Here is a 57671-nt window from a genome sequence, read left to right as displayed (position 1 = left end):
AGTACAAGGTTTTTTACTGAGTAAACCCTTAAATGCCGAAGATTGTTTAACCTTACTCAAAAATCAATCTAAGCCACAGCCACTTTGATTTAATGCATTATCGACAAAAACAGCCAATAAAAAAGGCTCCTAGGAGCCTTTAAACATCACCACAAATTCCTTACTTTGCTAAACGTTCAACACGCTTAACCCAGCCTTCAGGACCTTTAATATGGCCCTTTTGGATTTCGGTATACAGTTTATAGATGCGCTGAACATGCTCGCCCACTTCACCATTACCGACAGTGACAACATGGCCATCTTCAAAAATGTAGGAGCCCACAGCAGAAACCACGGCCGCCGTCCCAAAACCACCCGCCTCGATAATTTCACCTGATTCAATATCAGCGATAAATTTATCAAGCATGACAGTCTCTTGGCGCACTTCACAACCGAGCATCTCACCCAATTCCATAATGGATTGCGAGGTGATCGACTTCAAAATAGTATCTGTGAAGATTGGAATAATCACAGTGCCATCTTTCAGAATGTGGAAATGGTTCATCGCGCCCGCTTCTTCAATCTGTTGATTGGTCGAATCGAGATATAACACTTGCGATGCACCAAAGGCTGCCGCAGCTTTACCCGCACGCAATGAAGCCGCATAGTTACCCGCGGCTTTTGAGGCGCCAGTGCCACCCGATACAGCACGATGGAAAGTTTTGCTGATCAGTAAGCGTATGCCTTTGTTCACGCCAGCCGCGTAATAAGCGCCACTTGGGCTTAACACGACACAGAAGGTATAACGCGAACTTGGGCTCACAGAGAGGCGGTCTTCGGTCGCAAAAATAAAAGGACGAATATACAGACACGCGCCTTCTTGCATCGGGAACCAGAGGCGATCGACATCGATCAACGCATTGATCGCATCCATCTGCATTTGTTCATCGATATTGGGAATACAGACGATATCGGCGGAGCGATTCATCCGCTCGGCATTCTTATTAATACGGAAAGTATAAATCTCGCCGTCTTCATGCATAAAGGCTTTAGCGCCTTCGAAGATCGACTGGCCATAATGCAACGCCATTGCACCCGGTGCCATTTCAAATGGTCCATAAGGAACGATGCGCGGATCGCACCATTGTCCATCATGATAATCCATCAAAAACATATGATCGGTTCTGAGGCTACCAAAGCCCACATTCCCCTCGGGCTTAAATTGCTCAGTACGGCGCTCGGACGCAGGTTTTAAATTGTAGGTTATTTCCATCGCATACCACCTTGATTACTGAACAAGCAGACTAGGGAGCGACAGGAATAAAGTCAAGAGGGGCGCGCATATCTAAAGGTCTAAGCAAATAAAAAACTCGCTAACACGCTTGGTTCAACTTTTCACACGGCCTCAGAGACAGGATAAAACAATCCGCATTGGGTCACACATAATGCCAATGGCAAGTATTTTTGCCACAATAGGGTCGAACTCCCAATGAGATGATCCAATGTCAGATTATAAAATGATCCCCTGCGCCCACTACGACTATCTCGAACTCGCTTGTCTGCGTGGTTATCAACTCAACATTGAGCTTATTGATGGCACCCAGTGCCAAGGTAAAGCCATCACCACGCAAACAAGAGCCGACAAAACTGAGTGGCTTATCATCCAACTGCAACAAACTAAACAATCCCTTAGACTCGACCATATCGCCGCCATCACGCCCCTCGAGCCTAATGCTGAATTTAGCCGAGTACTCATTGCGGCCAAGTAACCCTAGCAAAGGATATAACATGGCAACTATGATTTTATCGGTTGAAATCGGTCACTGGATCGGTGGGCATAACGGCCAATACCCCCATCTCATTGAATTTGATATGGCACATCTGGATAGACCCTTTCAGGTCAGCGAAGGTTGGGGGCATGGTTTAGGAGGCTCCGCTTACTCACTCGCACAATTTGTCAAAACGCCTTATTTCCTCAAACTCAAAACCGAGGCTCCTTGGGCGTTTGCCATTATCGAACAAGGCCTAGCCCAACAAAATATTGAGACTATCGCCAGCGCACTCTCAGAACAATATGGGGATCATCCGCCGCTTGTCCCTGCACATTTAATGGAATACTTATTAGGTTAAAGCTAAAGGGTTTTGTTAGAAGAGAGTGGACCTGCTGAACAATACAGGTTTAGTTAGTGAGGTGTATTGCGGAAAAGCTTCACCGAGTCATGACACTCGGTGACAGGATTCGAAATAGGGATCGAAACAGGCTTCTAAACGGGACGAAAAATAGCTTAGCGCTTAAACCGCAACCGCCGCAATCACAGAGACTTCAACCAAATATTCTGGCTCGGCAATAGCGGCTTGCACACAAGCACGGGCTGGCGCATGACCTTTAGGCACCCAAGCATCCCATACCGCATTCATCGCATCGTAATCACCCATATCTTTCAGATAAATAGTCGCTGACAGTAAATGCTCACGCGAACTTCCCGCCTGCGCTAACAAGGTATCGACCTCCTCAAGCATAGTGACAGTTTGCTCGGTGATACCTTGATACTTGTCCTTCGCCACTTGACCACACAGATACACAGTACCTTGGTGGATCACTATACTGCTCATGCGGGTACCTACATCTACACGGGTAATACTCATATTGATAATCTCTTAAATCAGATGCACTTAAATAAATGGCTCAGCAAGAACCGAATCGGCTATTTTAACGATAAACAGGCTTTATGTCTGCGCCACGAATCTGGGCAAAGGTGAATAAAAACGTGCCATCAAGGCAAATAATCCTAGGCTACAGCTCACCACGGCCAGCCACACTAACGGCGTCGCCACGGCTAAATTGACTAATTGAAATCCGACTAAGGCTGCACATGCCGCGATCAAAGCAAAGGGCAACTGAGTCACCACATGGTCATGGGGATCGCAACCTGAGCTGGTCGCACTGAGCACGCTGGTATCTGAAATGGGCGAGCAGTGGTCGCCAAATACCGACCCCGCCATCACAGCGCTCAGTACAGGTAACAACAAATGAGGATCCAAGTTATGGGCAATCTCTGCGCCAATAGGGATCATAATTGCAAATGTTCCCCAGCTTGAACCCGTCGCAAAAGCCATAATCGCGCAGAGTAAAAACATTCCCGCAACCAGCAGGTGCGGGGAAAGATAAGCCTTAGCCCAAGCAGCCAATAATTTAGCGACGCCAAGATCTTGGATCACAGCGCCAATCATCCAAGTACAGAGTAAAATCGCAATGGCGAAGGCGATCATGCGAACTCCGTGGCTCAAATCCCCCACTAACGCCGTTAAACGTCGCCCAGACAAGCCTAACATGGCAAGAGTAACCAAAGTTGCCAACAAACAAGCATCGCGCATAGAAGCGCCAATATCAGCCTTAGCAAGCCAAAGTGACACATCCCAAGAAGAGACCTGCTGAGCCCCAGACCACAAAGTTAATCCCACTGAAGCAGACAGCAGAGTCAGCATAGGGATTGCGAGTAGCCAAGGATTTCCCTTAACCTCGACCGTATTGGAGGATTCCACAGCAGTAACAGCAACAAAAGAGTGAAAACCTACGCCATACCAAGCGACGAGTACGGACAAGCCTAAGGTCACGATGGCGTAAAAGTTAAATAAGGCCACCTCAATAAAGGCTTCCAGCGGTGACACGGGCAAAAAGCTGATCCCCGCGATAAGCGCCATCACATAGGGGCCCCAACTGGAGAAAGGCAATAGCGCACACAGGGGCGAGGCATTGGAATCCACTAGATAAGCGAGCTGTTCATGGCGAATGCCATAACGCTGGCTCAGTGGCTGACAAACATGACCGACGGCAAGGCAACTGAAAATCCCATCAATGAACACTAACCAACCGAGGAAAACCACTCCCAGACGCGCCTGACGCTCAGTGCGGATACGGCTATATAGCCAATCGCCAAACTGACCCACAGCGCCGCCACGTGCTAACAATTGCGTCATGCTACCGAGCAGCAACATGGCCAATAGCACATTAAGGTGCCACGCTTGCCACGCGCCTTGGGCATAAAATTGTTTAACACCGATATCAAGCAAATACTGCCCAGTTTGCAGCGGATCAAATTGGGCGATTAATAGGGCACCAGAGACAATACCTACACCTAACGCCACCAGCGTGCGGCGTAAAAATAGGGCTAAGGTTAAGGTCAACAGTAGCGGGAGTATGGCGAGCAAACTAGGCGACATGGACCATTCCGATAAAAAATAAAACCAAGAATACTAACGAGTTAATAACAAATGCAAAAAAACTTAATTTAGAACCCAGTAATAGGGTGTTTTTTAACCAAACGGCAAGAATCGCTATTCCTTAAGTTCTAGGCACTGCTAGAATCACAGTCCCATCCAGAAACCATAGGACTCTCCAGATGAGCCTTGAATTACTGTCCAAACTGGAAACCAAAATCCAGGCTGCACTCGAAACTATCGAGCTTCTAAAAATGGAGCTTGAAGAAGAGAAGCAAAAAGCGTCTACGCTGAGTGAGCACAATCAACAATTGAATGCGCAAAACCAGCAACTACAAGAAGAACTCACTTCTTGGAACGAAAAAGTGACTGGCCTTGTTGGCTTGTTAAACAGCGAAATCTAAACTGCATTAGTTTGATGATGCTGCGCTTCGATCAGTTCGTTCAATTCTAAAATAGCCTGCTTCACTTTTGGCAGGCTTTTTCTTGGTAGTAAAAACCGTCCCTTCTCAAATTCCAATCGTCCTAAGTCTTTAACCCAAATAACACCAGTAAGAAAAATACGCGCGTGCTTAACGATAAGCTTAGGTGCGTAGACAGGAAAAACTCTCATATGACCACCTACAAGCATTCTTGTTGTTATTGATTACAGTTGTTTGACAGAAGCTTTGCCACTTGAGTTTCATTGTTAGAGTGGTATTTTTCATCTTTTATCGCCAAAAATACTTAATCGTTTGATTTAGTTAAACTATGAATATGTCACCCTGTGAGTAAAAAAGAAGATCGCCATAATAATGTCACTTGCCAATTTTTTGACACTCTGCTAAATTATTAGCGTTACTCAGGGTAAAAATGAGTCCTCTGGCTCAAGTCCGTACTTTCTTTTACAAGAAGTACGGTTTTTTTTGCCCATTTTTTGCCTCGTCTTTATTCAGTAAGTTCAAACGACTAGCCTACAGAGGCCCACTCAGTACGTTAAGACTTCTATCAAAGCTTTATTTGCCTTGTTGTTGCCAACCGCCCCAATAAAAAAGAGCCCTTAGGCTCTCTTTAACATGCAATCGATACAGCATTATCATCCGCTCATATAACAGCAGTGCGGGTAACGCCTATCGAACTATTTTTTTGCTAGGTAGAAAGCAATTTCTAACAGCTCGTCGTAGGATTTGATTGCCCCTGTTTCAACACGGTACTTACCGTTAACAACCAGAGCAGGTACACCCGTCAGCTTAGCGTTTTCAGTATCACGCTTCATCTTTGCCATTTGCGCCTTTACCATGAAAGACTCTGCAGCCGCATCGAAGGTTTTACCATCGACACCGTTAGCAATAAACACAGCACGAACATCATCGCGATTAGTAAAATGTTGTTTCTTCTCATGAATAGCAGAGAATAACGCCGCATCCATTTTCTCATCGACGTTTAACTGATGTGCGACTGCAAATGCGCGTGACATTTCAACCCCCATCTCTTTGCCGATAAAATCAACGTGTGCTTGGTTAAACGCAACGCCTTCTGGCTTATCGGTGAGAATTTTTGGCACTACGGTTTTAGAGAAAGTAAAACAATGCGGACAATAGAAAGAGAAAAACTCAGTAATCTCAGGCTTCGCTGTTGCTGGGCCATCGTTAATCACTGTGTAATGCACACCTTCTTGGTATTCCACAGCCGATGCTGCCAGTGGCGCCATTAACAGAGCCGCGGCCATGAGTAATACTTTTTTCATGAAAATTCCTTAAATCATTTTGATAAATTGGCTGGAGACTAACATATTCCATTTTTTGAGTGTAACTCAAGCTTAAGAGTTCAATCTAATGTCACAAGATACGTCTGTGAAATCATATTTTGCTCAATGCTAATACGGCACTAGGCTCAGTGGTGGTTCGCTAAGGGCAAATAATTGCTCTTTGAACGCCAAAATCTGCTGTTCCCAATACTTTTCATCCCCAAACCAAGGGAAGTTCATCGGGAAGGCAGGATCGTCCCAGCGACGGCCAATCCACGCGTTGTAATGCACCATACGCAGCGCCCGCAGCGGTTCAATCAAGGCTAACTGTCTTGTATCAAACTCACAAAATTCTTCATAGGCTTCGAGTAAAATCTCCAGCTGCATCAGTTGCTGCGCTCTATCCCCGGTTAGCATCATCCATAAATCTTGAATCGCCGGCCCCATGCGAGCATCGTCTAAATCGACGAATCCGGGACCGTCTGGCGTCCACAAAATATTGCCTGGGTGTAAATCGCCGTGCAAACGAATGGCCGCAAAATCTTGGCGATCCCAAATCGCATTCGCCTTAGCCAGCACCTGCTCTACTACGGTAAAGAACGGCAAGCGTAGGCTATTAGGCACCAAATTAGATTGCTTTAACCACGCGAGCGGCTCGGCGCCTAAAATCTGCGGATTCAGCGGTTCACGTTCAGCAAATACCGTTTGCGCCGCGTACTGGTGTATCCGACCGATGAACCGACCCACTAATTCCAGCTGATCTAAATTATCGACTTCGAAGGCGCGACCACCCAAGGAAGGAAACAGGGTAAATCGATAACCTTGGTACTTGTGTAACGTATGGCCTTCGATAATTACAGGTACGGCAATCGGGATATCTTCTGCCGCGAGTGCGAGCGCATAATCATGTTCCTCTTGGATCTGCGCATCGCTCCAACGGTCTGGGCGATAGAACTTCACCACATAGCGCAGTCCTTCATCGCTACGGAACTGATACACGCGGTTCTCGTAACTGTTCAGCGCGAGTAAGCCCGTTTCCGGGTACACGCCCAGACTTTCGATCGCATCTAAGATCAAATCCGGTGTTAGGGCTTGAAAATGGAACTCTGCGCCGCTAGGACTCGCGGTCGGTGGCGTCATATTCTGACTCATATTCAGTTCACTCTTAGGTGAGGTTGCAGCAAAGTGGCTAAGTATTCCAGCACCTCAAAATCGGCTTCTCGTTCGGTCGAGAGCCAGCAAATGTTGCCGTAAAACTCATAATTGAGCCATAACTGGCTGCCTTCAAATTCTAATAACCATTGGTGCCTATCGGCGCCCCACTGACGCTCGCGCACAGTGCAATCGAGCGCCGCGGCTAAGGGTTCGGCAAAGTCGGCGAAACGATCAAAATCGATATCCGCACTGACCGCTAAACTTAAGGCACTTTTATCTAAGCTAATGGTATCTAAGCTCATGGCTTTTAAATGCTTGCTTGGTAATTTCATGCTTGTTATCCCATCAACTACTACATGACATGATCAAACCTTGGCCCCAGTCCGGTGGACGCTTGGCTAAGTCTTCATGCTCTGCGTGTTCGGCAAAGGGCTGAGTTAAGATTTTTTGCAGCAAATGCAGCGGCGCAAGATTACCCTCTTCCACCGCGATTATCGCCTCTTGGGCTAAATAGTTACGCAAAATATATTTGGGATTCACACTATTGCGCTCAGTTTGCCACGCAGGGATATCCGCTACTGCGCCCAATCGCTGTTGGTAGGCTTGATACCAAGTATCAAACTGGCTGACATCAATAAAGTCATCCCGTAGCGCACTGTGTTTGCTGGTCGGATCTAACTTGCCTAATTGACGCCAAGTTTGAGTGTAATCGAGTTGATTTTTCTCCATCAGCACAGTAAATCGACCTATGAGTTCGAGATCCTGCTTGTCCTGATCCGCCGACGGAACATCAACGGTAGAGAGACCCAATTTTGCCCGCATCAAGCGCAAATAAGGCTGCACTAGCGCCTCTTGGTATTGATTAAGAATGGCAATTAAGTCATCGGATGGGATCACTGGCGTGAGCGCCTGCGCTAAACGTTGCAAGTTCCACAAACCGACGCCCGGCTGCTGACCAAAGGCATAGCGACCTTCGGGATCAGAATGATTACAGATAAAGTCTTCTTGGAATGTATCGAGGAACGCAAAGGGACCGAAGTCAAAACTGTCACCTAGAATCGACATATTGTCTGTGTTCATCACGCCATGGGCAAAACCGACCGCCTGCCAGTGGGCAATCATCTTAGCGGTATCTTGCACTACCTGTAAAAACCACGCCTTATAGCCTGCGGCATCACAGCTCAAATGGGGATAATGCTGAGTAATAGTGAAGTTGAGTAATTGAATCAGCTTATCGGCACGGCCGCGCTCACTGTGGCAGAAAAACTCGAAATGACCGAAACGAATGTGGCTGCGAGCTAAACGTACGGTAATGGCTGCGGTTTCTTGGCTCTCACGCCATACGGGCAAGTCAGAGCCAATCACAGCCAAGGCGCGGGTCGTCGGCACATGTAAATGATGCAGCGCCTCAGAGACTAAAAACTCGCGCACCGCGGAGCGCATCACAGCACGGCCATCACCACGGCGCGAATAAGGCGTCGGACCGCCACCTTTAAGGGCGATATCCCATGCGCCATTTGGACCAATCGCTTCACCTAAAATGATCGAACGTCCATCCCCTAAGCGCGGCGTGTAACCGCCAAATTGGTGGCCGCTATACACTTGGGCATAGTAAGTCGCGCCATCGACGGCAGCATTGCCAGATAAGCCCAATAACAGCTCATCGGTGGGTTGGCTCAAGCCAATCAATTGCGCGGCGTCATTACTCCATGCCAGCCATTCAGGCTTGGTTATCCCTTGTGGATATACTTGCGAGTAAAACTCAGGCAGCTGAGTAAAAAAATCCTGTTTAAACTTCATCTTGTCCACCTATTGGCTCATGGTCTTGCAAACCAGCACCGACTTATCGTCGAACTCGCATAGGTGCCCACATTGATAAGATCCAAGGCCAAAACCACTCACGCCAGAACGACTTAGACGTTGCATACCATGAGCCTTGCTCTGGCATTGCTCTAGAGTATCGTAGTAACCATTAATATCTTCGGCCTGCAAAGGTGTCACCGGAATGGCACTCACATCGGGATAATAAAATAGGGTCCATTCTGGGGTTTTAGTACAGCCACTGAGTAGCAATAATCCAAGCCCGAATAAGACATTCGGTAAGGCATAGCTTAGTTTCATTTTTCCCCTATTAAGCCCATAAAAAAAGCGAACCTTAGTTCGCCTTTTGCGCATTCAGTTAGCAGGGATTCTACACTGCTTAGACGAGGGAAATAACCGCTTTTCGACTAAGGGTTTACCCGCTAAGCGCTCCCTACAACATATCAAGCCGTGGTTGCTTTAGTCTGTGCTTTCTCAATCCGGTTGATTCGGCCCTCAAAGCCAGTGACAGTGCCATCGCTCAGCCCAAGCTCGAGTGCTTTACGACAGATGACAATGGCGGCATCGAAGGCTTGAGTATCATTTAGCAAGGTGGCTAAATGCAGGAAACCGGAAGATTTAAGCTCAGTATCTTTGCCTTGCTCGGCGCTAGCCGCTTGGAACAGTGCAATATACTCTTCCGCTAACTGAGCACCATAGTTGAGGTAATCCGCCGATTTACGCTGTTTGTAGCATTCAGCTATCATATTTTGCAGCGCGATATAGCGAGCACTGGCTGACGTCGCTCCTTGATACTCCTCAAAGGCCCGAACTAAGGTCACATTCGCCCAAGCCCCTGGCGCACCGACCTCAGAACGTGTGTTCGATGCTGGCTCTGCTTCAGTCTTAACGTCATCTTGTTCATCTGCAGGCGTAGTGCCTAAAATGATCACCGTCTCTTCATTATGGGCCGCAGGAATATCGACTTCGATGATATCTGTGTCTAGCTCCACCGAAATGCTCGCAGGGCTTTCGGTCTCACGGGGCATTAATTCGGCTTCAACTTCGATAACGGGCTCTACTTCAGCCACGCCAGTATCCTCAACCCTTTTAACTGGCTCAGGTTCTACACGCTCGGGCTCAGCAGCGGAGAAAATAGGTGCCTCTTCGGTGGGAACTACAGGTTTTACCGAGGTCGACTTGGGTTTCATCGCCTCTTGTTCTTCTTTCGCCAATCGCTGCGCGCGAAGGAATAAAAACACCCCGACAGCAATCAGTATAAATACGACTAAGATCTTCATTCTTGTTCACCTTTGATGGCCGCTTCTCATCAGAAGCCGTGTCAATGGGTTTGCCAACGTCCATCAGAACAGTGTCCATGGCAACCGAGTCTAGCTAAAAATTGAGCAGAGATTAACCGCTATTAAAGTCCATTGTGTCGGTGCAAATCAAGTATTTATGCCTTTTTATACGATCTTGCGCTCAAAAAGTTATAGCCAATTGCGCTAGACTGGCACAATCGAGTTCCCTAATCCCCCCATCCACCTGCTTATAACAAACATAAGGAAAACCTGATGCAAAGTATTCTTATCGTGGCCCATGCCAGTCCCTACGGAACAGAAAAGCTATTTAATAGCTTACGCATCGCATTAGCCCTGAAGGATCAGGACGAGCAAGCGGTCGATCTTAAACTTTTTCTCATGTCAGATGCCGTGTTTGGCGCACTCAAAAATCAAACCACACCTGACTTAAGCTACAACCTGCAGCAGATGTTTGAAATTCTCTCGGCACAGCAAGTTCCGATTCTACTTTGCAAGACCTGCGCTAAAGCACGAGGCGTCACAGCGGAAATGATTATCGAAGGTGCGCACATAGGCACACTGCAAGATTTAACTCGCTGGACACTGGCCGCCGACAAAGTGATGCATATCTAAGGTTTATTTTTAGGTGTGACATTGGGGATAGCTGGATTATTTAAAGCCCCATTTTGTGCGCACCTTCATAAATTGGCGCTTTCATTTTGTCAGCGCCAATTTCACTGCCTATGATGGGATATCCGAGTGACAAGCTAAGGTATTCCAATGGGCACAGCCACACTGCTTACGGGCAAACTCCTGTACGAACACCAAACCATTGCCGCAATGGTGACAATTTATTGCAAGGCGAAACACCAAGGCCAAGACGCGACGAGCCTATGTGCAGATTGCATTGAGTTATTGGATTATGCCGCAACACGCCTAGATCGCTGCCCCTACGGACAAAACAAACCCACCTGTAATAAATGCCCAGTGCATTGCTACAAACCCGCGCAGAAACAAATCGTCAAAGAGATCATGATCTTTTCTGGTCCACGGATGTTATTACCGCATCCCGTTCGTGCAATCAAACACTTACTCGCGGAACGCATCCCTGTTCCCAGCGTTGTGCCCGAGGCGGCTTCAAATCGTCATCGGCGCATAGCAAGCCAACAGAAAAACTAACGGCGATACTTTTACCGAGCCGATTTCCCTGATATAACAGGGCTCGAGGTATCGCATATGAACGAGTTTCATAGTTTTTTCACTCAAGCTTACTGGTGGTTGTCATTATTTGGAGGCGTACATTGCCTCGCGTTAGCTATTTATATTCGCTATTTTTATCACCCAGACGCTAACCAAAAACTCCTCGCCGCTTTCTTAAGTCTTATTGCTCTATACTTCCTCACGGGTATGTTAAACCGCGATAACAGTCCAATTCCCATTCATATCCTATTCAATCTGATTAACCCTATCTATTTTTTGCTCATGCCTTTGCTCTATCTCTATTGCAAACGCAGTTTAGCGCCAACCAATAAACCGCTAGGTTTTTCAAAGCATTACTGGCCATCTGCATTAACATTAGTTTTCGCCATTTTAGATATTGCCCTAAGATTAACTGCGCATCCCATCAACGAGTGGCAACCCATAGCTCTGATGCTTAAAGAAATGAGTATCAGCCAATGGGGCGCTCTACTCCCAGCGCTGTTATCTGTACAAACCTGTTTTTACTTTATCGCGCTGTGGATGTTGTTTCGTCGACATAAGCGCAATCAAAGAGATGTCACTCAAACCCAAGAGGCGCTCGGCACCATTCGGTTTCGTTGGCTGATAAGCTTGACCTTGGCCATGTTGTTGAATTGGTTAATCCGCGTATTTGTGGTGATTTTGCCTTTCTATCTTGGTGATAATCTATCGCTACTTTCCCACGCATTGCCAAGACTGACCTTACTACTGAGCATGTATATGCTGGCGGTGTATGGGCTAAAGCAAATCACCCGCTCTGCCTACTTAAAAGGCCGCATGGCCGAACCAGAGTTAGAGCAACGCCCACTCGTCATTGAAAATATTCTCACCCCAGAGGAGTATGAATTTTTGCATCAAGTTCAGCAGGACGATGCAGAAAAAAACCAAGGTTCTTCGCCACCTAAGAACTAATTGGCGAAACCGCACTCCAATCATCACCACCAATATCACTCCAACCATTAAGTCGAACACTGAACCTAAGCTGACACATATGTCACTTTTGGCTGTCATTTGTGTCGATAAAGGCTAGTCTGGAACAACTAAAGACTTGAAGAGGCGTTACCATGAAATCATTTTTAACAGCCATTGCGGCATCAACATGCCTTATTGTGAGCCTATTTGCTGCCCCAACTGTACATGCAGATGAAAGCTACGATCAGGCTGTAGTCAATTTCCAAAAAGCGAAAGAAACCAGTAAATTTTTCGACACAGCCTATGGCTATGCTTTATTCCCAACTGTGGGTAAAGGCGGAATTGGGATCGGTGCAGCCTATGGCAAAGGCCGAGTCTACCAAGGCGGTGCCTATATGGGTGATTCGAGTCTGACTCAATTATCCATCGGTTTTCAATTAGGTGGACAAGCCTACAGCGAGATCATCTTCTTTAAAGATGCCAAAGCCTATGAAGCCTTCACGAGCGGCAGTTTCGAGTTTGATGCCCAAGCGTCGGCAGTTGCCATCAACATGGGAGCAAGCGCTCAAGCAGGAACCACAGGCAACTCAGCAGGCGCAGGCCAATCAGGTGGTAATCGCTCGGCGAGCGGCTCTTATATCAACGGTATGGCAGTATTTACCGCAGCAAAAGGCGGCTTAATGTTTGAAGCCGCTCTTGCGGGTCAAGCCTTTAGCTTTGAGCCTAAAGCTAACTAACACGAGCCATTCGGCTGTGATATCAAACGGCGAGCCTAAATGCTCGCCGTTTTTTCTTAAATGATTACCTCAAGCTTCTGACTCAGATGTTCTAACTAAAACCAAGTCATTAGAATTGAGCAAAATAAGTTGAAATGTATATTTAACCTAGCGAAGTAATAACAAGGGGATATGACTTTTACTGATCATCCTTGTGGTGTTACTCCCCACAAAAAACTTCCGAATACGCGAATGACCATAGGCGCCCATCACCATAAGATCGATTTGATGCTCAAGTTGATAGATCTCAAGGGCCGTTTGCACTTCTCCCTGACAAACGGCGGTAACCACATTGAAATCCGCCGCAATCAGAGATTCAGCCACCAACGCCAGTTCAGCTGTCGCCAGCGATTGATCATCAGACACCATCACTAAATGACATTCAAGCCCTTTTAAAAGTGGACTCGTTAGCACTTGATTAAGGGCTTTTTTCGCAGTAATGCTGCCATCATAGGCGATCATAAATCGAGTCGGTGCAGTAAACTCGTCCATCACCACTAACATAGGCTGCTTAAGCGTGCGAATGACATTTTCTAAATGACTGCCAATGGCCTGCGCTTGATCTTGATGCTGCTCCCCTTGGCGCCCCATCACCACCAATCTGGCATGGGATTCTTGCTCTAGCAGGGTTTCGACTAAATCGCCGTGACGCTGCAAGGTTGCAACCATTCTGCTAGGCTGCTTCTCAACAACGCGGATTTTTGCTTCTTGCAGCATATACTTACCCTGTTCAAGTGCGAGTTTGCCTCGACGCGCTTCAAGCTCAACCATTTCATTGAGCAAGTGCTCCCGTGTACCTAGGCCAATATTTCCCGACAGATTTGACTCTATTGGATAGGCTGACTTATTCAATACATGTAATAGGGTTACTGGGGCATCCAGTTGCTGAGCGGCCCAGCTACTGGCGTCACATACGGCGAGTGTCACTTTTGAACCGTCGATACAGGCAATCACATTTGTCATCGTTATTTTCCTTTTACTGTGTTGCTAAGGGCTTAGTGACCAGACATCATGTTTTCAACGTCTTCAGGCTTATCGTGCACCCCAAATTTATCGACTATGGTTGCACTGGCTTGGTTAAGGCCAATTAACTCCACTTCAGTTCCCTCGCGACGGAATTTAATCACTACCTTGTTTAGGGCCGATACCGCAGTAATATCCCAAAAATGCGCTTGAGATAAGTCGATAGTCACCTTATCAACCACTTCCCTAAAATCAAATGAATTACTGAACTTATCTGCCGAGGCAAAAAAGACTTGCCCAATAACTTGATAATGGCGACCTGCGTCGGCAGCAGCCGTTACACTCTTAACCACCATAAAACGGCCCACTTTATTAGCAAAGAACAGGGACGCGAGTAATACCCCCACAAATACTCCCATAGCTAAGTTATGGGTAGCGACCACCACAGCAACGGTCGCCACCATCACAAGGTTGGTTGATATTGGATGATGCTTAAGATTACGAATTGAATCCCAAGAGAAAGTACCGATAGACACCATGATCATCACGGCAACCAGTGCCGCCATAGGGATGAGCTTTAACCATTCGCCGAGGAATACAATCAATATGAGTAGGAATACCCCCGCTGAAAAGGTCGATAACCGTCCGCGACCACCCGATTTAACGTTGATGATCGACTGACCAATCATAGCGCAACCGGCCATACCGCCCATTAAACCCGCGCCAATATTGGCAATACCTTGGCCCTTACACTCACGATTCTTATCGCTTTGGGTATCGGTTAAGTCATCGACTATGGTGGCGGTCATCATAGATTCTAGCAAACCCACCACGGCAAGGCCGGCCGAGTATGGGAAGATGATCATCAGAGTTTCAAGGGTCAATGGCACTTCAGGCCAGAGGAAAATAGGCAAAGTATCAGGCAGTTGTCCCATGTCGCCGACAGTACGAATATCTAACCCCATATAAACCGCAAAAAACGTTAATCCGACAATACACACGAGAGGCGAAGGTACGGATTTACCAATCACAGGGATGAGTGGGAATAGGTAAATGATACCGAGGCCAGCTACTGTCATCGCATATACGTGCCAAGTCACATTGGTCAGCTCGGGCAACTGGGCCATAAAGATCAGAATCGCCAGTGCATTCACAAAGCCCGTCACCACAGAGCGGGAGACGAAACGCATCAAGCTTCCTAGCTTTAAGTAACCCGCGGCAATTTGCAGCACACCGGTTAATAGGGTCGCCGCGAGTAAATACTCGAGGCCGTGTTCCTTCACTAAGGTCACCATCAACAACGCCATAGCACCCGTTGCAGCAGAGATCATGCCGGGACGACCACCTGTAAACGCGATGACCACTGCGATACAGAATGAAGCATACAGGCCGACCTTAGGATCGACGCCTGCAATAATAGAAAAGGCAATCGCCTCAGGGACTAACGCCAGTGCAACCACAATACCGGCTAACAGATCTCCGCGTATATTGGAGAACCACTCTTTTTTCATGGTTTGTATCATGTCACTCACTCTGATTGAAATTTAATCATATCTTCCAATAGCTAATATCAACACTTGACTCAAATGTCAGCGCATAGTCAATAAGGTACTTATGCGTCAAAGTGACGAAATGCAATTGGGATTATGGGGTACAACAAAACAACTACCGAGTCGGTAGCGACTAAGGACGGATCTTAACGATCCAAGAAGGAAGGATTAAACTAATGCGGCTTAATGCTCATCACCGAAAAATAACCTCACTTATATGAGCCAACTCAAATTTGACTGCATTAAAAATAGTAGTGCTATTGGGAATAGCGACATAATGACGTGTATAAAACAGGCCGGAGTATAGAGAGTTGTTTGCTCAAAATCAAAAAACTTCAGTTAACATCAGAATGATTAAAATACCCACCATACTTTGGTGGGCATTGAATAAAAAAACCGCAACAACTCAGGGATAGCTTAGGTAAGTACTAAGCACCATCTGATATCACTTTATGCCGAGGTAGTTTGATTGAGATAAGCGCTGCGAGCGCAATAAATGCCGCCGATATCCACAGACAAGCCGCTATGCCATACACTTGATACACCCAGCCAGACAACACAGTTCCGATCAAGCGTCCCATAGCATTAGCCATGTAGTAAAAACCCACATCTAACGATACGCCATCTTCATCCGCATAACTGACGATAAGATAACTGTGTAATGAGGAGTTGATCGCGAATAAGGCGCCAAACAACATCAATCCCCAAATCAGTATATTCGCGGCATGGAAGTCATAACTTATCGCCAGCGCAATGCCTGCCGGCACTATGCTCAATATCGCAGCCCAACCTAAGGCGCTACGTCCATCGGGAACCTTGTTTTTGCCCGCCGACTTTGTCCCCGTCAAGCGAGGTGCAAAGCCTTGCACTATGCCATAACCTATCACCCAGAGTGCGAGAAAACCGCCGACATACCAATGATCCCAACCAAAGGCTGAGGCCAAATAAACGGGTAAAGCCACCACAAACCACACATCACGCGCACCAAACAAAAACATGCGTGCGGCAGAAAGCGTGTTTACCGCCGGACTCTTAGAGAAAATTTCCGTGAACTTAGGTTTGTTTTTGGCTTTACCTAAATCGCGTTGCAAACTTAACAGACTAAAAATCCACACCAGCAATAGGCCAATCGCCATGCCTAACACGGCCTGCTGGAATCCAAACAGGGTCAGTAAGGCGCCGCCCAAGAAGAACCCCGCGCCCTTTAGCGCATTTTTGGAGCCAGTGAGCATGGCAACCCACTTATACAGCTCACCCTGAGCATCATTGGGTACCAACAACTTGATACTGCTTTTAGCGCTCATCTTATTGAGATCTTTAGCGATACCCGACAAGGCCTGCGCCGCCATCACCCAAGCAACCGTCAGCATACCGCTAGGCACAAGCAGCATGCTAAGGGCGACAATCTGCATAAATAGGCCCACATTCATGGTCTTATTTAAGCCTAAACGCGCCCCGAGCCAGCCGCCAACTAAGTTCGTTACCACCCCAAAGATTTCATAGAAGAGGAATAGCATGGCAATTTGCAGCGGGCTATAACCTAAGCCATAAAAATAGAGCACCACTAACATACGTAATGCGCCATCGGTGAGCGTGAATGCCCAATAGTTGCCTGTGACTACCAAATACTGGCGGATCTCGGGTGATATGTTAGACAAGAACCCTGTCAGCTTACCCATAAAGTTTATGCCTTATCCATCAGACCGACCATGCGGGCCAGTTCGACGGTGCGATTGGCATAGCCCCACTCGTTGTCATACCAAGCGTAGAGTTTGACCTGAGTGCCATTGATTATCATGGTCGATAGCGCATCGATAATGCTCGAATGCGGATCGGTTTTATAATCGACCGAGACTAATGGACGTTCCTCATAACCTAAAATGCCTTTTAGCGGTCCGTCTGCCGCTTCTTTTAACAGGCGATTGACCTCAGCTTCGGTCGTTTTGCGACTCACCTCGAACACGCAATCGGTTAATGAGGCGTTCGCTAATGGCACCCGCACCGCGTGGCCGTTGAGCTTACCCTTAAGTTCAGGGAAAATATGAGTAATGGCCGTCGCAGAGCCCGTTGTCGTAGGGATAAGGCTTAAACCACAGGCCCGCGCCCGGCGGAGATCTTTATGCGGTGCATCTAAAATAGTTTGAGTGTTGGTAATATCGTGAATAGTCGTCATGGAACCATGCACTATGCCGAGGTTTTCGTGGATCACTTTAACGATCGGCGCCAAACAGTTAGTAGTACAGGAGGCCGCAGTCACAATCGGATGAATGGCTTTGTCATAGAGTTGATGATTCACCCCCATCACAACGTTTAACACACCCTCTTCTTTAACTGGCGCTGTGACCACAACGCGTTTAACGCCTTGATCTAAATAAGCTTGCAGCACTGCTTTGGTTTTCATTTTACCCGAAGCTTCAATCACCACATCACAACCGGACCAATCGGTTTCCCCGATGGTTTTATTGCTAGTACAGCGAATACGCTTGCCATCAATAATGATGTCATCGCCATCGGCATTGGCTTCGTACTGCCAGCGACCATGCACAGAGTCGAATGTCAGCAAATGGGCTAAGGTCGCCGCATCCCCTGCGGGATCATTAATCTGCACAAACTCAACCTCATCCCAGCCCCAAGCAGCGCGCAGTGCTAAACGTCCCATACGGCCAAAGCCATTTATCCCGATTTTGATTGTCATACCTGCATCCTTCCCACTCAGTTTTATATTAGGTGTTTTATATTATTTGTTTAAGATTAAAGCGTTATCTGTTCGATATAGCCGCGCTAATGCCCTTCTCGTTGGCAATGGCGGTAATGATCTCAGCGGTTTTAGTGCATTTAGCGCATCCACTACCTAATGCTTTGATGTTTAACATTTTTATAATTCTCACAGAACGGGACCTATAGCGTTAAAGATCCAACCGATTAAGGTGAATGAAATCAATAAAATGGCAAAAACGATGGCCAGCAAACGCCATTGCATCACCTGCTTGAGCAAAATGAACTCAGGAAAACTGGCGGCAACCGTTGCCATACAAAATGCCAATGTCGTCCCTACGGGCAAGCCATTAGTGATAAGGCTCTCCATGATAGGGATAACCCCTGTGGCATTGGAATACAGAGGAATACCAATCAATACCGCCGCAGGAACTGACCACCATTGACCATCGCCTAAGTGGGCTTCAATCCAACCGTCAGGCACAAATCCATGGAGTGCGGCGCCAAGCCCAACCCCAATAATGACCCATTTCCACACTCGGCCAAAAATCTCTAGGGTCTCGCCTTTCGCAAACTCATGTCGCTCGGTTAACGTCATGGATGTCGATGTCATACCCTCGCTATTATCGTGACTTGCTTGCGCCTTACCTTGTTCGAGTGCTTTGGCGGCAAAGGACTGCAGCCAACGCTCAGCGCGAATCGTGTCCAAAAATGCCCCCGCCAACATACCCACTGACATGCCGACTAGCACGTATATCACAGTGAACTGCCAGCCCAGCAGACTCACAAGCAACAGAACGGCGACTTCATTAATTAACGGCGAAGTGATCAGAAACGCCATAGTGATCCCAACGGGGATCCCCGCGGAAGTGAAACCTAAAAAAACCGGAATACTCGAACATGAGCAGAATGGGGTAACAGCGCCAAAACCCGATCCCATAAAGTAACCGACAAAACGATTTTTACCTGCCAAGTAATCCCGAACACGCTCGACATTGAGCGAGGCCCGCACCAAAGCGATGCCATAAATCATCAGCAACAGGAGCGCAAAAATCTTAGTGGTATCTTCAATAAAAAAATGGATGGCGTCGGCGAGCTTAGTATTGGGCTCTAAACCCATCAAATCAAAAGTTAACCAACTTGCTAAATCTGAAAATATTTGCAGCATTGTTACGCCACCTTAATATTAAGCAAAACTTTAGACACGTAAATATATGAAAAAACGTATATTTGAGGTTAAATTTTTGCTGCTAGTCTTCTAGCAGCAAGCTTTAGCACGGTCAGGACGCCCGCCCATCTTGCACAAATTACGCATATTTTCTTCAAGGAATACAGTGTTTTGGTTGGTAACTTCACTCAGCACTAACTGACTCCATTCGGGTAAGTCATTATTGATACGATAGAAAATCCATTGCCCCTGACGGCGATCAACTAATAAACCGCATTTACGTAATTGGGCCAAATGTCGCGAAATCTTAGGCTGGGTCTCTTGCAATGCCTCGGTCAATTCACAGACACAGAGCTCCCCCTCTTGCTGGATCAACATCATGCAACGCAAGCGGGTTTCATCGGCTAAACATTTAAAAAACTGGGTTGGATTAATCATTGATGCCCTTAGACTGAACTAATACAAACATTTTGATCCTTTTGTTAACTTTCCTAAAGGTTCATTCAAACAGCAAGCTGTGAGCGGTAAGAAACAACACTCGTTTTTCATGGCTATGGATCTTTTGGAAAGACCTTGTACAATATATACGAATTTTCATATATGTAAATATCCGTATATAAGATCACCTTAAGTTTCACGCATTAGCCAAAATGGTGTTTAAGTATAGTGTTCAACACTAAGATATATACGAAAATTCACATATAAAAAATCATTCAAACCCACCGACAATATCGTTAGGTGAGGGCATTATTTTATGGTTACGGGTAGACAATCTCTACTCTTTGAGGAGCTTGTATGTGGTTAGCAGGGGCAATTTTTGTTCTCACCATAGTGTTAGTAATTTGGCAACCTAAGGGGTTAGGCATAGGTTGGAGTGCTACCTTGGGCGCCGTATTGGCCCTACTACTGGGTGTGGTGCACTTAGGGGATATTCCTGTGGTATGGAATATTGTCTGGAATGCGACCGCCACCTTCATTGCCGTGATCATCATCAGTTTATTATTAGATGAGTCAGGATTTTTCGAATGGGCCGCGCTGCATGTGGCCCGTTGGGGCAAAGGTCGTGGCCGTTTACTCTTTACTTACATAGTGTTACTCGGCGCTACTGTTGCCGCATTGTTCGCCAATGATGGCGCGGCGCTGATCCTCACCCCGATCGTAATTGCGATGTTACTGGCTCTGGGCTTTAGCGCCGGAGCAACCTTAGCCTTTGTGATGGCGGCGGGTTTTATTGCCGATACCGCAAGTTTGCCGTTAATTGTCTCTAACCTAGTCAATATTGTTTCAGCAGACTTCTTCAACATAGGTTTTAACGAATACGCCTCTGTGATGGTGCCCGTCGATATTGCCGCTATTAGCGCCACCTTAGTCATGCTGCATCTGTTTTTCCGCAAAGATATTCCCACGACCTACGACTTGCAAAAACTACGCGAACCTAAGGCCGCCATTCGCGACCTCAACACCTTTAAAACCGGTTGGGGCGTATTAGTCTTACTCTTGGTGGGCTTTTTTGGCTTAGAACCGCTCGGTGTGCCCGTGAGTTTAGTCGCTGCCGTGGGTGCCCTGATCCTGTTTGTTGTTGCGAAAAAAGGCCATGCCATAGATACCACTAAGGTACTTCGCGGCGCGCCATGGCAGATAGTGATCTTTTCACTCGGTATGTATTTGGTTGTTTATGGTCTTCGCAACGCAGGCTTAACAGATTACCTATCGAGCGTATTAAATAGCTTGGCAGAACAAGGGCTTTGGGCTGCCACTATGGGCACGGGCTTCTTGGTCGCGTTTTTATCGTCCATCATGAACAACATGCCAACGGTGTTAATTGGCGCCCTGTCGATAGACGGTAGCAATGCAACTGGTGTGATTAAAGAAGCCATGATTTACGCTAACGTAATTGGTAGCGATTTAGGTCCTAAAATCACCCCCATCGGCAGTTTAGCAACCCTGCTATGGCTGCATGTACTGGCGCAGAAAAATATCAATATTACCTGGGGTTATTATTTCCGCGTCGGCATAGTAATGACGCTACCTGTGCTATTTGTCACCCTAGCGGCACTGGCGCTGCGCCTCTCCTTCTAATCTTCGTCCATGGGCACTAGAGCATCTGTTTAGTGCCTATGGATAAATTTATAAGCAATTATTTATCAGAGACATGTTATGACTAATATGATTGATGACAACATTAAGATTTACCACAATCCAGCCTGTGGTACATCGCGCAACACTTTAGCATTGATCCGTAATAGTGGAGTCGAACCCCAAATCATCCACTACTTAGAAACGCCACCCTCCCGCAATGAATTACTTAAGTTAATTAATGAGATGAAAATCTCTGTGCGTTCATTGTTACGCAACAATGTTGAACCATTTGAACGACTAGGACTTTCTGAAGACACATTTACTGATGAAGAACTGGTTAACTTTATGCTGACTTATCCCATTTTAATTAACCGTCCTATCGTCGTTACGCCGCGAGGCACAAAACTCTGTCGCCCATCTGAGACAGTGCTTGATATTTTGACCAAAGCACAACAAGGCCCTTTCACCAAAGAAGATGGCGAAATCATCATTAATGAACAGGGACAAAGAGTTCGCACATGAAACCACTAAACCACGATATGCCAGCGCTCAAACAAGAATTAATGGTTAATAACATGGATATGGACTGTTTTAATCTAACTCCTTTAACCCATCCGCCTAGAATACTGATGCTTTATGGCTCAGTACGAGAACGCTCCTATAGCCGACTGACGACGGAAGAAGCCGCTCGACTGTTAACGCACATGGGCGCAGAGGTGCGTATTTTTAACCCTTCTGGACTCCCACTTCCTGATGATGCGCCTGACAGTCATCCCAAAGTCATGGAACTAAGAGAAATGGTACGTTGGTGCGAAGGCATGGTGTGGTGTTCACCAGAACGCCACGGTGCGATGACCAGTATTATGAAAGCTCAAATTGATTGGATCCCTTTGGCTGAAGGTGCTGTCCGGCCTTCACAAGGTAAGACATTAGCAATAATGCAGGTGAGTGGTGGTTCACAGTCCTTCAACACACTAAACCAAATGCGAATATTGGGCCGATGGATGCGCATGTTCACCATACCCAACCAATCTTCAATCGCAAAAGCTTGGTTAGAGTTTGACGAGGCAGGCCGAATGAAACCTTCGCCTTACTACGATCGCGTAGTTGATGTTATGGAGGAATTGATGAAGTTCACTTTACTCCTGAGGGGCAATGTTGATTTCCTCACGAACCGATATAGCGAACGCAAAGAAAGCGCTTCAGAGCTATCAACCCGAGTAAATCAAAAAGAAATATAGATTAAACACTAAAAGTATTCTGAACTATGGAGCAAAAGATTAGCCCAGCGCCAACTTTTGCTCCAGATAAGAACCATCACGCCAAATAAGTCCATTCCAAATACACGAGTGAGCACCTAAATCCTTAAAGCCAGCTAAAAACTCTCTGTAACTTGCTATTAAAGATGCAATTCGTCCATTTGCTTGAATTCATGTTTAATCTGTTGATATTGCGATGGCCATTCATCGTACCAAAGAGCAAACTCCTCTACAGGCATAGGCCGAGCAATGCCGTAGCCTTGGCACAATTGGCAGCCCAATTCAGCTAAACTTTTACCATGGGCAATGGTTTCAACACCTTCAGCAATCACATTAAGATTAAATACTGACGCTAAGCGGATAACACCCTCCACGATACGCCAATCATCTTCGCTATCGAGCATACCTCGCACAAAACTCTGATCAATTTTTATCGTCGATATGGGTAATTGGCGTAAGTACGTTAACGACGAATAACCTGTACCAAAATCATCTAGGGAAAAATGGACACCCAAACGCTTACATTCCTGAAGGATATCAATTGCCAATGTCATATCTTCAATGGCGGCACTCTCTAAAATTTCCAATTCTAGATCCGAGGCCGTCAAATCGGGATATTGCATTAACGTCGATTTTAAGAATGCACTAAAGTGTTCAGCCAATAGCTGCCGAGCGCTCACGTTAATACTTACTGCTATCGGACGACCACTCTGTTGCCAATTCTGCCATTGCGCTACTGCAGTATTGATAACCCATTCACCTAAAGCAATTTCAAGATCACTGCCTGCAATATCCGGTAAAAACTCACTCGGACCGACTATACCTCGCAGAGGATGACGCCAACGAATTAAGGCTTCCGCGCCAATAATTTTACCGGTAGCGAGATTAACTTTAGGTTGGTAAAACATCACAAATTCATGACGTTCAAAAGCTGACTTAAGTTCTTCTAACCAAGTTCTCCGAGCAATAATGTTACGATCAATGTCAGGATCAAACATTTGGAAACGATTCTTACCTGCCGATTTTGCCATATACATGGCTTGGTCGGCATGGCGCAATAAAATGTCGGGGTCAACGTTATCCTCTGGATACAAACTCACGCCAATACAAGCCGTTAAACAAAGATTTAAATCGCCGATTGATATCGGCTGATCGACCGCCGCCAGTATTCGTAATAGTACTTGAGTACATTCTTCCTCAGACATCATCTCAAATAAGATAACGAACTCATCGCCTCCTACCCGGGCCAACGTATCTTGCTGCCGAATCACCACAGACACATTATTTGCAATCGCGATCAACAGTTGGTCACCAACCTCATGGCCATAACGATCATTGACCACCTTAAACCCGTCAAGGTCCATAAAACACACGGCACAGATACTGCCATTACGTTGAACATGGGCAATCATTTGCTGAAAACGGTCTAAAAGTAAGCGACGATTTGGTAATCCTGTGAGTGCATCATAATTTGCCACGCGATCTAACTCAGTCTCATGGGTCTTTAATAACGTGATATCGGCTTGGGTTCCCGAAATCATCAACGCTCGACCTTGACTATCCTCTTCAACGACCCGCCCCTTACACAATATCCAGCACAGCTCGCCAGTCTTTTTAATGCAGCGCACTTCCAACTCTATACTGCTTGTTTTATGGATGAGATGCTGTAGAACCTGTTGCTCTATATTTTGCACATCTTCGACATACACATATTGACGCCAATTATTAACCGTCAGCTTCATCTCGCCAGCTTGATATCCCAAAATGGCTTCAAATCTTGGGCTGATTTGCACTTCTCCAGTAACAGCATTCCAGTCCCAGAATCCTTGTTCAGAACCTTGAATAACCCTTTGCAATTGTGCTGTTTGAGCCGCTAGTTGTTGTTGAAGCTGTCGCGCCTGGGTAATATCTTGCACTGTACCGTGCAATTTAAATATCTTACCGTGCGGATCACGCTGTGCTTGACCCCTAGCCATAATCCAACGATGGGCACGATTAGGATCTAGCAACTCAGCTTCGCATTCATACTCTTCTCCCGTATGCACACATCGCATCACCAGCGTACTTAACGCTTGCCAACTCTCAGGAGTAAATAATTTCTGCACTTGTTCTATCGAAGGAGCAGCTTCTTTATATGGCAAGCCATAAATCACAAAAACCTGTTCAGACCAAGTATGCGAATCAGTAACTAAATCCCACTCCCAACTGCCAATCCCTGATAATTGTTGTGCTTGTTTTAATCCCAACTCACTAATGAGTAAATGTTCAGCATTTTTTTCTTGAGTCGTGACATCCCTTGCTATTCCAAATAAGCCACAAATTGCACCTTGAGCGTCAAACACAGGACCTTTGGTCACTTGAAAAATGGCTGCTTCACCCTGAATATGTAAATACTCTTTATGTGTGGTGACCATTGCGGACACTAATACAGTGCGATCTTTTTCTTGGATAATATCAATAGAGTCAGCATCAAAAATATCAGTGTCATCTTTGCCCAAGATATCACTCATACTCTTGCCGACAAAGGTAGCGGCACCTTGGTTGACCAAGATATAACGCCCCGCCAAATCCTTCACAAAAATACCATCGGTTGTTTGAGAAACCACAGAATCGAGCAGTTGATGATTCACATCCAATTTCTGTAATGAAGCACGTAAATAGCCGCTTAGTGCACTGATCACTATGCCGTAAACACTTAGACTAATAAGCTGTAACCAATCGACAGAATGAATATTGTCGAGACTATTGGCGGTTGGATGAAGATAATAGACACACAGAACAGAGAGACATGTCGCGACTAATCCGGGGGCGAATCCGCCACCAATAGCGCTTAATGAAATAGGCAACATAAAAATCAGCAATAGTAAGCGCTGGTGCTGCTCAGCTGAAAGCGAATTGGCAAACCATAGCGTTATCAGCGTAAAACTCAATATCGCAATGTATTTAAGCCATGAGATATTGCTTATCGCGACAGAGCGAGCAAAGGTTATTTCAAGCAAATTACCCGATGGAGCATTATGACGGTCAGGAACGGCATTCAGAACAAAAAGTAGAATAAAGGCACTGGTAAAAACAAAGAAAAAACCTTTCGCGAGGGATAAGCGAAACACAGTTTCAGTGTCCGTAAATACAAGCAACAATTGATCGGATAAAAAGATCCATCCAAGCGCTGCAAGCGCATAAATAGCCACAGCTAAAATAATATATTGAGTCCGAGATTTATGATTATGTACAGTATTGTCAACCATCCTAACTCCATCACAACTAGCGCCATCAAAACGACTCCCTTGATCTATGATTGACACTAACGCCAGCCAACAATAGGTGGTCATTTCACAGATGAACATCATATTCAAGCTAAAGACTATAACTTAAAAAACATCAGTATAATCTAATAAAAACCCGAAAGAACAATGTACAACATAAAAACCCAACAATTTAAATACCTAAAAAGGTAGATATTACTGGTAAGGATATAGGCCCATACCTGTGAGGTTAAAAGAAAAATATACAAGCACTATTAAAACCCATGTCTATAGAACTATCGCAAATGCAATGGAATATCATACTTCCTAAAAAGCTTAATTATCGAATCCTTATATAGTGGTTTGATAATGTAACCTTTAGCTCCTGCAGCTATTGCCTGCTGAACTGATGACTTATTTTTATTCCCAGTCAACATAACAATGGGCGTAATTGCATTTATTCCATTAGACTTATTAATGTGGTTAATAATATAAAACCCATTAGTATCAGGAAGATTTATGTCCATTAAAATAACGTCATACTTTTTCTTAGAAAGTAAATCTAACGCCATACGTCCAGACAATGATGTATCAAGTTCAATGGCATACGTTCTAAGAAGCATAATAGTTAAATTCAAACTAATGTGATCATCCTCAACAATTAACATCTTTGGCACTACAGGAACTTCAACTGATACAAGAGAATTTTTTGACTCCGAATACAATCGATTAAACGTGTATTTAGTATCAGGCACGGTTGGAGCAGCCTTGTTGCTAACCTCAATATGCTCCTGTTCTGGCAAAGGGGCTTCTGCGACCGTCGCCACATTTGATACATCAGTAACAACAAGTTCAAGTAAGTGCAACGCCTTACTTTGTAGTTTCAACAAAGCTGGTCTAATTTCATTAGAACGAATAAATGATAATATCTTCTTCAATGAAGCCAGATCTAACTCAGCGGTTCTATTACTTGCAAGGTGCGCTTCAGCCTTATCTAATGATTGCTCGATTTCAATCAAACTTAATTCAAAGCTATGTTCTAAATCTTTCTTGCGCTGAACACCTTTAAGGACGATCTCCTTGATATGCGAAGAGTAGTTATCTTGCACATTTACAAACTCTTCTACTTTTTTATATTTCCCTCTTAACCCAATTTCCCGCAATAAATGTGTACATATTATAATCGCTCTATGCACTTCATACATTGGCCTAGCGATTAAATAATCATTAATCACACCACTACGATAAGCCTCGTACGCTTCTCTTTCTTGGTGTTTTGGAATAAGAGAAACAACGGCATGCTCACATATTTCTACAGCCTGCAATTCCTCTATGGCTTCGTAATAAATAAGTAAAGTTTCTTGTAAAGTTTCAGCTGCAACAAGAATCACTTTTGGGGCTGATTGTTTTATTTGCTCAACAAGCTCAGCATTCGTTTTAATCACATGAATACGAGAAAAGTGACGCATAAGAACACTTATCAATAATCTATCATTATCTTGGTCGTTCGTATAGAGAACGATATGCTCAAAATTGACTCTATCCACTAGCATTACTCCTTTGCATAAAAAACTCAATTAACGCAAATAAATCATCATCAACCTCTTGCCAACATTTTAAGATAACTTTGTAATCAATAGCATTGTTACGCGACACACGCTCTAGTTCTTGGCAAGATAAATTTAATTTTTTTGCCCCTATGTAAAGAGAATTACTTTTAAGGGTATGGCTAATTGCAGTAATAATACGAAGATCATTATCCACAATTGCAGACCTTAATGCTTCACGCTTAACAAGTAAATTACTGTAATATTGCTCTAAAAAAATCGATAACTCTTCATCGCTTATATCTTCACCTACAAAATTATATATATCAGATAAGTTGACTATCTGTAAGATGTCTACTAATTCCTGCAGTGCTTCATCACAACAGAAAAAACTATTATCAAAAGAAGCATTATCAGTTTTGACTGTAGACTTTTTTAAACTTGCATTATTTGACAAAGTGACTTTTACTTCATCTAAAAGGCCAATCAAATCATTCAATGTCAGAGGCTTTACAAGTACGCGATTTGCTCCAGCCTTCAAACATTCATCTTTACATATGTCGCCATGATCAGCGGTCAACATCACAATAATCGATGGCGCTAATTCCCGATACCCTTCAACTTCTCTAATGACGCCAATGAGGTCTGAGCCCGATATATTTGGCATTATCACATCAGAAATAACGACATTAAATTTATTTGTCTTAAAAAGCTCAATTGCTTGCATCGGATCTTGAACACAGGAAACTATGACTCCAACAGATAATAACTGCTTTTCGATGACAAATAAGTTTTCTTGACAATCATCAATAACTAACACACTAATATTACTATAATCAGCACTATCCGAATCCTGCTCGTCAATAATATTCAAATAATTTTTAACATTAACGAAATCAGTTACTGATTGAATTCTGAGTGGTGGATATGAAATCACTTCGTAGTCGGAGTTAGACTTAGAAAGTGACACTCTCCTCAACTCTGCAACTCTTTCTTTTCTTGTAAAAATACTAGTTACAAATTCATTCTTTGAGATAATATCATTTTGATTCAAGTCAATAAAAAGTATTGAGCTTTCAGTTTCAAATTCCAGTAATTCATTACTTGGTAAATATAGCAACTCGAAATCAAGCTCTTTGGAATATCTTGAAACTGATTCGTGAAAAATCGAACTATTAGTATATGCTGTTACTGAAGCATCAATATCAGAACGATAGGAGCCGCTTACATCATGCGCCGTAAAGTGACTATCTAAAGCAAAATCAATAATAAAATAGAAAACGCTACCATCACCGATACGACTAATAACCTGAAGATCACTTCCCATTGAACGACATATACTTTTACTTATGTATAGTCCTAAGCCAACACCACCATACTGACGGTAAGAATTTGATGATGCCTGCTCATACTTACCGAACACTTTTGATTGTTCCTCTTCAGTTAAACCGATACCATTATCAATAACAGAAAACTTTAGTTTTACATTTTCGAATGACTGTTCCAGAACTTCTACTTCTAATAGAATCGACGAGTCAATTTTATTGGAAAACTTAATTGAATTGGAGATTAAATTATAGATAACTTGATTTAGTTTAACTTCATCACAAATAACCCTGCGATTAAAATTTAATGGCATAAAAAAGTCTAAATTAATGTCTTTTTTATCTGCTTGAAGGCTAAACGCATCAACAACAGATTCGCCTAACAACCTAACATCTACCGAATCATTTTTAACATCTGCACTACTCTCATTTGTCTTTTTAAAATCCAACATACTATTAATGAGTAATAAAACTTGTTTTGAAGTACTGAATGCGACAGATAATAACTTCTTATCCTGTGCCCTTACATTACCTAAACTGAGCTCAATTAAGCCTAGCACTGCATTTAATGGTGTTCTAATCTCGTGACCTAGAGTGGCAATAAAATCACTTTGAAAGCTATTCAATTGTTCCAGCTCTGAACATTTCTCTATTAATACTTTTTCTTTCTCATATCGTTTAGATTCATCTATAATTAACCCAAACCGAGTTCTATCATCAAGGAAGAAATCTCTATACTCAAAATACAACCCTGATTTAGTTTTAAAAGATAGACATATTTTTTTATTAGTTGCACATTTATATCTAAACCACTTCATAATTCTATAATTATCTCTACCAACAACCTCATAGCTAACAATATCTTGAATTAAACTAAAAAATGACTTGCCAATGTAATTATAAAAATGTAAATATGGGAAAAGGTATTTAACCCCGCCACCAATAAAATCAATATTGCCAAGACTATTTACGACAAGAACACCATCTGAAGTAATTTTCTGATATCTAGAGTCATCACCCGCAGGATTCTCACACCTAAATTGGCTATACTCGAAATTTTTTGTTATTGACGCATCATGCTCTACAACACAGAGCACAATAAAATTTTTATTTGCCATCTTTAATAGGCTAAACTTTAAACAGTTACTTCCTATCATTAAGCATTCATTAGGCGTGATATTCTGTTTAATCTTTTCAAAATTCTGAATTATTTTTTTCTTGGCATTTTTTAAAAAATTATTATTTGAGAAAATTTGATTCTCGCCTAACCACTCCCCCTCAGGTGATAACATAAATGCACAAGAATCAAACAAGTCTAAATCAATACCATTAATCATCGCATATCCTTATTGCAAACTAGCATTCATTACTACTGAACTGAATTTTTATACTGATTAAACCAGCTATACACTTTATCACACGCAGAGATGAGCCTCTCAGGATCAATATTATAATTATCAATGAAATAATCGACAGTAACCCAATCACCTTCCATATACGCCAGAGTAAGTTGTAAACAATGAGCTAAATATCCATGATTATTAAGTAAAGCACGCTTTATTTGCTGTTCAAGAGGAAGCGGCTCTATCGCTCTGTTCATCGGTTTATCTAAAATGGCATCTAAAGTAGATAATAATCCAGTCAAAAATGCTGACTCTTTCAACAAAGGAAATCCCATTAATGATATTAACTCTTCACATAATCGAGCCCTGATTATAGTATTATTAATTAACACAACTGGTTTATTGGGGTTAAGTTCAGCCAAAATAATGAGACTTACAAACTTACGAAGTTTATTTTCACCTAAAAAAACCATAGTCTGCTTAATAGAGGTAAATTCATTCACATGCTCAAACTGACTTGAATTGACATACCTTAGTAATTTATAAGTAAGATCTAAATCTTGAGAAAAATAATTTTCAAGTTTTTTATAACTAAAATCAGACTTAAAAACCTCATTATAAATAGACATAACAAAATGTTGTGTAGCACCTATTTCATTCCCCTCTATGAGTTCTGGCTTATAAAAATAATAACCTTGAAAATAATCAAAACCGAGTGACTTAGCTAGCCTATACTCTTCCAATGTTTCAACTTTCTCTGCAAGTAGCTTTAAATTATACTGTCTAAATTTAGGGATCAGATGAGAAACACTATCTAAAGGCGTTGAAATTATATCAATTTTTATAAGTTTAAAAAAAGGAAAAAAACGTTCCCACTCAGGAGAATAAACAAAGTCATCTAAAGCAAGATAATAACCCAAGTTAAATAACTCTTTAATTAAAATAAAGTTATCCTCGCTTGGGCTAACAGTTTCCAATACCTCAACAATAATATTTTTGTATGGGAACATGTATAATAAATGGTCTCGCAAGAAATGAGATGGAAAATTAATTAATGCTGGCTTACCTTCGGTTAAATCCTCTAGATCCATACTTAAATAACTATTTACAAACACTTTAGCTGTAGCAACATTGTCTGTAACACCCTGTGGAAAATAGTTATCCCGGCTATTTCTAAAGAGCAACTCATAAGCAACAACGTTTTTATTTCTATTCAATATAGGCTGTCTTGCCATATAAAAGCGCATAGTTCACCTCTTCCCTTTGGGTCACTTAACTTTATAATCATTAGTGAATCAGTCCTTTAATTTTTCAGTCTAGACCTAGGTGCCCCATCTTTCAACTGCACTTTTCTAGCCTAGACTATAAATTAGCATAAGTAGTGATTAAATCCGGTTTAAATCTCAGATTTATGTTTAATTTAGGTGAATATTTAAAAATTTATCCTCAAGACATAAATACCTATTTTTAGGTATAACCATCTTGTTTATCCATAAAATTAAGTATCAAATGAACCGCTATTCTAGTATTCCGCAACGAAATAAAATGAGTAAAAAGAATACTTATAACTGAAAAAATCTATTATTAATCCTTTTGAACATAATGGCTTATTACCAGTTTATGACGTCATTACATAGCAGTGATACTAGATGAAGAACTTACCGCACTAGGGTTTGTTGGCGAGGATGTCACAACGATTTGACTGGATTTGATGCGAGGCTGAGCCCGTGTAGTGTCGTTATCCACATAAACGGGCAACATAAGCAGGTGATGAACACAATTTTGAGCTAGCTTGATAACAACACTAGTCGTGTCCCCAAGGTTTGGGTGGTAATGCTACTGGCTGGGTAAGATCAAAATCGACTTTGAAATCGCGGTTTTCGCGCGTAAGTTGATAGCTAAACGTTGTTGGCGTAATTTCCATGTGCCACACATTCGTGATCGACTGGGTTAGCCCATTCTTAACGAAGTTATCGATAGATTCCCTATCAATTGGAAATGATTGTTTCTGTACTGTCCCATCATTCATAGTGTCGCCGCCATACATGGTCACAGCATCTTCACTTCCATCCTGATGGCGATGGTCGTGCTTCAACTTAAGTCCTTGCTGCGTTTTAGTCAGCACCCAAGTACGCGAGTGGTCATCACCCACATGGAACGGGATCTTAAGCTCAGTGTCGCTACATTCACGCACGTGCATAATTAACGACTTGCCGCTAAAGGCCGAATCAGCCGTGTCACCCGATACCACTTTTCCCACAAAGGCTTGGCCACAATGGGCCGCGATTTGTGCGAAAAACGTATTCTGCGTCTTGGTGGATAGCGACTCAACTTGAGCAGCGATGGATGGCAACGCGATAAAAGACAAACTGATAAGCCCGAGGCTCGGTAGGGTAATGTTGGGATTCATTATGTTCTCCACTTTTTTAGATGGAAAACACCCTAACACTAGGAAATAAATTCAAACTGAATTTCACCTAGTGTTAGTGATGATAAACCAAAGTGATTACCAGCCGATATAAGTACGCGATCGATTACCCAGACGCTTTTTGATAAAGCGAGCCGTCATAATACTGCCTACCATCATGAAAATGAAAATCCCAGCGGAAAAGAGCACGCTAGTCACAGCAGAATCTGGTGGAAAGCGGAAACGCATTACGGTTGCAGCCGTGTTAAATAGCATATCGAAGAGTGGATGAATAAAGAAAATTGCAAAACTCATCTCAGCGACTTCGACTAACCAAGGCAAACGACTTCGTCCCGACAACCATTCACAGAAATTCAGTACTAATACACATAAACAAAGTTTCTGAATAAACTGCCAATCGATACCGTTGTACTCAAATGGTGCCTTATGATAGTTACCAATATGCTGCACTATGTAAGTTTGTTCGACTAAGCTCACCACTAAAAAAATCATCGCTAGTGCGGTGAAAATAGAGCCAAAGCGCGTCACAATATGTTCATCTTGCGAATATAAAATACCAATCAAGTAGAAAGGTACAAAATACACAACTGAGTGGATGAAATTGACGTTACCTATAGGTCTATGCAATAGGATTGCTACCACACAGCTCAGTACAAATAGTGTCCAACGCATCTGCTGCGAGCAACGGATAAACCATAAAAAAATCGGCGAGAATAAAAACACCGCCATGATGAAGGGAATGTACCAGTGCGGATACAGAATATAACCGTTACGCACAGTATAAAAAATACTCAGCAAGACATTATCGAGCGGCTGATGCTCCATAAATATCCAGCGCAAACACAAACAAAATAGACCAATCAATGACACAACTAAAAAAGGATAAAGTACGTTTTGTACTTTGTTCTTCATAAACTTGCTGTAGTCGAAATCCTTATAAAAAATGCGATGGAAAAAGTATCCCGAGATAAACACAAATAACGCCGTGCCACCACGCAATAGATTTTCCAGCAACAGCGGGAAACCTTCACCAGAGTTGTAAATACTGTGGCCAAGCACGATAAAGATAATCGCAATGCCACGCATGTAGGTAAATTCGAGCTGATTTTTTCTCATTATTAATTCATCGCACAGTAGAGGGTTCTTCCATCAACAACACTCGCAGAAACCCTAATAGTTCCATGGACTTCCGCTTCGTTGAATACCAGATACTGACCCTCACGCTGAAAGGGGAATGCTAAAGGTAACAGAGTTGCCGCCTCAATGCCCTCACAAAAATTTTGTACTGGAACATCGAGTAATGGACTGCCACTCACTGACAAGTTACTAAATTGCGCGCTCATCCCTAAATAAGCTTGAGTCATTTCCTCTTGATAGGGCACTACATAAAAGCCAGAACGTACGTCACCCACATCAATAAAACTGCTACTATCGCTCACGCTCGGCATAACCAATAACGGCACTTTTGGATCCTGCACATTCAACAACAACTGAGACAGTTTTGCTTGAGTGGCAGGGTAATACGCTAGCATCTCCTGCAGCTGTTTCTTTTGTTTAGTGTCTTTCTTGTCTAACGGGGATACTGGCTTTACGCGGTTCAGTAGTAAATCCACAGGCAACATACCCGACATGACCGACTCTTTCCATACATAAGGGTCTTGAGTGCTATCCAACAATATGCCCGCCAGAGCGCCAATATTTGCCGCCTCAGCCGTCCAACCAACCCACATCTTCTGCTGTTGATAATAGTCATACACATATTTTGTCAGTATTTGCTGATAACCAAGTAAAGTTTGATTTTGACTCAATACACGCGCACCAGCGACCAATTCCACATACTTAGCGCTGCCTTCAACGAGATCATTGATGTAACCGACTCTATCTTCATTCGGCGCAATTTGGCGCCATTGCTGCAACCAATAAGCTGCATAGCTAAGATGTAATGACTGTTGTTCAGGTTGTGCCAGCGCCGCCATTAAGGCATCAAATAACTGTAAACGATAATAGCGAGCATCGAAGTTGAGCGGAAAGACCTCGCCCTCATAACGCTTACCGTCTTCTAATACTCGCCATTCGGATTGAGCATAAAAATGGAAGGCTTCATGCAAGCCATTGCTCGCCCAGATTAAAAAAGCTAAATCCGTTGGCTTAGTGTCGCGAGTAAATTGGATGTTCGGCACTTCGAGCTGGATCAATACACCTGGCTGGCCATTATATTGTGGAAAGCCGAAACTCACCGATAGACCCGAGTGCAGATTGACCGACTCTAACACACTGTTATCTTGGATTATTTCGCCACCAGGCTGTCGAAGCCAGACATTGCCACCATAACTAAAGAGGTGTACTTTATCTTCAAGGCGAAAACCGGGCCACAAAGCTTCGCTCTGGCGACTATTCTGTGCCATAAAATCGAGGTAAAGACGGGCGAGTTGTTCCGGAGAGGCCTCATCGGCAAACGCGGGGGTAGCGGCAGAGACACCTAAAAGCCATAGGATCACTACCATAATATTTTTCATTTATCTGCCTAAACAAACACAAGGGGTTTACAAAACAGCGCTAGCATATAGCGCAATCAAGCAATAGTGAAACATTTGCAAAAAAATATTTTTACCCCAGAAAATCTCAGTCAAAACCAAATCAACGACTCCTAATGAAATCATATTTTTAGCACAATTTTGCATCACTCAGGCGATTGCGTTCGCTATAGGCTTAAGTCTTAGGTTCGCTCGGCTTATCTCCAAACCACAGTGCGAGTTTATCCGCCGCAAGGGATTTCACTTCATCATCGATATATAAGGTCACCATAGTCAGGGCAGCGGCAAGGGCACCTAAATCATCGGTAAAGCCAACTAAAGGAGTCAGATCGGGAATCGCATCTAAAGGCAAAATAAAATACGCTAACGCGCCGTAGATGACTGACTTAGCCCACTTAGGCGTATTGGGTTGTTGCGCTGCATAATAAAGCCATAGTGCCCGCTCGATGACCTCTCTACCTGCTTGACGGCTAAAGAGTTTGATCTTGTTCCAAAATCCGCTGTCAGTAAATTGCTCATCCGCCATCATATTTCTCCAGTACCCTAAAGTTGTTTGGGTATACACCCATGCCACTTCACAGTGTACGACGATAAGCCGCGGGGGTCAGGCCAAATTGTTGCTTAAAACGTAAGGAAAACTTTTCCGCAGATTGATAACCACAGGCCAAAGCCACTTGTAATACTGGCTCACTCGAATTCTGCAACATGGCTAAACCATGACAAAGCCGCACTTCTACCAGTAACTGCCTAAAACTGGTGTCTTCTAAGGCCAATTTACGCCTAAGGCTTGCCGTGCTCATGTGTAACTTGTCGGCAATATCCTCCTGCTGCCATGATGCCGAAGGACTCACACTCATCAAGGCCAAGGCCGCTTGAGTCACGCTGCGTTGGGTGTGTCCATACAACCAGTTCACACTGCGTTTATCCGGCAAACTTAACAGTAACGCGGCCAAATAATGCAGTTGAACAGGATCGGCCAGAGACAAGGTCAAACTCTGTAATAGCGCATTCCAAGCTAAGTCCACAGCGCGTGATACGTTTTGGACTGGCATAGGGTCACGCCAATCGGTAGCGCTTGATAAAATACCTTGGGGTAAATCGTGGGGGAGTAATAACTGCACCGCCCGATAACGCCCAAGAAAAGGTCGATTAACAAAACTAATATGCGAACCAGCAGGAATTAACAGTAACTGCCCTTGGCCTACTAAAACAGATTCATCTTGCCAGAGCAGAGACTTTTCACCATAGATAACCCGAATAATCGACGGCTGATGTACAGGGACTTGAGATAAAGATTGTGCCTGCTTCGAATCATATTCAAACATACGGATCATGACACCAGCCTAATTATCAATGGATTATCGATTATATACCGCAGTCAACTTGGCGTTGCCGAGCGCTTGTGCCCTGAGCATAAAGCCCAATAAGGCAGGGCTAGCGTCCTTTGGCAATTCTAAAGCACTGGGTAATGCCCACACAGTAAATTCATACCTGTGAACGCCATGACCTTGGGGCGGGCATGCGCCACCAAAATTTGTAGTACCAAAATCGTTCTTCAAGGCAATGGCGCCTTTGGGCAGTGCATCAACATGCGAGCCCGCACCTTGTGCGAGCGAAGTTTGCGCTAAGGGTAAGTTATATACGGCCCAGTGCCACCAACCGCTGCCCGTTGGTGCATCAGGATCATAAGCTGTCACTGCAAATGCTTTAGTTCCTGTGGGCACGTCAGTCCAAGTCAGTTGCGGCGAAATATTTTCCCCTTGGCAACCAAAGCCATTAAACACTAATTGCGATGTCAGTTTATTGCCCTCGCTCATATCTTTGCTCGTTAATGTCATAGCACTTGCCTGTCCAACGAATAACCCAAGCACTAAACTCGCCCCTAACCACCCTTTATTCATGTCTATCTCCTATTCATGTTCGACCTGACTCACTTTACGTCAATCAAAAAAATAACATCTGCCCTAAAACGACAACTTTCTGCCCCAAATGCTCAAATGTGAGAAAAAAGTTATCACTTTTGCATTTTTCAAGCAGAAAGATGATTTTGTAACGAAAATATCTGCATAACAATGCAAATATGGAATGCGGTATAAATCAGAATGATGATTACAGCAGCCTTTAAATTAAGATTAGATATTTGAAATAAGATATTTTATGCAAATAATATTATTTAAATAATGCTGACAATATTTACTTTCATAATTTAGATAAAGATACTTAAGCATGATTGACTCCATTTAATATTGATAATTTAAGTTAAATTGACGTGCTAATTATTTAAAAATAAGACATAGGTCATGATTTTATTTATAACTCGCATATAAACTTCATTACGTAATAAAAACCTAACCATTTTCTCTAAGTCATAATGGAGTCGTATATGAAGAGGAAATCTAAAATTATGGCGCATATCAGGCGCACACGGCATATCATGATGCCTAGTCAACGTGACTATTTCGATCACTCCTTTATCTTCCTCCGCTAACCTTAGCGTAGGTAGTAGGCCAATTAACAGGTCTAAAGTGCTATTGCCCTAATAGGCGCAAACACTTATCGTACTGTTTTCATTTGGTTTATTATCTAACACCTTAATCAAAGCATTCTTTTATCAGTGCAGTTTTACTGCGGCTAAGCTATTCATACGCTCAATAAATATATTTCTACTTATATTTATTTCGTAACATTGGCATAACCACATTTAATCTGCGCACGGAATAGCTATATCTAATTTTCATACCATTAATGTTTTTAATTAGGTATAGGCACACTTGTATCTATTTTTTATAAAGTAAAAGGGAAATTAACTATGAAATCATTAAAAGTAGCCGCTAGCTTATCTGTTAGATCTTGTTTCGATATCGACAGAGAAGTTGTCAATGTATTAACCACAGATTTTTGCGATGTGGGCGCGGCTGTCGTCTCTGTTGATGATGTTAGAAATGGTATTGTTGAAAAGATTAAAAACACCGGATTGAAACTGCCCATTTTCGTTTCAGTTTGCTGTGAAGAAATCTTCCCTGATGATGTTTGCTCATCGATTACAGGGGTATTTGAACTCTGCGGTGATAACACTGACTTCTACGGAAAACAGGTTGAGACTGCAATAAGTAAATATGAACAAGCGCTATTGCCACCTTTCTTCGGTACGTTAAAAAAATACGTCGAAATGGGTAACTCTACCTTTGCCTGTCCTGGTCACCAAGGCGGACAATTCTTCCGTAAACACCCAGTGGGTCGCCAATTCTTCGACTTTTTTGGCGAAACAATTTTCCGCGCGGATATGTGTAATGCCGACGTGAAACTGGGTGATTTACTGATCCATGAAGGCGCTCCACTGGAAGCACAGAAATACGCTGCCAAAGTTTTTAATGCCGATAAAACCTATTTCGTACTTAACGGCACTTCGTCATCAAATAAAGTCGCGACTAATGCGCTGTTAGCGAAAGGCGACCTCGTGTTATTCGACCGCAATAACCACAAATCAAACCACCATGGCGCATTAATTCAAGCAGGTGCTACACCTGTTTATTTAGAAACGGCACGTAATCCCTTCGGATTTATTGGTGGCATTGATGCCCACTGTTTTCAAGAGTCCTATTTAAGAGAGCAAATTCGTGAAGTCGCGCCAGAAAGAGCAGATGAAAAACGCCCGTTCCGCTTGGCGATAATCCAACTCGGCACCTATGACGGCACTATCTACAATGCTCGCCAAGTGATTGATAAAATTGGCCATCTTTGTGACTACGTCTTATTCGACTCGGCTTGGGTGGGTTATGAACAGTTCATCCCTATGATGAATGACTGCTCACCACTCTTGCTCGAACTGACAGCTGAAGATCCAGGCATTATCGTAACTCAGTCGGTACATAAACAGCAGGCGGGTTTCTCACAAACCTCGCAAATCCATAAAAAAGATAAACATATCAAAGGCCAAGATAGATATTGCAACCATAAACGCTTCAACAACGCCTTTATGATGCATGCCTCTACCAGTCCCTTCTATCCTTTATTTGCAGCGCTAGATGTAAACGCGAAAATGCATGAAGGCGCGAGTGGTCGTTATCTGTGGCGCGAAGCGGTAAAAGCGGGTATCGAAGCACGTAAGCTATTGCTCAAAAAGTGTAAATATATCAAACCATTCGTGCCAACAATGATCGACGGCCGCCTATGGCAAGACTATGAAACCGAACAAATGGCCGATGACTTACGCTTCTTCGAATTCGAACCTGGTCAGAAATGGCACTCCTTCGAAGGTTATGAAAAAGGCCAATACTTTGTTGACCCTTGTAAGTTCTTATTAACAACACCGGGCATAGATGCTGAAACTGGCAAATATACCGAATTTGGTATTCCAGCGACTATTCTGGCTAACTTCTTACGGGAAAATAATATTATTCCAGAGAAGTGCGACTTGAATTCGATTTTATTCCTGATGACACCTGCTGAAGATATGGCCAAGATGCAACATCTGGTATCACAAATATCTCGTTTCGAGAAATTAGTCGATGAAGATGCGCCATTATCTGAAGTATTACCTAACGTTTATAACGCCAATAAAGCCCGTTATAAAGACTATTCTATCCGTCAACTCTGCCAAGAAATGCACAATCTCTATGTCAGCCATGACGTAAAACAACTGCAGAAAGAAATGTTCCGTAAAGCGCATTTCCCAACAAAAGTGATGGACCCGCAGGAAGCAAACCTAGAGTTTATTCGTGGCAAAGTAGAATTAGTCCCACTCTCGCAAATTGAAGGAAGAATTGCAGCAGAAGGCGCACTCCCTTACCCACCAGGCGTGTTATGTATGGTGCCAGGTGAAATATGGGGCGGTTCTGTTCAGCGTTATTTCCTTGCCCTTGAAGAAGGCATCAACCTATTACCTGGATTCTCACCAGAACTGCAAGGTGTTTATCTCGAAAATACCGCAGACGGCAAAATTCAAGCAATGGGCTATGTACTAAATAAATAATGAAGACTGACTGCAGAGTTTATTAACCCCACTCTGCAGTCAAATTCATGCCTCCTATAATAAGTCACCTAAATTAGGTTATTAGTATGAGTAAATCAGAAAATAAAATTGGCGTCGTCCAATTAACTATTATCACCATAGTCAACATGATGGGTTCGGGCATTATTATGCTGCCAACCCAATTAGCTCAAGTCGGTACTATCTCCATTTTATCTTGGTTAGTAACAGCAGCAGGGTCAACGGCCCTCGCCTTCGCCTTTGCTAAGTGCGGTATGTTCAGTAAAAAATCCGGTGGTATGGGCGGTTATGCCGAGTATGCCTTCGGCCGTTCAGGCAACTTTATGGCCAACTACACCTATGCCGTCTCACTGTTAATCGCCAACGTCGCGATTGCCATCTCTGCCGTGGGTTACGCAGCCGTGTTGCTCGAAGTTAACTTAAGCCCGATGGCAATTTGTCTTGCGACCATTGGCGTACTTTGGTTGGCAACCATTGCTAACTTCGGTGGTGCCCGCATCACGGGTCGCGTCAGTAGCGTGACTGTGTGGGGGATTATTCTGCCTGTGATTGGCGTATCTTTAATTGGTTGGTTCTGGTTTGACATCGACCTCTATAAAGGCGCATGGAACCCGCATGATATGCCATTCTTCAAAGCGTTAGGCGGTTCTATCGCTATGACTTTGTGGGCGTTCCTTGGTTTAGAATCGGCCTGTGCAAACTCAGAAGCCGTCGATAACCCAGAAAAAAACGTACCTATCGCCGTGATGGGCGGTACCTTAGGTGCAGCAGTGATTTATATCGTTTCCACTAACGTCATTGCCGGTATTGTGCCAAATGCCGAGCTTGCCATGTCAAATGCGCCATTCGGTTTAGCCTTTGCACAAATGTTTAATCCTGTGGTCGGTAAAATCGTGATGGCCTGCGCCATTATCTCCTGTACTGGATCACTCTTAGGTTGGCAGTTCACTATTGCCCAAGTGTTTAAAGCCTCTGCCGATGAAGGATTTTTTCCTAAAATTTTCTCTAAAGTCAGCAAAGCCGATGCGCCAATTTGGGGCATGACTATTATCGTCTCGATCCAAACAGCATTATCTCTAATGACCATTAGCCCATCACTGAGTAAGCAGTTCGAAGCACTCGTTAACCTCGCCGTCGTCACCAACATTGTGCCTTATATCTTATCTATGGCCGCGCTTGGCATAATGCAAAGACAGCAAAAAGTGCCTATCAATAAAGCCCGCGTTGCCAACGTGATCGCCGTAATCGGTGCGTTATATAGCTTCTACGCTCTGTACAGCTCTGGCGAAACCGCAGTGATGCTTGGCGCCATAGCCACCTTCTTCGGTTGGACTATTTTCGGCGTGATCTCAAACCAAGCGCCTGTTGCCGACACACGTCCAGCCTAAATACGGCTAACGCATGATCGGAAACAATTAATACCAACATCCACATCAAGACTAACGATAACTCTGGGATCATAGGCCAAGCCTATGATCCCCTGGAGAATACTTGCTCATTATCGGGGGATTTATGAATAAGACTTGTCTCGCTTTAGTGTTACCTATGCTATTAACGGCCACCAGCAGTCAGGCGGTTGAACTCTATAAAGATCAAAAAAACACATTAAATTTAACAGGTTGGTTAGGGTTTGCAGCATTAAATGACAGCCACGATACTTCAGTTATCGACGACTCGTCACGCCTAAGATTCAGCTTCGAACGGAGCGAGAAAAATGGCTGGACCGCTTTTGCTACCACAGAATGGGGGATCAACATGGTCTCCAGCGACGATGGGCTAGTGATGCAAGGGGGCAAACTCGCCGCCGAAAAAACCGATGATTTTCTCTATAACCGCTTAGGTTATGTTGGCATGTCCCATGATACATGGGGCAACCTGAGTTTCGGTAAACAATGGGGCGCCTATTACGATGTCGCAGGCACTACAGATTTACCGAACGTATTTGCAGGTTACAGCGTTGGCGCTTACACCTTCGGTGATGGCAGCCTCACAGGTACAGGCCGTGCCGATTCCGCCTTCATTTACCGTAATAATTTAGGCCCAGTACAAATCGCCCTGCAATATGCCGCCAAAACCAATGGTGATGTCAGCCTAAAGAACGATGACGGTAGCGAGATGACCAACTCAGAACTGAGTTTTGACAGCAGCTACGGCGCCAGTATCACTTATGCGGCAACCGACAAATTCAAGCTACTCGCAGGCTTTAACCGCGGTGATTTTGAAGGCCACTTAGGTAATACCCAAGTCGATGAAACCAATGAAATCATCGGTATTGGTGCCATGTATGGTGACTACTACCACTATGCCGAAGGACGTGAGGCCAGCGGTCTCTATGTGGGCTTTAACGCTCACCAAAGTAAAAATAATGAACTGGTCAACGGCGATCTCTACGACGCCACTGGTGCCGAGTTGATGACTGCCTATCAATTCGACAACGGTTTTGTGCCTATGGTTGTACTCAGTTATTTAGATTTAGACACAGATGTAGCTACGCCTATTCAAGGTCAATGGACTCGCCAATTTGCCATGCTGGGGCTGCATTATCGCTACAGTAACGACACTGTGATGTTTGCCGAGATGAAGCTAGATTTCAGTGATATGGATGATCCTGCACTCGAAGCACAGGAAGACAACAGCTTCGCAGTGGGGATCAACTACTTTTTTTAGGACTAAAGGAGATGTTAGCTAAGGTTTCTAAAGCGCTCATTCTACTTTGGCATTGCTTAGTCGCATGAAGCAGGACGATTTTGAGTAACAGTCTTTAGTGACAGTTCTAATCACATGTTGAGTTAAATCATGTTTAGCAGGATAGGCAGCTCGCGTCATCGCTCATATGCGTGAGCTTATTTGGGGCTGAGGTGCGGCGCACGTTCCGTCTACAAACGCTCGCCGTAACACTCATTGGATGGTACCGCAGGCTTACCATTATCTCTACGCCACTCCAAGTTAGTTTCTGGAGTGGCTTTTTTTCAATAATGAGCTGCTAGATCCACCTTTGCCACGATCTTCAGCGGTAATTGAAATCCCAACGACTGTCGTCCCGATTCCTCTTCGCTTTAAAAACTAATCTGCAACATCATGATAAAGCAGCCAAGCCTCGCATTAAGATCCAATGACTTACCTATGCTTCGCCATTTATCGCCTGAATACAGCGTTGTACGACTTCTTCGAAAGTGCCATCTATGCTCACTTGGATAACATCAGCTTCATCGGTCGCGGGCATTTCCAGCGTGTCGAACTGACTCTTGAGCAGCTCAATCGGCATGAAGTGGGCTTTTCTGGCAAACATGCGTTCTTTGACTAATTCAAAATCTCCGTATAGATGAATGAACACCAGCTTGCTGTTGTTCTGACGGATGAAATCACGATACTGGCGACGCAGTGCAGAGCAGACAATAACCCCCTGCTCCCCCTTTTGCTCAATGCTATACACAGCGTCGTTGATGCGCTCAAGCCAAGGAGCGCGATCGCTATCGTTGAGCGGTGAGCCAGATTTCATCTTGATAATATTGGCTCTAGGATGCAGATCATCACCATCAATAAATTTCGTCTCTAAAGCCTCTGCGACCGCGGCACCAATCGAAGATTTGCCACAACTAGAGACGCCCATGAACACATAGCTATTGCCTTTTTTTCTCTCAGTCACTTTGTTAACCTCATGCCAATTCTCGAATTTAGTCACTTCCCACTCTACCATATTACGGGTAACATGTTACCGGTAACCTACAAAAATGTGGACAACTTAACTAACAAGGAAAAGTCCTCTTATGTCTGATATGTCATTGATTCTGACAGCACTGGGTTCAATCGCCCTGCTACTGTTCTTAGTGATGAAAGTGAGATTACATGCAGTAGTATCACTGATACTGGTGTCGATAATTGCCGGCCTTTTCTCTGGTATGAACCCAGCTGATATTACCAATACGATTCAACAAGGTATGGGGGGAACACTGGGCTTTGTTGCGGTTGTGGTCGCTTTGGGTGCCATGTTTGGCCGGGTAATGGAAGAGACTGGCGCGCTAGATCAGATAGCCCATACACTGCTGAATAAATTTGGTAACGACAAAGCTCACTGGGCCATGACCTTTACAGGCTTTATCTGTGCGCTCCCTCTCTTCTTCGATGTTGCTGTGGTACTGCTGATTGGCATCGCCTTTGCCGTGGTTCGTAAAGGGGGCGGCAGCGTCGTTAAAATTGGTATTTCACTGCTCGCGGGTATTGCCACCTGTCAGGCATTTCTCATCCCTGCACCGGGGCCTATTTTGGTCGCTTCCCAGCTCAATGCCGACTTTGGCTACATGATAGTCTTCGGTTTATTGGCATCGATTCCGGCGATGATTCTAGGCGGCCCGCTCTTTGCCAGCCTCATCTCCCAAAAAGTCCATGTTGAGCTGCCTGCCCACGAGCAGCAGGAAAAAGGTGAACGAGAAGGTGGACCAATCCCCTCATTCGCGCTATCAATCAGTATTGTGGTATTCCCACTGCTGCTTATCGGTTTAAAGACAGTGGTGTCACGCTTTATTGATGAAAAATCCGATCTGCATAATTGGCTCGCCTTGATAGGTCATCCATTCACCGCCATTTTGCTAGCCTGTTTAATCGCATTCTATGTACTGGGCGTTAGACGCAATATTCCCAATGAGCGCATCATGGAAATCTGTAGCAGTGCGCTCCAACCTGCTGGGATCATTATTCTCGTCACCGGTGCTGGCGGCGTGTTTAAGCAAGTGCTGATTGACTCAGGTGTCGGCGATGCATTAGGCAATATGTTGGCAGGTTCGGGATTACCGATTGTAATACTAGCATTTATTTTGTCGGCTTCGGTGCGCGTGATCCAGGGGTCGGCCACCGTGGCCATGTTAACGGCTTGCGGCCTTATCATCCCAATACTTGAACCACTAAACTTAGATGGTGCTCAATTGGCGGCAATTACGATTGCCATTGGCGGTGGTTCGATTGTGCTCTCGCATGTCAATGATTCAGGCTTCTGGCTCGCTAACCGTTTTCTTGGATTATCAGAAAAACAAACACTGCAAACTTGGACTGTAATGGAGACCATTATCGGCACGACGGGCGGCATAGTCGCAGTCATCATCTCTGCGTTTCTCTAACGATAACCTGTGATGACAAACATAAGTCGTTAAGCGAAAGAACGAGGGGAAGTCTACAGTGTTTCCCCTAAATCAATACGATAGCCCAGGTCGATAACCGATTCTGCTATCTCTTTGCCATTTAGCCTGTCTAATAGCTCAGTGGCAGCAATTCGACCAATCTCTTTTCTCGGCGTAATAATGCTCGCCAATTTTGGCGTCATAGATTGGCCAATATCATGGCCATGAAACCCTGCAACGCCAATTTGTTCAGGGATCTTGATGCCTTGTCTTTGACACTCAAATATCACCCCCGCAGCCAAATCATCGTTGGTGCAAAAAAAGCTATCCACATAGGGATATTTCGCTAATGTTTGTTGCAATAACGACGCCCCCAAGGAAAACGACGAGGCCTCATTTGTGGTCATCGCCAAAGGTGTAAGCCGAGCTTGCTGCATCGCTAACTCGTAGCCTCGCATCTTAAGCTGAGTGCGAATATCCATGCGCGCGCCTAGGTAGGCAATGTGGCGATAGCCTTGTGCAATCATGGCCTTAACCATTTCGCATGCGGCCGCTGTGTTATCGAAACCCACACACTGTTGAATCGAAGGCGACACGCTATCCATCATTTCGATGACCGGAATGCCCGCCGTTTCAATCATTCGCACGGTACGCGGCGTGTGGTAACTTTCGGACAAGAGTAAGCCATCGATATTGTAAGAGAGCAGTGATGCCACCCGCTCTTCTTCTAATTCGGCCTGATACCCGTAGTGAGCCAGCATGGTTTGATAACCGCGTTTGCCGGTCACATTCTCGATACCGCGCAGCACTTCAGCAAATACTTGGTTGGTTAACGAGGGCACTAACACGCCAATGGCGCGACTGGTTGCTTGCGCTAAAATTTCCGGCGCGCGATTAGGAATATAACCTAAGGTTTCTAGTGCGATAGCAATCTTCTCTTGAGTGCTTTGCGCCACCCTTGTTGGATTTTTTAAATAGCGACTCACCGTCATTTTGGTGACCCCAACTTGATCGGCAACGTCTTGAAGACTGGGTCTACGCTTTTTATTCATAATATCTAATGTTAGTTAACGAACCGCGGATATGGGTGAGATGTATAGCTAAAATATCGAATATAAACAAATAGTAGACATAAACATCAGACAGGGATCTTATAATAGTTCGCCCAGCGATACCAGTTGAGGACTATTTTAGCGGAATGACCATGCTAGCTAGGCCACTCCAAACTCATATCTGGAGCGGCCTTTGAACATTATTTGTGATGGCGAAAAGTGTTACTTAGCCTGTTGGCGCCCCTGAGAGGGCTTTCCTGCAGATTTGCCACCCGTTTTTGATGGGCTTCCGCCTTTAGCACTGCTGTTCGCTTGAGCGCCGCCGGCCTTAAAACCAGACTGGCCGAAGGGCGCTTTCGCTCCCGGACGGCTCGAATGAGCTCCACTAGGTTTAGAGCCAGTTGGTTTAGATCCCGTTGGCTTAGCGCCATTCGCGGCGGGTTTTCCACCTTTGCTGGCAGGTTTTGATTCAGCACCAGCCTGAGCTTGCGCGCCGCCTTTAGCTGCACTTTTAGATTTACCGTCGCCCTTGCGGTCATCAAATTGATTACCCGAGAAGCGCGTAAAGGCTTTTTGGCCTTGGTTGGCATCTTTCATCCATTTAGGTCCGCGCTCATTTCGACCTTCTGGTGGCACTAACTGATGCGGACTATTACCGATCAAGTCTTCACGCCCCATGGCGGTTAACCCTTCACGGATCAATGGCCAACCCGCAGGATCGTGATAACGCAGCAATGCTTTATGCAGACGACGTTGACGCCCTTTCTTCGGCACTGATACCACTTCGCTAGTATGCTTGACGTTTTTCAGCGAGTTTAACTCGGTATGATAAATCGTGGTCGCATTCGCCATTGGTGACGGATAGAAGTTCTGCACTTGGTCGAGCTTGAACTTACGCTCCTTCAACCACAGCGCTAAGTTCACCATGTCTTCGTCGGTCGTGCCCGGATGCGCCGAAATAAAGTAAGGGATCAGGAACTGCTCTTTGCCCGCTTCCTTCGAAAACTTGTCGAATAATTCTTTAAACTTATCGTAGGCGCCCATGCCGGGTTTCATCATCTTGCTGAGCGGACCTTCTTCGGTATGCTCAGGGGCGATTTTTAAGTAGCCACCAACGTGATGCTGCACTAACTCTTTCACATAAGCTGGATCTTCGATCGCCAAGTCGTAACGCACGCCAGAGGCAATCAATACTTTCTTGATGCCAGGTACCGCACGCGCAGCGCGATACAAGTCGATTGTATGTTTATGATCTGTGCCTAAGTGGCCGCAAATCGATGGAAACACACAGGATAAACGACGACAGGTTTTTTCAGCCTTTTCGCTGGTACAACCTAAACGATACATGTTGGCGGTTGGGCCGCCTAAATCGGAAATAACCCCAGTAAAGCCTGGCACTTTTTCCTGAATATCTTTGATTTCTTTAACAATCGACTCTTGTGAGCGACTCTGAATGATTCGACCTTCATGCTCGGTAATCGAGCAGAAAGAACAGCCACCAAAGCAACCACGCATGATGTTGATAGACGTCTTGATCATGTCATAGGCAGGAATTTTTTCCTTGCCGTAAATCGGATGAGGAATACGCTGGTAAGGTAAATCGAATACGGCATCCATCTCATCGGTATTGAGCGGCCATGCGGGCGGATTCACCCAAACGGCGCGGTCGCCATGGGGTTGAAATAACGCGCGGGCACAACCTGGGTTTTGCTCTTGGTGCAAAATCCGTGAAGCATGGGCATATAAATATTTGTCTTCAGAGACTTTTTCAAACGCTGGCAGCAGCACATAGGTTTTATCCCATGGCTTAGGTTTAGGCGGCTGAACGCTAATTGGCTTAGGGGCTTCGTTATCGAATATCTTCACATCCGACGGGCCGGACAAGTTAGCACAACCCACATCATCGGCGCCGTAAGGATTCGGCAGCGGCTCTATCTTGTGCAGTTGGTCAATCTTGCGCGAGTCCATACCGCGCCATTCGGGCAGTGGCTCTTTACGGATAACAGCTGTGCCACGCACATCATGCAACGAGCTTATCGGTTCACCAGCAGCTAAGCGGCGTGCCACTTCGACTAAAGGACGCTCGGCGTTGCCGTACATCAGAATGTCGGCCTTGGCATCGAAAATCACACTGCGGCGTACTTTATCAGACCAATAATCGTAGTGGGCGATACGGCGTAAACTGGCTTCGATACCACCAATAATCACAGGCACATCTTTAAAGGCTTCTTTACAGCGCTGGGTGTACACAGTCACGGCGCGATCTGGGCGCTTGCCACCAATATCACCCGCGGTATACGCATCGTCGGAGCGTAAACGACGATCGGCGGTGTAACGGTTAATCATCGAATCCATGTTACCGGCGGTGACGCCAAAAAACAGATTCGGGCGGCCCAATTGCATAAAGGCTTCTTTGCTCGACCAATCTGGCTGGGAAATAATCCCAACTCGGTAACCTTGGGCCTCTAACATACGGCCGATCACCGCCATGCCAAAGCTTGGGTGATCCACATAAGCGTCGCCTGTGACTATGATAATGTCACAGCTATCCCAACCAAGCTTATCCATCTCCTTGCGAGACATAGGTAAGAAAGGCGCAGTGCTGTCGCCCGTGGCCCAATACTTGGGATGACTAAAGAGTGTGGATTCAACTTGCATGGATTGTGACCCGAAAACGTAATGTCAAATAAAGGCGCCACGAAAATAAGTTACGCCAATTTAGGGACGCGGAGTATAGCAGGGAATGGAGGATAGATGCGATTAAAAAAACACCAATCGAGGCATTTTCAGGGGTATTTGAGCCAGAAGCGTAATACCCCTAAATCCGCTATGGATATGGCTTAGGGCGGAATTGACCGCCCAAACCTGCGAGCCTAGAGACCCTTTCCTAAACCTTGAGCAAAATGCAACAAATTCACCAACGCCAAACTGATAATCACTATCCAAGTGAGCAATACGCCCCAAAAACGACCAAAATGGTAACCACCTTGGCCTTGAGTTAAGCCAATAGCATGGAGTAAGCGCGCCACTATCCACACAGTCCCAAAACAGTGTAAATAAAATGCAGGCAAGCCACCCGCTTCGGCCACCAGCATTAAAATCAATACGATAGGCGCATTTTCGATCAGGTTAACATGTACTCGATTAGCCAAAGCTAAGGTGCTGTTACCACCATCGCCTAGGCCGATTTTCTGACCTCGCCTTAATTTCACTACTCGGTAAGCCAAAGCGACAATTAATAGCCCTGTGAGGCTAGCGTAAAGACCCGTTACCATCAAAGACATGCATATTTCCCCTTATCAAAAAGCTGACTATAGCCCGAGCTGCAAAAAATCAGCAATTTATTTGTATTAAGGTTAAAAGCCATTAACCTTTTATAGACAAGATAGGTTAATATGCGCGCGTCATTCCCTACAACTTTTTATACAGTGAATACCCCGATTGGATAACGACGAGTTTATCGAAAAACGCAGATTTATCATAAAGCTAGGCAAAGCCTTGCATAAGTTTGGCACACCCGCTTATCGTCTAGAAACCCACTTACAAACCGTTGCTCGCACCTTAGGTATCGAAGGCTATTTCCTTATTTCTCCGACGTCGATGACCTTCGTTTTGCAACATGATACCGATCAAGAATATAACCATGCCGCTCGAGTTAAGCCCGGTGAACTCGATTTAGGCTCACTCGCCCGTACCGATGAATTGGTCGATGAGTTAACCTCAGGCAAACGCACTTTGGCCGAGGCCTTAGATCGCTTAGAAGAAATCGCCAATAAACCCAACCCCTATGGCCCTGTATTAACTTGCTTTTCTTTTGGAACTTCTGCCGCCGCTTTCGCTATGCTGATGGGCACGGGTTGGAACGATGTATTTTGGTCAGGATTATTAGGCTTATTCGTCTATGGCTTGGTATACCGTGCCGAACGCTCGGCCCGCATGGCCGAAGTGCTCGAACCCTTCGCCACTATCCTTTGCGCCATCGCAGCCTGTGGCATAGCGCGTATCGATCCAAATATTAATATCCCAGTAGTGATCCTCTCCTCCATTATTATTTTTATTCCCGGCTTAGCCTTAACCTTAGGTTTAGCCGAACTCGCCGCACGGGATTTAATTTCTGGCACGGCGCGCATCATGGATGCGAGCATGCAATTATTTAAGCTGTACTTTGGCGCAGTGCTCGGCATGGCAATCGGTAAAGCTATGTTCGGCGAAGCGATTCACATAGAACCTGAGGGTTTACCTCGCTGGGCGATATGGTCGGCGGTTCCGATTCTATCTATGGCGCTGGTTTTTATCTTCAAAGCACGGATGCAAGATTCGCCTTGGGGCGTATTGGCTGGGATAGTGGCGTTTTTCTCAGCCATGCTCGGCGGACATTATTTTGGTGATTCGGTGGGGATCTTCTTTGGTGCCTTGGCAGTAGGAATTTATTCTAACCTCTTCGCCCGCTGGATGAAGGCGCCAGCCTCCATCGCCCTGTTGCAGGGAATAGTGATCTTAGTCCCCGGCAGTAAAACCTATATCGGACTCAATGCACTGATCTCAGGTGAGACCATGCTCAATCAGTCGCACATAGGCTCGCAAATCTTTTTGATTTTTATGTCGCTGATTGCGGGGCTCATCTTTGCTAACGTCGCTGTCCCACCTAGGCGTACACTGTAACAATCGCTAATCCGGCTGGAGCCCGCGCCCAGCCGCTACCTCAAGATAATCTTAAGCTAACCTTAAGTAAAATAAGAAACTTATTAAAATGTTTCCTTGACTAACACTCGTTTTCCATGTGTTATTAAATTGTGAATTGCAACGTGAAATTGTTTTCGCTGCAGTCGTCGATTTCATGGGAGTGGCCTTTTATGCAGAAATTTTTTCAGTATGCATGCATCCTATCTTGTTGTGTTGGCAACCTAATCAGGGTTGCCCAAGCAGAAGAGGCTAAGCTCGCCGATCCCGCAAACCAAGATCAAACAAAACAAAAAGTCAGCAAGATTGTGGTGGTCAACAACCCCATTTTCGATGAATCCGATCCCGATGCTTTTTTCATTCACCGCTGGGCTAACGCCCTGCATATCAATACCAAAGAATATGTGGTTCTCGATAACCTGACCTTCAGCGAAAATGATACTGTCACACAAAAAGATCTCGACGAATCCCAACGACTTTTGCGGGCAATGCCTTACATTCGCGATGCGAAAATTTATATCGCAGAAAAAGATCCCCAAGCCGATGTCGATCCATCCGTTGAGTCCGTGGTGGTAGAGACCTGGGATAATTGGTCATTATTACCGACAGCGAGTTTGAGTAGTTCAGGTGGCGACACACGTTACTCCTTCGGGCTCAAAGAAGACAACTTGCTTGGAACGGGGATCCGCACTCGACTTAAATATCAATCCAATGAATCTCGGAATGGCTATAAATTTGCTTTCGAAGCGCCGCTCAGCATTATTGAACACGGCACAGTTGCCGCTGAGTTCTACGACAATAGCGACGGCCAAGCTAAACACGTTTATGTGAGTAAGCCCTTCTATTCCCTCAATACGAGTACCATGTATTCGGCAGAGTTTTTAGACGATAACCGTACAGATACCCTCAGACAAAATGGGCAAGAGGTGAATGAGTTCACACACACAGTCGACTATCTCAATCTGCAATACGGCTGGTTAATTAATAAAAACAGTCAGCACCTTTCTCGCTTTATTACCGGTGTCACCCAAGACAAGCACGAGTTTGCCCATTCTGAGCGCTATCCTACTTCCATGATCCCTCAAGACAGGGACTTTATGTACCCTTGGGTCGCCTACGAGTTTATCGAAGATGATTTCCACGTACTGAATAATGTTCACCTGATCACCAACAATGAAGACTTTAACTTAGGTTGGCATCACTACGTACAATTCGGCATAGAAACCAATGACATAGGTGATAATAACCCCTTAGGCTACCACGTTAACTGGCAAAGTACTGGCGGGTATAAGTTTGACGATCAACTGTGGCTGTTAGAAATGGGGGGGACAAGCACTATCGGCACCACCCAAAAAGATACTTATAAGGTTGATATTCAAGCCGAATACTTCTATCAAATTCATCCTAAGTGGACGGCTTATGGCAAAGCTTGGGCTAGCCTTTCACAAAATACTTATCTGGATCTAACAAAAGGATTAGGGGATGAAACTGGCGTGCGCGGTTATCCAAACGAATACCAACAAGGGGATAATCAGTGGTTACTGACCGCCGAGATACGCAATTACCCCAATATCAACTTATACCAACTGGCTGAATTAGGCTGGGCAGTCTTTGCCGATCTGGGTCAAGCCTCCGGCGGCCAACTCGCCGAGAATAACGAAGTCAGCGGTCCACTGGGTAGCATAGGCATAGGCGCGCGGATTTATTCCTCTCGATCCAGCTATGGCAACGTAGCCCATATTGATTTTTCACTCCCTTATACGGGCGGCGAGTCAGTAAACAGCTGGGAATGGCGATTCCTAGTGAAAAGCAGTTTTTAAACCTAAGGTACATAATAATCGTATGAACTATGTACTTTTTAAGACAATCCTTGACGCCTTGTGGCCTAAAATAATCCTGGCGCTATCAGCCTAACCTCCTGCTCAATCCTCTGTACCAAAAGAGCATCAGCCAATATAGGTGAGCCACAATTAAAGGGAGGTTTAGGATCATATTCAAACAATAACTGCAGTGTTTTAGCCTGTTGTTCACCCTCTATATGGGCAATGAGTGCCAAAGCAAAATCGAGCCCTGCAGTAATACCGCCGCCACTGATCCGATTACGGTCAATCACAATACGTTTATTTTCAAAGGTAATTTGAGGATATTGTGCCAACACTGAAGCATAAGCCCAGTGAGTGGTCGTGCGATAACCATTAAGTAAACCTGTTGCCGCAAGAATCAAGGCACCAGTGCATACAGATGTAATGTATTGCGCTTGCTCCCCCTTGCGTTTTAAGAAAGAAATGACTTGCTCATCCTGTATTTGCGCCAAAGGATTTGCGCTCCCAGGCACTAAAAGGATATCTATCGGCGGACAATTATCGAAATCGTAATTAGGTTGTAAGTTAACGCCCGCATCACAGGGTAATAGCGTGCTGGTTTTCGCAAAAGTGAAGGTTTCAAATGATGGCACAAAGGCTAAAAACTGTAGTGGCCCATAGGCATCGAGCATCGTCATGCCGGGATAAAGGAAAATACCTACTCTTAATTTGTGCTTGATTGGATGATTTGTTTTATCACTTTGAGCCGCTTCAATATTTTCACTCATCACAGATTCTCCATCGGTAGTGACAATTTCATATTTCAGGTAACACTGTCGTTGCAGTTAACCCTATGACCATCACTATAAAGCCCATTATTCCTAACCATCAGGCACAAACTCGCCCGAATGTTTCAAATGGTACACCTGAGCCTATCTGTTCCACTTAAGCAAAAATCACAACACAAGAGCCATTGAGGCTAATGTATAATCAAACGCCTGAATTGAATTTGGAGCAAAATCCAGTATGCACACCAAGCCCCACATGCGCATAGAACAAAGCCCGCGAGCGATGCTCAAGGTTCTCCACGTTTTCAAGGAAATGCTTAAACAACAAGATTATCGTGATATTGCAGTGGCAGATATTGCGCACAAAGCCGATGTCGGACGCACGACGTTTTATCGCTACTTCAAACGCAAGCTGGATATTCTTATTGCACTACATCAAAATATTTTTGAAGATATATTCGCAGATCTTCAGTCAGCCGAAGACTGGCTTTCAACTAACACACCACCCTCATTGGAAAAACTGCTTATTACTTTTAGCCGAAACAGCATGTTTCGCCGTTCCATGTCATTTAGATTAGGTAGCGACCTCGATGCAGCAACTAAACAATTACAAACTAAACTTGTGCAACATATCGAAAATAAATTGATCAACACCTTCAACACTGACGAATTTATTATTCCAAGCTACACATTAGCCCATAGCATAGCAGCTCTTTATTTAAGCCAAATTCAACAGCTTATCGCCAGTCCCACACCTTGTCCTACACAACAAGCAAAATACTTACACTTACTGACTCGAGGCATAATTGTAGCGGCATTGACGACAACTAATAGCAGCGAAACCCACACCAATGGAAATCATTAAGGTAGAAATCACAGCATTTACACATTCTCAAGCGATGAGTTTGGTAATCCAACGCAAACCAAAAGTGCTACGCAGTAGTTTTACAGTGCTGTTGTGGCGCATTTGAAACAGGCAGCCAAGGCTAAAACTGACGATTAAACCTGGTGTCGACCCTATAAAATCACGACTGCTTTGCGCTAATTGTCGTTTCCTCATCAGTAACAAATCATGCTGCAACTGGCCTTGTTCCGTCAGCACAGTCAGCTTCAACTGCTGTTTTTTAAGTAACTGTTGAATTAGCATACTCGCGCCCCCTATTTTTGATGTTCCGACTCTCGAGTCGAGAGCAAAAGCTGTAATTGCTGCCAAGTCTTCGAAAAGCCAGTTTGTGACAGCACATAGCCAAGACTACGCCAACACCAAAGCAATAAAACAAACTGTAGCACCACCAAAGCGCTCACTGTGGCCAATAACGAACCGCTCAATTGAAACAGCATATAGCCCAGCAGCAATAAAATACTGCCCCAGAATAACGTAATGCCAGTACCAAAACAGACGACTAAAGCCGCAGCGATAATCAGGCTACGCCCTGTTAACCGCCATTCTGCCGTTGCTATTTTCCCAGCCAACTTCAACTGCTCGAGATAGGCTTGCTTCACTGAACTGCTAAGAACAGCTATTTCAGCCAGTTGCTCCATTGCCTGATCAATAACTTTATGCTGGGCAGCAGCTGATGCTGTCTGCCCAGTTTTGGCGGTTTGCGTACTATGCTGGACGGGCCTTTGTTCTGGCGCCTCTGACCTTGCACGGTTTTGCATAAATCCACCTTAGCGACGGCGCAATAAAGCCGTTAATACCACGCCAGCGGCAAAGGCAATCCCAGCAGTAGCCAATGGATTTTGCGCTGCCAACTCACGGGTTTTGCTATAAGAACTTTGCAGCTGTAATTTGATTTCCTCCTGCTTGAGCGCCAGAGTTTCCTGTGAGCTAGCCGCCGTTTTACGCAAAGTGTCTTCTGCAACTGAGGCTTTCTCTGCCACTGCATCAACAGCATGGTGCGTCACTTCAGTTGCTTTCGCTGTTGTGGGTGAATTTAAAGCACCGCTATCTTTACTGTTAGTTTGTTCTGCTACGCTTTTTGAACTGGCCATAGAAAGCCTCCTTGGTGAACACTGTGCAATGCAACAAGATGCTGCACTTTGCATACAAACCAATGCAATGGCTATACCAAAAAATATAAACGCATAAAAACAAAATGTTATAACTACTTTATTTCTATTAACTCTCTCAGTTAACGGTAGATGTTACCTGCATTGAGTAATTTTTACCTGCGACGAAGAAGGACTAAAAATAGCTGTAATGGCGGCTAAACTGAAAGCTAAATAAGCGATAGACTGAAGGGACGGGAGAACGAGATAACTCTTATTTTTTAATGAGTTAATCAAATAAAATTTATCATTACTGTATAAATTAAAAAACAAAAAGCCCGTTTGTCATTACGACAAACGGGCTTTTTGTTGAATGAGGTGAGTTGGCCGATAAGCCGACTCCTCGCAGCGGAATCTGTTCAGTAATGGTAAGGGTTAAGGGTGCTTTACAATCTTTTGTGTCTCAGTTTGTGGCACAAAATGTAGCACACAAAAACCAGACTACCGGATAGTAAGGATTTTTCAAACGAGTATTTAATTGGTGTGTTTTTGGTGTGAATTTTCAAAAAATACTCCAAAAACAATGAAACGGGTGGCTTTAGGGAAGCGCTTTTTTTCTAGGACTTCTCATTCCTATTGAGTTCAGTTAATGGATGCTTTGTTACTGTTACCGCGCCCCATAACATCCACTTCTTTAGTAATAGACCAAATCTCATAGGAAACGTTCACAGCGATGAATCTATACCTTTAATACCCTAGGTTACATTCAGCGTGTTTTGTTGCTTTAGATAGGGTTTTAGAGCTGTGCTGGAGTGATTGATTTTGCTTGACCACTACATTACGAGGATTGAAGCGTCTATCCGGTGATTGGCAGATAGACGCTTAAGAATTATTAATCTGCTAAAGTAGCTTTCACACCATCTCTTATTTCGTTGTAATACATTCGGGCTTCTCTCTTAACTAGATGATTAGCGTAAAGTCCATACGGGAACTTCAAGGCATAATATGATTGGATAATCGCGATTCGTAGAGTCCGCCAATTTAGCTTGAGCTTTAGCTGAAACTGCTTCTCTGTTTCCCACTCACCAACGGCTCTTTTCATAGCTTGCCGTACAGTTGCTTTCTTCTCATCATTCCAAGCAATAAAACCGTGTAGGTGATAGCCAATATCCTCTGTATCTGAATACTCAATAGAGAACCAGAGTTTCAAATCTTTGCATGTTGTCTTACCTAGATGGTAGTTAATCCTCTTGGCTATCCTATCCATCCAGTCAGAAGGGTTATTAACGGTAATCTGTGAATTGAGTTCCCTTCCCATGTTTAAACTAAAAGAATACATGTGCTCTGTTTTAAACCTAAAAGATAGGGTGTAAATAGTATACCGAATTACTGTTGGGAGGGATTTCCATACAGGTAACTTACACCTAACTAATCCATTCTTAGTTTTAACTACAAGGTGTTGAACACTTCGCTCTGCACTTGCAAAGAAATGCTCTACCATCTCAACAAGTTGAGTCTGTTTTTTTGGCGAAAACTCTTGACAAAATTTCGAGAAAACTTCCGAAAATGACTGAGTTGGAGTGTCTTTCAACTCTTCATTTGAAAGTATTTTTTGGCTCTCATTATGAATCTTTGAAGCGTAGTTGTTCTGCTTTGTACTAAAGGATTTTCGTTTGTGTTTCTCTTGAAATCCTGCACTCATTGCATGAATTTTGAGGATAGTTTTTTCATCGGCTTTACCGATAGTCAATGCTTTTTTTCTTATGTCCACAGTGTTATAATACTTCTGTAAATTGTTGTTATTGAAAAAGAACCTCTTGCCGGAGGTTTTTTTATTTAAGCGCTCACAATACTTTTCTGCTCTGCTTTAATCTCATCTATTTCTTCTTGCAGCATCTCTCTAACGATCAGTTCTGGTAATTCATCATTTAGCTCAGGTTCTTCTCCTAACTTAAAGCTTGCCCGTAGGGTGTCATTTGAAAGCTTTAAGCTGG

General features: G+C 44.4%; 55 protein-coding genes (1 of these 55 running past the window's edge). 19 read left to right on the top strand and 36 right to left on the bottom strand.

Annotation, left to right across the window (positions count from 1 at the left end):
• A protein-coding gene (locus KFE26_RS12860; RefSeq protein WP_212600656.1) for an EAL domain-containing protein crosses the window boundary here: on the top strand, nt 1–88 show its final stretch. It extends 4439 nt beyond the left edge of the window; 88 of the gene's 4527 nt are visible here — the last part of the coding sequence; the start codon falls outside the window, past its left edge; its stop codon occupies nt 86–88.
• A gap of 72 nt (nt 89–160) precedes the next feature.
• Here KFE26_RS12860 and KFE26_RS12855 read toward each other — a convergent pair whose 3' ends face one another.
• Complete coding sequence (locus KFE26_RS12855) at nt 161–1252, bottom strand: branched-chain amino acid aminotransferase (RefSeq protein WP_212600628.1); 1092 nt, start codon at nt 1250–1252, stop codon at nt 161–163.
• Between the two features lie 229 nt (nt 1253–1481).
• Here KFE26_RS12855 and KFE26_RS12850 point away from each other — a divergent pair, with 229 nt between their 5' ends.
• Both KFE26_RS12850 and KFE26_RS12845 read left to right on the top strand, forming a co-directional pair.
• Nucleotides 1482–1748, top strand: a complete 267-nt coding sequence (locus KFE26_RS12850; protein ID WP_198573251.1) for a Rho-binding antiterminator — start codon at nt 1482–1484, stop codon at nt 1746–1748.
• A 19-nt stretch (nt 1749–1767) separates the two neighbouring features.
• The gene (locus KFE26_RS12845; RefSeq protein WP_212600627.1) at nt 1768–2109 is read left to right on the top strand and encodes a hypothetical protein; all 342 of its coding nucleotides are present in this window, start codon (nt 1768–1770) and stop codon (nt 2107–2109) included.
• 162 nt (nt 2110–2271) lie between these two features.
• Here the strand turns inward: KFE26_RS12845 and KFE26_RS12840 are convergent, their stop codons facing one another.
• Together KFE26_RS12840 and KFE26_RS12835 are read right to left on the bottom strand one after the other, a co-directional pair.
• Complete coding sequence (locus KFE26_RS12840; RefSeq protein WP_212600626.1) at nt 2272–2625, bottom strand: RidA family protein; 354 nt, start codon at nt 2623–2625, stop codon at nt 2272–2274.
• 81 nt (nt 2626–2706) lie between these two features.
• Entirely contained in the window at nt 2707–4200 is a 1494-nt protein-coding gene (locus tag KFE26_RS12835) for a Na+/H+ antiporter NhaC family protein (protein ID WP_212600625.1), read from the bottom strand.
• Nucleotides 4201–4379: 179 nt separating this feature from the next.
• Here KFE26_RS12835 and KFE26_RS12830 point away from each other — a divergent pair, with 179 nt between their 5' ends.
• Nucleotides 4380–4601: a cell division protein ZapB gene (locus KFE26_RS12830; protein WP_006083484.1), complete on the top strand. Its 222-nt coding sequence runs from the start codon at nt 4380–4382 to the stop codon at nt 4599–4601.
• On the opposite strand, the gene KFE26_RS12825 is transcribed toward KFE26_RS12830, so the two are convergent.
• The 7 genes from KFE26_RS12825 to KFE26_RS12795 all read right to left on the bottom strand — a co-directional run bounded on the left by KFE26_RS12825 (nt 4598) and on the right by KFE26_RS12795 (nt 10179).
• Nucleotides 4598–4810, bottom strand: coding sequence for a DUF1107 domain-containing protein (locus tag KFE26_RS12825; protein WP_006083486.1), 213 nt, complete (start codon nt 4808–4810; stop codon nt 4598–4600). The genes KFE26_RS12830 and KFE26_RS12825 overlap by 4 nt on opposite strands.
• A 504-nt stretch (nt 4811–5314) precedes the next feature.
• Entirely contained in the window at nt 5315–5923 is a 609-nt protein-coding gene (locus tag KFE26_RS12820) for a thiol:disulfide interchange protein DsbA/DsbL (RefSeq protein WP_212600624.1), read from the bottom strand.
• A 129-nt stretch (nt 5924–6052) separates the two neighbouring features.
• Nucleotides 6053–7075 carry a serine/threonine protein kinase gene (locus KFE26_RS12815; protein ID WP_212600623.1) on the bottom strand — a complete coding sequence of 341 codons (1023 nt, stop codon included), beginning with the start codon at nt 7073–7075 and terminating at the stop codon, nt 6053–6055.
• Between the two features lie 2 nt (nt 7076–7077).
• Nucleotides 7078–7410: a DUF3630 family protein gene (locus KFE26_RS12810; protein WP_212600622.1), complete on the bottom strand. Its 333-nt coding sequence runs from the start codon at nt 7408–7410 to the stop codon at nt 7078–7080.
• A gap of 13 nt (nt 7411–7423) precedes the next feature.
• On the bottom strand, nt 7424–8878 hold the full coding sequence (locus tag KFE26_RS12805) for a YdiU family protein (protein ID WP_212600621.1): 1455 nt from the start codon (nt 8876–8878) through the stop codon (nt 7424–7426).
• A 9-nt stretch (nt 8879–8887) separates the two neighbouring features.
• Nucleotides 8888–9199 (bottom strand): hypothetical protein, encoded by a 312-nt coding sequence (locus tag KFE26_RS12800; RefSeq protein WP_113941607.1) that lies wholly within the window; start codon nt 9197–9199, stop codon nt 8888–8890.
• Nucleotides 9200–9342: 143 nt separating this feature from the next.
• Nucleotides 9343–10179: a hypothetical protein gene (locus tag KFE26_RS12795; RefSeq protein ID WP_212600620.1), complete on the bottom strand. Its 837-nt coding sequence runs from the start codon at nt 10177–10179 to the stop codon at nt 9343–9345.
• Nucleotides 10180–10452: 273 nt separating this feature from the next.
• Here KFE26_RS12795 and KFE26_RS12790 point away from each other — a divergent pair, with 273 nt between their 5' ends.
• The 4 genes from KFE26_RS12790 (at nt 10453) to KFE26_RS12775 (ending at nt 13067) form a co-directional block, all read left to right on the top strand.
• Nucleotides 10453–10812 (top strand): DsrE/DsrF/TusD sulfur relay family protein, encoded by a 360-nt coding sequence (locus tag KFE26_RS12790; RefSeq protein ID WP_212600619.1) that lies wholly within the window; start codon nt 10453–10455, stop codon nt 10810–10812.
• Between the two features lie 147 nt (nt 10813–10959).
• Nucleotides 10960–11358, top strand: a complete 399-nt coding sequence (locus KFE26_RS12785) for a nitrous oxide-stimulated promoter family protein (RefSeq protein ID WP_212600618.1) — start codon at nt 10960–10962, stop codon at nt 11356–11358.
• Between the two features lie 57 nt (nt 11359–11415).
• Nucleotides 11416–12330, top strand: a complete 915-nt coding sequence (locus KFE26_RS12780) for a hypothetical protein (protein WP_168826004.1) — start codon at nt 11416–11418, stop codon at nt 12328–12330.
• 152 nt (nt 12331–12482) lie between these two features.
• Nucleotides 12483–13067 (top strand): YSC84-related protein, encoded by a 585-nt coding sequence (locus KFE26_RS12775; RefSeq protein WP_105250489.1) that lies wholly within the window; start codon nt 12483–12485, stop codon nt 13065–13067.
• Between the two features lie 147 nt (nt 13068–13214).
• On the opposite strand, the gene KFE26_RS12770 is transcribed toward KFE26_RS12775, so the two are convergent.
• The 7 genes from KFE26_RS12770 to KFE26_RS12740 all read right to left on the bottom strand — a co-directional run bounded on the left by KFE26_RS12770 (nt 13215) and on the right by KFE26_RS12740 (nt 19940).
• Nucleotides 13215–14069 (bottom strand): universal stress protein, encoded by an 855-nt coding sequence (locus KFE26_RS12770; protein WP_212600617.1) that lies wholly within the window; start codon nt 14067–14069, stop codon nt 13215–13217.
• A gap of 32 nt (nt 14070–14101) precedes the next feature.
• Nucleotides 14102–15592 carry a SulP family inorganic anion transporter gene (locus KFE26_RS12765; protein ID WP_212600616.1) on the bottom strand — a complete coding sequence of 497 codons (1491 nt, stop codon included), beginning with the start codon at nt 15590–15592 and terminating at the stop codon, nt 14102–14104.
• A 455-nt stretch (nt 15593–16047) separates the two neighbouring features.
• Nucleotides 16048–17298, bottom strand: a complete 1251-nt coding sequence (arsJ, locus tag KFE26_RS12760; RefSeq protein ID WP_212600615.1) for an organoarsenical effux MFS transporter ArsJ — start codon at nt 17296–17298, stop codon at nt 16048–16050.
• A gap of 5 nt (nt 17299–17303) precedes the next feature.
• Entirely contained in the window at nt 17304–18314 is a 1011-nt protein-coding gene (locus KFE26_RS12755; RefSeq protein ID WP_212600614.1) for an ArsJ-associated glyceraldehyde-3-phosphate dehydrogenase, read from the bottom strand.
• 64 nt (nt 18315–18378) lie between these two features.
• The gene (locus KFE26_RS12750) at nt 18379–18492 is read right to left on the bottom strand and encodes a thioredoxin family protein (protein WP_212600613.1); all 114 of its coding nucleotides are present in this window, start codon (nt 18490–18492) and stop codon (nt 18379–18381) included.
• 11 nt (nt 18493–18503) lie between these two features.
• A complete protein-coding gene (locus tag KFE26_RS12745; RefSeq protein ID WP_212600612.1) occupies nt 18504–19502 on the bottom strand; it encodes a permease in 999 nt (332 codons plus the stop codon).
• Nucleotides 19503–19592: 90 nt separating this feature from the next.
• Nucleotides 19593–19940, bottom strand: coding sequence for a metalloregulator ArsR/SmtB family transcription factor (locus KFE26_RS12740; protein WP_105250495.1), 348 nt, complete (start codon nt 19938–19940; stop codon nt 19593–19595).
• Nucleotides 19941–20297: 357 nt separating this feature from the next.
• On the opposite strand from KFE26_RS12740, the gene KFE26_RS12735 reads away from it, so the two are divergent.
• From KFE26_RS12735 to arsH, 3 genes are all read left to right on the top strand, one after another.
• Nucleotides 20298–21581, top strand: coding sequence for an arsenic transporter (locus tag KFE26_RS12735; protein ID WP_212600611.1), 1284 nt, complete (start codon nt 20298–20300; stop codon nt 21579–21581).
• Nucleotides 21582–21668: 87 nt separating this feature from the next.
• Entirely contained in the window at nt 21669–22103 is a 435-nt protein-coding gene (gene arsC / locus KFE26_RS12730; protein ID WP_212600655.1) for a glutaredoxin-dependent arsenate reductase, read from the top strand.
• A complete protein-coding gene (gene arsH, locus KFE26_RS12725) occupies nt 22100–22822 on the top strand; it encodes an arsenical resistance protein ArsH (RefSeq protein WP_311981122.1) in 723 nt (240 codons plus the stop codon). The genes arsC and arsH overlap by 4 nt, the downstream gene beginning before the upstream one ends.
• Before the next feature lie 158 nt (nt 22823–22980).
• On the opposite strand, the gene KFE26_RS12720 is transcribed toward arsH, so the two are convergent.
• The 10 genes from KFE26_RS12720 to KFE26_RS12675 all read right to left on the bottom strand — a co-directional run bounded on the left by KFE26_RS12720 (nt 22981) and on the right by KFE26_RS12675 (nt 37163).
• Nucleotides 22981–26088 carry an EAL domain-containing protein gene (locus KFE26_RS12720; RefSeq protein WP_212600610.1) on the bottom strand — a complete coding sequence of 1036 codons (3108 nt, stop codon included), beginning with the start codon at nt 26086–26088 and terminating at the stop codon, nt 22981–22983.
• A gap of 293 nt (nt 26089–26381) precedes the next feature.
• Nucleotides 26382–27632: a response regulator gene (locus KFE26_RS24325; RefSeq protein WP_212600609.1), complete on the bottom strand. Its 1251-nt coding sequence runs from the start codon at nt 27630–27632 to the stop codon at nt 26382–26384.
• Nucleotides 27625–30294 carry a hybrid sensor histidine kinase/response regulator gene (locus KFE26_RS12710; protein ID WP_212600608.1) on the bottom strand — a complete coding sequence of 890 codons (2670 nt, stop codon included), beginning with the start codon at nt 30292–30294 and terminating at the stop codon, nt 27625–27627. Before KFE26_RS12710 ends, KFE26_RS24325 begins: the two co-directional genes overlap by 8 nt.
• Before the next feature lie 32 nt (nt 30295–30326).
• Nucleotides 30327–31547, bottom strand: a complete 1221-nt coding sequence (locus tag KFE26_RS12705; RefSeq protein ID WP_212600607.1) for an EAL and HDOD domain-containing protein — start codon at nt 31545–31547, stop codon at nt 30327–30329.
• A 557-nt stretch (nt 31548–32104) separates the two neighbouring features.
• Nucleotides 32105–32710, bottom strand: coding sequence for a hypothetical protein (locus KFE26_RS12700; protein WP_212600606.1), 606 nt, complete (start codon nt 32708–32710; stop codon nt 32105–32107).
• A 96-nt stretch (nt 32711–32806) separates the two neighbouring features.
• The gene (locus tag KFE26_RS12695; RefSeq protein ID WP_212600605.1) at nt 32807–33844 is read right to left on the bottom strand and encodes an acyltransferase; all 1038 of its coding nucleotides are present in this window, start codon (nt 33842–33844) and stop codon (nt 32807–32809) included.
• A 2-nt stretch (nt 33845–33846) separates the two neighbouring features.
• A complete protein-coding gene (locus tag KFE26_RS12690) occupies nt 33847–35244 on the bottom strand; it encodes a hypothetical protein (protein WP_198573237.1) in 1398 nt (465 codons plus the stop codon).
• 193 nt (nt 35245–35437) lie between these two features.
• On the bottom strand, nt 35438–35788 hold the full coding sequence (locus tag KFE26_RS12685) for a YkvA family protein (RefSeq protein ID WP_113941434.1): 351 nt from the start codon (nt 35786–35788) through the stop codon (nt 35438–35440).
• A 49-nt stretch (nt 35789–35837) separates the two neighbouring features.
• Nucleotides 35838–36596, bottom strand: coding sequence for a helix-turn-helix transcriptional regulator (locus KFE26_RS12680; RefSeq protein ID WP_212600604.1), 759 nt, complete (start codon nt 36594–36596; stop codon nt 35838–35840).
• 24 nt (nt 36597–36620) lie between these two features.
• On the bottom strand, nt 36621–37163 hold the full coding sequence (locus tag KFE26_RS12675) for a YbhB/YbcL family Raf kinase inhibitor-like protein (protein ID WP_173248074.1): 543 nt from the start codon (nt 37161–37163) through the stop codon (nt 36621–36623).
• A 470-nt stretch (nt 37164–37633) separates the two neighbouring features.
• On the opposite strand from KFE26_RS12675, the gene speFL reads away from it, so the two are divergent.
• The 4 genes from speFL (at nt 37634) to KFE26_RS12655 (ending at nt 42919) form a co-directional block, all read left to right on the top strand.
• Nucleotides 37634–37750: a leader peptide SpeFL gene (speFL, locus tag KFE26_RS24410; protein WP_100199882.1), complete on the top strand. Its 117-nt coding sequence runs from the start codon at nt 37634–37636 to the stop codon at nt 37748–37750.
• A gap of 321 nt (nt 37751–38071) precedes the next feature.
• On the top strand, nt 38072–40234 hold the full coding sequence (gene speF / locus KFE26_RS12665; RefSeq protein ID WP_212600603.1) for an ornithine decarboxylase SpeF: 2163 nt from the start codon (nt 38072–38074) through the stop codon (nt 40232–40234).
• 86 nt (nt 40235–40320) lie between these two features.
• Nucleotides 40321–41640, top strand: a complete 1320-nt coding sequence (gene potE / locus KFE26_RS12660) for a putrescine-ornithine antiporter (protein WP_105250509.1) — start codon at nt 40321–40323, stop codon at nt 41638–41640.
• 124 nt (nt 41641–41764) lie between these two features.
• Nucleotides 41765–42919, top strand: coding sequence for a porin (locus KFE26_RS12655; protein WP_198573233.1), 1155 nt, complete (start codon nt 41765–41767; stop codon nt 42917–42919).
• Nucleotides 42920–43373: 454 nt separating this feature from the next.
• Here KFE26_RS12655 and KFE26_RS12650 read toward each other — a convergent pair whose 3' ends face one another.
• Entirely contained in the window at nt 43374–43934 is a 561-nt protein-coding gene (locus tag KFE26_RS12650) for a gluconokinase (protein WP_198573232.1), read from the bottom strand.
• An 85-nt stretch (nt 43935–44019) separates the two neighbouring features.
• Between KFE26_RS12650 and gntU the strand changes: the two genes are divergently transcribed.
• On the top strand, nt 44020–45363 hold the full coding sequence (gene gntU / locus KFE26_RS12645; RefSeq protein ID WP_105250511.1) for a gluconate transporter: 1344 nt from the start codon (nt 44020–44022) through the stop codon (nt 45361–45363).
• Nucleotides 45364–45416: 53 nt separating this feature from the next.
• Here gntU and gntR read toward each other — a convergent pair whose 3' ends face one another.
• From gntR to KFE26_RS12630, 3 genes are all read right to left on the bottom strand, one after another.
• The gene (gntR, locus tag KFE26_RS12640) at nt 45417–46415 is read right to left on the bottom strand and encodes a gluconate operon transcriptional repressor GntR (RefSeq protein ID WP_212600602.1); all 999 of its coding nucleotides are present in this window, start codon (nt 46413–46415) and stop codon (nt 45417–45419) included.
• Nucleotides 46416–46637: 222 nt separating this feature from the next.
• Nucleotides 46638–49073: a YgiQ family radical SAM protein gene (locus KFE26_RS12635; protein WP_212600601.1), complete on the bottom strand. Its 2436-nt coding sequence runs from the start codon at nt 49071–49073 to the stop codon at nt 46638–46640.
• A 215-nt stretch (nt 49074–49288) separates the two neighbouring features.
• Nucleotides 49289–49699, bottom strand: coding sequence for an MAPEG family protein (locus KFE26_RS12630; RefSeq protein WP_105250514.1), 411 nt, complete (start codon nt 49697–49699; stop codon nt 49289–49291).
• A gap of 157 nt (nt 49700–49856) precedes the next feature.
• Here KFE26_RS12630 and KFE26_RS12625 point away from each other — a divergent pair, with 157 nt between their 5' ends.
• Together KFE26_RS12625 and KFE26_RS12620 are read left to right on the top strand one after the other, a co-directional pair.
• A complete protein-coding gene (locus KFE26_RS12625) occupies nt 49857–51077 on the top strand; it encodes a threonine/serine exporter ThrE family protein (RefSeq protein ID WP_105250515.1) in 1221 nt (406 codons plus the stop codon).
• Between the two features lie 191 nt (nt 51078–51268).
• Entirely contained in the window at nt 51269–52915 is a 1647-nt protein-coding gene (locus tag KFE26_RS12620) for a hypothetical protein (protein ID WP_212600600.1), read from the top strand.
• A 65-nt stretch (nt 52916–52980) separates the two neighbouring features.
• Here KFE26_RS12620 and KFE26_RS12615 read toward each other — a convergent pair whose 3' ends face one another.
• On the bottom strand, nt 52981–53685 hold the full coding sequence (locus tag KFE26_RS12615) for a DJ-1/PfpI family protein (protein ID WP_212600599.1): 705 nt from the start codon (nt 53683–53685) through the stop codon (nt 52981–52983).
• A 238-nt stretch (nt 53686–53923) separates the two neighbouring features.
• Between KFE26_RS12615 and KFE26_RS12610 the strand changes: the two genes are divergently transcribed.
• A complete protein-coding gene (locus KFE26_RS12610) occupies nt 53924–54550 on the top strand; it encodes a TetR/AcrR family transcriptional regulator (RefSeq protein WP_212600598.1) in 627 nt (208 codons plus the stop codon).
• 27 nt (nt 54551–54577) lie between these two features.
• On the opposite strand, the gene KFE26_RS12605 is transcribed toward KFE26_RS12610, so the two are convergent.
• From KFE26_RS12605 to KFE26_RS12590, 4 genes are all read right to left on the bottom strand, one after another.
• On the bottom strand, nt 54578–54832 hold the full coding sequence (locus KFE26_RS12605; protein WP_113941445.1) for a hypothetical protein: 255 nt from the start codon (nt 54830–54832) through the stop codon (nt 54578–54580).
• A gap of 11 nt (nt 54833–54843) precedes the next feature.
• Nucleotides 54844–55347: a hypothetical protein gene (locus KFE26_RS12600; protein ID WP_212600597.1), complete on the bottom strand. Its 504-nt coding sequence runs from the start codon at nt 55345–55347 to the stop codon at nt 54844–54846.
• A 9-nt stretch (nt 55348–55356) separates the two neighbouring features.
• The gene (locus KFE26_RS12595) at nt 55357–55680 is read right to left on the bottom strand and encodes a DUF883 C-terminal domain-containing protein (RefSeq protein WP_212600596.1); all 324 of its coding nucleotides are present in this window, start codon (nt 55678–55680) and stop codon (nt 55357–55359) included.
• A gap of 889 nt (nt 55681–56569) precedes the next feature.
• A complete protein-coding gene (locus KFE26_RS12590; protein WP_212600595.1) occupies nt 56570–57427 on the bottom strand; it encodes a hypothetical protein in 858 nt (285 codons plus the stop codon).
• Between the last annotated feature and the right edge of the window lie 244 nt (nt 57428–57671).

The organism is Shewanella sp. M16 (assembly GCF_018224605.1).
In the GTDB taxonomy this organism is placed as follows: Bacteria; Pseudomonadota; Gammaproteobacteria; order Enterobacterales; family Shewanellaceae; genus Shewanella; species Shewanella oncorhynchi.
This window is presented reverse-complemented; position numbering and strand designations above follow the sequence as displayed.

Bases quoted from the DNA above. Each gene is read 5' to 3' on its own strand.
- KFE26_RS12855 (WP_212600628.1), bottom strand. From the start codon at position 1,252: ATGGAAATAACCTACAATTTAAAACCTGCGTCCGAGCGCCGTACTGAG.
- KFE26_RS12850 (WP_198573251.1), top strand. From the start codon at position 1,482: ATGTCAGATTATAAAATGATCCCCTGCGCCCACTACGACTATCTCGAA.
- KFE26_RS12845 (WP_212600627.1), top strand. From the start codon at position 1,768: ATGGCAACTATGATTTTATCGGTTGAAATCGGTCACTGGATCGGTGGG.
- KFE26_RS12840 (WP_212600626.1), bottom strand. From the start codon at position 2,625: ATGAGTATTACCCGTGTAGATGTAGGTACCCGCATGAGCAGTATAGTG.
- KFE26_RS12835 (WP_212600625.1), bottom strand. From the start codon at position 4,200: ATGTCGCCTAGTTTGCTCGCCATACTCCCGCTACTGTTGACCTTAACC.
- KFE26_RS12830 (WP_006083484.1), top strand. From the start codon at position 4,380: ATGAGCCTTGAATTACTGTCCAAACTGGAAACCAAAATCCAGGCTGCA.
- KFE26_RS12825 (WP_006083486.1), bottom strand. From the start codon at position 4,810: ATGAGAGTTTTTCCTGTCTACGCACCTAAGCTTATCGTTAAGCACGCG.
- KFE26_RS12820 (WP_212600624.1), bottom strand. From the start codon at position 5,923: ATGAAAAAAGTATTACTCATGGCCGCGGCTCTGTTAATGGCGCCACTG.
- KFE26_RS12815 (WP_212600623.1), bottom strand. From the start codon at position 7,075: ATGAGTCAGAATATGACGCCACCGACCGCGAGTCCTAGCGGCGCAGAG.
- KFE26_RS12810 (WP_212600622.1), bottom strand. From the start codon at position 7,410: ATGAAATTACCAAGCAAGCATTTAAAAGCCATGAGCTTAGATACCATT.
- KFE26_RS12805 (WP_212600621.1), bottom strand. From the start codon at position 8,878: ATGAAGTTTAAACAGGATTTTTTTACTCAGCTGCCTGAGTTTTACTCG.
- KFE26_RS12800 (WP_113941607.1), bottom strand. From the start codon at position 9,199: ATGAAACTAAGCTATGCCTTACCGAATGTCTTATTCGGGCTTGGATTA.
- KFE26_RS12795 (WP_212600620.1), bottom strand. From the start codon at position 10,179: ATGAAGATCTTAGTCGTATTTATACTGATTGCTGTCGGGGTGTTTTTA.
- KFE26_RS12790 (WP_212600619.1), top strand. From the start codon at position 10,453: ATGCAAAGTATTCTTATCGTGGCCCATGCCAGTCCCTACGGAACAGAA.
- KFE26_RS12785 (WP_212600618.1), top strand. From the start codon at position 10,960: ATGGGCACAGCCACACTGCTTACGGGCAAACTCCTGTACGAACACCAA.
- KFE26_RS12780 (WP_168826004.1), top strand. From the start codon at position 11,416: ATGAACGAGTTTCATAGTTTTTTCACTCAAGCTTACTGGTGGTTGTCA.
- KFE26_RS12775 (WP_105250489.1), top strand. From the start codon at position 12,483: ATGAAATCATTTTTAACAGCCATTGCGGCATCAACATGCCTTATTGTG.
- KFE26_RS12770 (WP_212600617.1), bottom strand. From the start codon at position 14,069: ATGACAAATGTGATTGCCTGTATCGACGGTTCAAAAGTGACACTCGCC.
- KFE26_RS12765 (WP_212600616.1), bottom strand. From the start codon at position 15,592: ATGATACAAACCATGAAAAAAGAGTGGTTCTCCAATATACGCGGAGAT.
- arsJ (WP_212600615.1), bottom strand. From the start codon at position 17,298: ATGGGTAAGCTGACAGGGTTCTTGTCTAACATATCACCCGAGATCCGC.
- KFE26_RS12755 (WP_212600614.1), bottom strand. From the start codon at position 18,314: ATGACAATCAAAATCGGGATAAATGGCTTTGGCCGTATGGGACGTTTA.
- KFE26_RS12750 (WP_212600613.1), bottom strand. From the start codon at position 18,492: ATGTTAAACATCAAAGCATTAGGTAGTGGATGCGCTAAATGCACTAAA.
- KFE26_RS12745 (WP_212600612.1), bottom strand. From the start codon at position 19,502: ATGCTGCAAATATTTTCAGATTTAGCAAGTTGGTTAACTTTTGATTTG.
- KFE26_RS12740 (WP_105250495.1), bottom strand. From the start codon at position 19,940: ATGATTAATCCAACCCAGTTTTTTAAATGTTTAGCCGATGAAACCCGC.
- KFE26_RS12735 (WP_212600611.1), top strand. From the start codon at position 20,298: ATGTGGTTAGCAGGGGCAATTTTTGTTCTCACCATAGTGTTAGTAATT.
- arsC (WP_212600655.1), top strand. From the start codon at position 21,669: ATGATTGATGACAACATTAAGATTTACCACAATCCAGCCTGTGGTACA.
- arsH (WP_311981122.1), top strand. From the start codon at position 22,100: ATGAAACCACTAAACCACGATATGCCAGCGCTCAAACAAGAATTAATG.
- KFE26_RS12720 (WP_212600610.1), bottom strand. From the start codon at position 26,088: ATGGTTGACAATACTGTACATAATCATAAATCTCGGACTCAATATATT.
- KFE26_RS12710 (WP_212600608.1), bottom strand. From the start codon at position 30,294: ATGATTAATGGTATTGATTTAGACTTGTTTGATTCTTGTGCATTTATG.
- KFE26_RS12705 (WP_212600607.1), bottom strand. From the start codon at position 31,547: ATGCGCTTTTATATGGCAAGACAGCCTATATTGAATAGAAATAAAAAC.
- KFE26_RS12700 (WP_212600606.1), bottom strand. From the start codon at position 32,710: ATGAATCCCAACATTACCCTACCGAGCCTCGGGCTTATCAGTTTGTCT.
- KFE26_RS12695 (WP_212600605.1), bottom strand. From the start codon at position 33,844: ATGAGAAAAAATCAGCTCGAATTTACCTACATGCGTGGCATTGCGATT.
- KFE26_RS12690 (WP_198573237.1), bottom strand. From the start codon at position 35,244: ATGAAAAATATTATGGTAGTGATCCTATGGCTTTTAGGTGTCTCTGCC.
- KFE26_RS12685 (WP_113941434.1), bottom strand. From the start codon at position 35,788: ATGGCGGATGAGCAATTTACTGACAGCGGATTTTGGAACAAGATCAAA.
- KFE26_RS12680 (WP_212600604.1), bottom strand. From the start codon at position 36,596: ATGATCCGTATGTTTGAATATGATTCGAAGCAGGCACAATCTTTATCT.
- KFE26_RS12675 (WP_173248074.1), bottom strand. From the start codon at position 37,163: ATGAATAAAGGGTGGTTAGGGGCGAGTTTAGTGCTTGGGTTATTCGTT.
- speFL (WP_100199882.1), top strand. From the start codon at position 37,634: ATGGAGTCGTATATGAAGAGGAAATCTAAAATTATGGCGCATATCAGG.
- speF (WP_212600603.1), top strand. From the start codon at position 38,072: ATGAAATCATTAAAAGTAGCCGCTAGCTTATCTGTTAGATCTTGTTTC.
- potE (WP_105250509.1), top strand. From the start codon at position 40,321: ATGAGTAAATCAGAAAATAAAATTGGCGTCGTCCAATTAACTATTATC.
- KFE26_RS12655 (WP_198573233.1), top strand. From the start codon at position 41,765: ATGAATAAGACTTGTCTCGCTTTAGTGTTACCTATGCTATTAACGGCC.
- gntU (WP_105250511.1), top strand. From the start codon at position 44,020: ATGTCTGATATGTCATTGATTCTGACAGCACTGGGTTCAATCGCCCTG.
- gntR (WP_212600602.1), bottom strand. From the start codon at position 46,415: ATGAATAAAAAGCGTAGACCCAGTCTTCAAGACGTTGCCGATCAAGTT.
- KFE26_RS12635 (WP_212600601.1), bottom strand. From the start codon at position 49,073: ATGCAAGTTGAATCCACACTCTTTAGTCATCCCAAGTATTGGGCCACG.
- KFE26_RS12630 (WP_105250514.1), bottom strand. From the start codon at position 49,699: ATGTCTTTGATGGTAACGGGTCTTTACGCTAGCCTCACAGGGCTATTA.
- KFE26_RS12620 (WP_212600600.1), top strand. From the start codon at position 51,269: ATGCAGAAATTTTTTCAGTATGCATGCATCCTATCTTGTTGTGTTGGC.
- KFE26_RS12615 (WP_212600599.1), bottom strand. From the start codon at position 53,685: ATGAGTGAAAATATTGAAGCGGCTCAAAGTGATAAAACAAATCATCCA.
- KFE26_RS12610 (WP_212600598.1), top strand. From the start codon at position 53,924: ATGCACACCAAGCCCCACATGCGCATAGAACAAAGCCCGCGAGCGATG.
- KFE26_RS12605 (WP_113941445.1), bottom strand. From the start codon at position 54,832: ATGCTAATTCAACAGTTACTTAAAAAACAGCAGTTGAAGCTGACTGTG.
- KFE26_RS12600 (WP_212600597.1), bottom strand. From the start codon at position 55,347: ATGCAAAACCGTGCAAGGTCAGAGGCGCCAGAACAAAGGCCCGTCCAG.
- KFE26_RS12595 (WP_212600596.1), bottom strand. From the start codon at position 55,680: ATGGCCAGTTCAAAAAGCGTAGCAGAACAAACTAACAGTAAAGATAGC.